A 42,756-nucleotide genomic window follows, 5' to 3' on the forward strand; every position below is an offset into this window, starting at 1 on the left:
GGGTGGGGGGCTGGCAGAAACTCTGAATCATTTGCCGCTGGGGAGGGTCGACCGAGTGAAGCCCACAGACGGAGAACGTTCATGTCCACACCCGATGACCCAAGACCGCCCATTGAGATCGACGACACCGAGGACCGCATGGGCAGCGTCCACGAGCTGGATTTCAGCGAACGCCGCGATGAACGCCAGGGGCGTGTCGGCGACGAGCGACCGGCGCGGGAGATCGCCGAGGATTATCCGCCCCGGCGTGTCGCCGAAAGCGGGATGACCGGCGGCGAGGCGCTGAGCGACAGCCTGCACGAGGACAATGTCACCCTCGATGACCTGAGCCCCGATACGCTGCTCGATGAGACCGGTGCCCGCGATCCGGATGAGCCTGGCAGCGGCGGCCCGGCGGACAAGACCTTGCGCCAGGTGCAGGCCCACGAGATCGGTGGTGGGTTCGGCCTGGACGAGGCCGAACTGGCTCGCTCCGCGCCGCTGGACGGCGAGCTGTGGACCGATGACGTGGTACCCGATGACGAAGGGAGAGAGCCGAGATGAACGAGCAACGCTGTTCCTGCACCCATTGTTCTTGCACAGTGGATGCCAATGCTGTGGTCCAGGATGGCAAGGCCTATTGCTGCGAAGCCTGTGCGAAGGGCCATCGCAACGGCGAGCCCTGTCGTATGAGCGACTGCAAGTGTGGTGAGTTGGCTGAGTCGAAAGAATCCAATGTCGATAATGCACTGGATGAAACATTCCCGGCGAGCGATCCGATTTCGCCATGAGGCCCAGTGGCTGACAGATGTGAGACGGGAGAGCGACAGGACGTTGTTCAGATCATGTGGAAACTCACCCGTCACGCATCTGGTTTGAGTTACGCCCTCAATGGGTCTGCCAGACACCGTTGTTGCGTTCGCAATCGCTACGTGCCTGGCCCAAGCCAGGGGTGTCGTAGTAGTAGGTGATGATCCGCGCATCCTTGGGTAGTGCAGGGCGGGTGGCAGGCTCATCACGCCCAGCGGCATCGGGGTTGGCCAGCGTCTCCTGCGTCAGAGGCGCGATGCAGCTGCCAACGCTGCCGTCGGGGCAACGCTCCACCCGACGCTTCTGGCTGTTCAACATTTCCTTGCTTTCGTTGCTGCACGACCAGGCAATCGCCTCAGCGGGCATGTTGCCGTAGCTGTAACAGGTGTGTTGCTGCACCGGTTTGACCGCCTCGCTGGATGAGCGGGTGACCACGTCGCAACCTTCGGCCAGCACCTGCCCGCTGCTCAGGGTGCCCAGCATTGCCATGTACAGAGCGAATCGCATGATATACCTCCCGGGCACCAGGGCCCGTCAGCGCTTGTCGAGGGCTGCCCTGGCCTGTCTGCGCAAGGCCTTGGCACGCTTTTCGAGGATCAGGTAGGTCACCACCGCCATTAGCAGCGGGATCAGGTAGTACAACGTCCGATAGCCGAGCAGTGCGGCCACCAGGGTGCCTTGGCCTAGCTGGCCGTGGAGCAGCGCCAGGAATACGGCTTCCAGTACGCCGAGTCCGGCAGGAATGTGAGCGACCACGCCGGCGACGCAACTGATCAGCAACACACCCAGCACCGAGGGATAGAACAGCTCAGGGGGCAACAGCAGGTGAATCAGCGCTGCCATCAGCGCCCAGTTGCTTGCGCCCAGCGCCACCTGGCAGAGGGCCATACGCAGGCTCGGCAGAGTGACTTCGTGCCCGCGCAGCGCCCACGTGCGCCGCGTGGCGAAGGCACAGGCGCACAGGTATGCCAACGCTACCGCCACCATCAATACGCCGATCAGGCGCAGGCCGCTGGCACCCACCGCCCAGCTTTCCGGCAGTTTCACAAAGCTCAGGGCGAATACCGTACCGGCCAGCAGCAGGTAGCCCATCCAGTTGGTCAACAGCCCCAAGGTGATGATGCGGGTGATGGTTGGGGTATCCAGGCCCAGCCGGCTGTACAGGCGATAACGCAGGGCAACGCCACCGACCCAGGTGGTGAAGTTGAGGTTGAACGCATAGCAGACGAACGCTACCGGCAGTACCTGTCGGGCCGGCAGGTGGTGGCCTGTGTAGGCGCGGGCGAGCAGGTCGTAGCTGGCGAATACCAGGTAGCTGCACAGGGCCAGCAGCAACCCCAAGGCCAGGGTCGAGGGCCGGTACGCCAGCAGCGACTGGCGGACTTCGTTCCAGTCCAGGTTACGTGCCAGGGTGAACAGCAGTACCGGTATCAACACCAGGAACAGCACGGTCAGCAAGCGCTTGCCCCAGGTCTTCCAGCGTGAAGTGGCCATCATGTCTTGCCCCCATGGTAGTCGGCCGAGGCCTCGCCGTCGCCTTGCAGCGACTGCAGGCGCTGCCGGTGCGCCGGAAACCAGCCGGCGATCCGCGGGAAATAGCGCGTGATGTGGAAGCCCAGAAAGATCAGCGGGGCACGCCACCAGTAGCCGCGCACCATGCGCTCCAGCGTCACGGTCTTGCAGTGCTCCCGGCTCAGTTCGGTCAAGTGCTGGTACAGGTGTTCGTTGAACGCGGGGTCGCGAATCAGCAGGTTGGCCTCAAGGTTGAACGACAGGCTCAGGGGGTCGAGGTTGCTTGAGCCTACGGTGGACCAGTCATTGTCCACCAACGCAACCTTGCCATGGAGCGGCCGCTGGCAGTACTCATGGATGCGCACGTCGTCGCGCAACAGGTAGTTGTAGAGCAGCCGCGAGAGCGCGCGTACCCAGCGCATGTCCGGTTGCCCCTGGAGGATCAGCGTCACCTCGACCCCGCGCCGGGCGGCGTTGCGCAGTTCGCGCAGCAAGCGGTAGCCCGGGAAGAAGTAGGCGTTGGCCACGACGATACGATGCCTTGCTTCACGGAAAACCTGCAGGTAGCAGGCTTCGATATCGTTGCGATGGCGCTGGTTGTCGCGCTCCACCAGCACGGCGCTCGTCGGGCCTGAAGCGATGCCGCCCGGCTGAACCCTGCTGGCGGCATCCAGCACCGGTGCGAGCATGCGGCAGGAAGAAGCATGCACCTGGGCCACCACCGGGCCGACGACCTCCACGGCGTAGTCCTGCTTGGCCTGTGGGCCGAAGTCATCCAGGTGGTCGGCACTGTAATTGATGCCGCCAATGAAGGCGCGTTGCCCGTCGATCACCAGGATCTTGCGGTGCAAGCGGCGAAACAGGTTGGTGCGCATGCCCACCAGCCGTGGTTGCGGATCGAAGGAATGGAAACGCACCCCGGCCTCGGTCATCGACGAGATGAAATCGTCAGGCAGGTCGGCGGTGCCGTAGCCGTCCACCGCCACCTCGACCCGCACCCCGCGCCGCGCGGCATCGATCAGGGCGTGGCGCAAGGGTTGACCGACCTTGTCGTCGTAAATGATGAAAGTTTCCAGGAGGATTTCCTCGCGTGCCTGGGCCATGGCCTCGAATACGCGGGGGTAATACTGCTCGCCGTTTATCAGCAACTCGACGCGGTTGCCGTCGCACCAATTCAGTTTCATAGCGTCACCTGCGCCACCAGCGGGGCATGGTCGGAGAGGTGGGACCATGGGTATCTGGACAACACCCGTGCTTCGCAAGCTTGTGCGTTACGCAGGTAGATGCGGTCCAGCCGCAGCATCGGCAAGCGCGCGGGAAAGCTGCGTGCCGGCTTGCCGAAAGCTTCCACCAGGTGGCCCGACAGCCGCGCATCTGCTTTCAGGCGCCAATCGTTGAAGTCGCCGGCGACGATGACCGGCTCATCCGGCGGCAGGCTGTCCAGCAATGTCAGCAGCAGGCCGACCTGACGCTGACGATGCTCCTCACGCAGGCCCAGGTGTACGCAGACGGTGTGCACCTGTTCATGGCCCGGCACTTCCAGCTGGCAATGCAGCACGCCCCGTTCTTCGTTGCCATGGACCGAAACATCCAGGTTGTCATGGGCACGGATGGGGAACTTGGACAGCAGGGCGTTGCCATGGTCGCCATGGGGGTAGACCGCATTGCGGCCATAGGCGAACTGCGGCCACATGCTGTCGGCGAGGAATTCGTACTGGGGTGTCTGTGGCCACTTGGGATGGCGCTCGGCATGATGGTGATGAGTGCCGTGCACCTCCTGGAGAAACACCAGGTCGGCGCCGGTCGAGCGTACCGCCTCGCGCAGCTCCGGCAAAATGAAGCGGCGGTTGAACAGGGTGAAGCCTTTGTGCACGTTGAGGGTCAGTACCGTCAGGCGATGTACGGCGGTGACCTTGTCGATGATGCAGCGGGGGGCGGGCAGTGTCGGGTTCATAGCGGCTCCTGCGGCTCGACGCCTGGTTCGGTCACCAACTCGCCGTCAAGGCCTAGCTTGTCCAGCAGGCGGCGGGCATCGTAGGGGGCGTGGACTTTCTGGTCGTTGTCGAAGTAGCAGTAGACGTCACGGGAGGTGCGTTTTGCCGGAGCGCGGCGCACCACACGCTGAGCATCCTCAGGCTGGCTGCCCGCAGCCCAGGCCTGGATGCGCAGGCGCCAGCGGCGCAGCGCCCTGGCCGTGTAGCCGCTGCTGTACAGTTCGACATCGCCATGCAGGCGCAGGTACACGAACTCGGCCGTGACCTCTTCGACATAGGGCCATTTGCCGGCGCTGTCGGCGACCACCAGGGCAACCTTGTGCTTGCGTAGCAGGTCGATGAAGGTGTCGCAGAGGAAGCTGGGGTGGCGGATTTCCACGGCGTGGCGCAAGCGCGCATTACCCGGCACGGCCGTGCCGCCGTTGCCTTGCAGGCGTTCGGCGGCGTGGTGCGCAAGGCTGCGGGCGGCTTTGCGGTCGCGTGGCAGCTTGGCCAGAAAGTCGCTGAAGCGCTGCGCGTCGAATTTCAGATTCGGGGGAAACTGCCACAGGAAGGGGCCCAGCTTGTCACCCAGCAGCAAGGGGCCCGACGCGAAGAAGTTGGCAAGCGCCTCGTCGATTTCGCGCAGCCTGCGTACGTGGGTGATGTAGCGCGGCGCCTTGACAGAGAACACGAACCCCTCCGGTGTCTCGTCACGCCACTTGGCATAGCGCTCGGGCGTTTGCAGTGCGTAGAACGAACCGTTGATTTCGATGCTGTTGACTGCCCGCGAGGCAAACGCCAGCTCGTCGTCCTGGCGCAGCCCCTCGGGGTAGAAGTCCTTGCGCCATGGGCCATAGCGCCAACCGGAAATTCCGATGCGGATCTCGCTCACCATAAGTCCCTGCGCTCCTGTATGTAACAGTAGCGACAGGAACCGGGACCGGATTGTTCAGTGCGATTGACGAGTGGATGGCCATGCAAAAGGGAACTTTACCGGTGTTGCAATCCTCCACCGGATGCCTGGGTTCCACTGAGGTACACCATGAAGGAGGCTCAGCCATGAAGTTTGATCGGTTTGCACAATGGCTAGCCAACCATAGCGGGCGGCCGTTGACGTTCGTTATTGCCTTTATGCTGATCATTGCCTGGGGCGTAAGCGGGCCCTTGTTTCATTTCAACGACACCTGGCAGTTGGTCATCAATACATCGACCACGATCATCACGTTCCTGATGGTGTTCCTGATCCAGAATACCCAAAACCGTGATAGCGACGAGTTGCACATCAAACTTGACGAACTGTTGCGCACTACCCAACGGGCGCACAAGGCGTTGCTCGACCTTGAAGATATGGGGCCAGCTGAACTCCATGCGCTTCGTAAGCGATACCAGCAACTGGGGGAGCACGACGAAGCGGGGCCAGGCAGGGAGGACTCCCATTGACGTGTTCAAGATCAAGCCACGACATTGTTCAGACAGGGCAAGGCCGTGACGGTGAACAAACCACATTTCTCACACTTCGGAGACTAGATGATGAACAAACCCGACGATCAGCGGCAGAAAGGCCCCCATTCTTCCGATCATGCAACAACTGATCAGGACTTGGGTTTCGACCCGGACTCCCCTGATCTGGACGACCCTCAAGTGGACCCCCAAGGCCCCGCGAAAGCACCAAGGGACGTGGAAAAGAAACCGTGAGCCAAGCTACCGTGGACGCATGTCTGCCGCACATGGCATCCATCTGTTGCCCCGGCTGTTCAAGAGCCGGGGGCAGCACAGCTATCAGAATGTGTACTTCAGCGACAGCATCAGGTTGCGTGGCTCACCGTAAACGTTGCTCGGCACCGCGACAGAGTTGCTGAGGGCGTTGTAGTACTTCTTGTCGAACGCGTTGTTAAGGTTGACGCGCGCATCGATGTGTTCGGTCGGCTTGAACCCCAACATGAAGTCCACCAAGGTGTAGCCATCCTGCTCGATCATGAAGGTGGTGTTCTTGTTGTAGATTCGATTCTGGTGATAAAGGGAGGCTCCGACACGCCACTGGTTGTATTGACCCGGCAGTGTGTAGGACGTGCTCATCTTGAACAGATGGCGGGGTATGTCGGTGTCGAACAGACGGCCCTCGTTTTCTTTCTTGGTATCCTTGACATACTTGGCCTCGGCAAAAGTATAACCGGCAGCCAGTTGCCAATCAGGCGTCAATTGGCCCTGTACCTCCAGCTCTATGCCCTTGCTGCGCACTTTGCCTGCCGCCTCGTAGCACGGGGTAGTCGGGGCAGTAGGGCAACCGTCGGTAAACGATTTCGCACGGTTTTCCTGGTCGATCTGGAAGAGGGCAGCCGATGCGTTCAGTGCCCCGTCGAAGTATTCACCCTTGATGCCCAGTTCATGGTTTTTTCCGGTGATCGGCGCAATGATGTTTTCGGAAGCATCCTTGTAGTTCTGGGGTTTGAAGATATCGGTGTAGCTCACATACACGCTGTGATGCTCGTCGATGTCATAGATCAGGCCGGCGTACTTGGTGACATGCCGGGTGACTTTCAGCTCGCTCGGGGCGGTGCTTTTGTAGGGCGAGGTGGTGGTGTTGTCGTACCAGTCCAGGCGGCTGCCCAGGATCAGCTTCAGCGGGTCGGCCAGGCTCAGGCGTGTGGTGGCATAAACGCTGTTGAGCTTGGCGTTGGTGTTCTGCCAGCCGTACTTGTCCTGGCTCGGCGGTTTTGGTGTGGCGCCAGCATCCCAGTTGTAGAGGTCGATGTTGCTGTTCAGCAAGATGTTGTAGGGCACATCACCGTTGAACACCACCCGCCGGTGGCTGGCGCCGACCACCAGTTCGTGGTCTCGGTCCATCAGGCGAAACGGGCCGCTGGCATAGGCGTCGAAGCTGTTCTGGGTTTCCCGATAGTGCCCCGCGCCGACGAACTGGTTATAGGCCTGGGTGGTGGTGTTAGCGACCAGATAGGTGCCCAGCATGTCGAGGTCGGCCCAGGTTTTGGTGGCCGAGAGGTTGAGCTTCCAGCCATTGTCCAGAATGTGGTCCAGTGCCGCGTAGGCAGAGGTGCTGGTCTTGTCCCAATACTCCCAGTCGCTGCTCAGCGAAGTAGAGCGTGACAAATGCAGGTCGCTGCCGTCAAAGCCCACCGGCAGGCCGGTCCAGCCGTTGCCATTGTTGTTGTCTTGCTGGCGCGATGCACTCAGGGTCAAGGTGGTGCTGTCGTCCAGGTCGGCCTCCAGGATGCCGTAGAACAGGTTGCGTTCGTTTTCCAGTGTGTCTCGGTAGCTGTTGCCGGTCTGATATGCCGTCACCATTCTGCCGCGAACGGTTCCGCTGTCGTTGAGCGCGCCGGAGACATCGACCTCGGTGCGGTAACGGTCCCAACTGCCCATGCTGCCTTCGATGCTGGCCTGGAACTCGCGCGTCGGCCGCTTGCGGATCAGGTTGATCGACGCCGCAGGGTTGCCCGCACCCTGCATCAGGCCGGTGGCACCGCGCACGACTTCGACCCGGTCATACATGGCCATGTCGGCCGACAGCAGGTCCTGGGATACCTGTGAGCTGTCCAGGCTGGTGGGCAGGCCGTCGTACATGATGTTATCGAGGGAAAACCCCCGGGCGTAGTACGAGGATCGTTCGGGGCCAGTCCGGCGCAGGGTGAGCCCAGGAGTGTTCTGCACCACCTCGTTGAGGTTGGCGAGGTTCTGGTCCTCGATGCGTTGGCGCGTGATGACCGTGACCGATTGTGGCGTCTCGCGCAGGGACAATGGCAGTTTGGTCGCCGTCTGCGCTGAACGTGAGGTGTACGAACCTGTGCCTTCGGTGGTGCCAGACAGCAGTGCGCCGGTTACGGTAGTCGCCCCCAGTTCCAGGGCACCTTCGCTGTCCGCTGCCACTTCTATGATGTAGCTGTCCTCACCCTTGAGCACGCGCAGGCCGGTGCCGGTCAGCAACTGGGCGAGGCCATCGCTCACCGAGTAGGTGCCGCTGAGCCCCGCGGTATGTTTGCCAGCGGTCAATTGTGCGTCTGCGGACAGCAAGATGCCGGACTGGCTTGCGAAACGGTTCAGCGCCTGATCAAGGCCCCCAGCCGGGATGGCGTAATGGCGTGTCTGTTCACTTGCGTAGGCCAGTGCGGCAGGCATGGCAAGCAATAAAGGGGCGCCGCCGAGCAAGCTGGCAAGCAGGATGTGGCGGGTCAGCCGTGAACGGGTTGGCGTGGGCAGGTGCGACACTCTGAACGATCCTCTTGAGAAGGCTTGTTGATGGGTTTCAAGAGGTATCCCGTACAACTCGACCAAAACGACAACACCGCACAAACTCTTTTTTGCCATTCCAGGCTGGCAGCAAACGGCCAGCAGTCTTGTGCGTTTCTAAGCCGGGCTGACATTGACCCAGAAGCGCGTCAATCTCTGTATTTTTACGGGCAGCGACTGCTGAACTGCCATCAGCACGCGGTCGGTGTCTGCCAAGGGAAACACCCCCGTCAGTGGCAACTGCGCTACAGCGGGGTCGCAGCGAAGCACACCGGGACGATGGCGAGCCAGCTCGGCGACGAAGTGCCCCAGCGGCATGCGCTCGGCGATCAAGCGGCCGTCTAGCCAGGCGATGGTGTTGAGGTTGGCTGGCCCGAGGTCGCCGAGGCGATTGGCGGAAAACCAGCGACTTTGTCCTGCGTGAAGGCGGCTGGCGGGCGACTGCCGCGGACGCAGCTCCAGCTCGCCTTCAAACAGCTCGACGTGGCTGCCATCCTCACGCTGGTACACGGAAAAGCGTGTGCCCAACGCCTGGATTTCTCCCGCTGCAGTTTCAACGATCAGCGGGCGATGCGCCGGGTCATGACCACTTTCAAGCAACAACTCCCCAGCGAGCAGGCAAATGCGCCGTTCCGACGCGTTGTACCGGATATCAACCGCAGTGCCGCTGTTCAGGCTAAGTTGGCTGCCATCGTCCAGCGAGCGTTGCAAGCGTTCGCCAGTGCCGCTGCGCAGGTCTGCCGTGGCTTCGCGCCAAGGGGATTGTGAATGGACCAGATAGCCGCTCCCGCCGGCCAACAGCAGCGTGCCGAGCAGCTTGAGCGCCTGCCGACGACGCGCATCGGGCAGCTCGCGCAGCACCCCTAGTGCTGTATCCGCTGGGACACCGCTCAGGGTACTTTGCAGGCGCTCCAGGCGTCGCCATGCGCGATCGTGCTCCGGGTCCGCGGCGCGCCATTCAAGAAAGCGCTGCTGTTGCGCCGCTTCGAACTCACCGCTCCATTGCAGCATGAGCCAATGGCTGGCCTGCTCGACGATTGCGGGGGAGAGGGGGGCTTCGCTGACGTTCTTCATTCAGCGTACAGGACCTGATAGCAGGCAGTGATGGCGCGGAGCATGTACTTTTGCACCGAGCTGACGCTGACGTCCAGCCGCGCTGCGATCTGTGTGTAGGTCAGCCCTTCAAATTGCGACAGCAGGAATGCCTCGCGTACCTTTGCAGGCATCTTGTCGAGCATGGCGTCGATCTGCATCAGGGTTTCGATCACGATCGCGCGGGTTTCCAGTGACGGCGTTTCTGGCTCGGGCAGGGCGGCGATGCTCTCCAGATACGCTTGGTGGATACGCTGGCGACGCCACTGGTCTATGACCAGATTGCGGGCGATCTGCACCAGGAATCGACGGCCGTCGCGCTGTTCCGGCAGGCGGCGGGTTACCAGCAGGCGCAGGAAAGTGTCCTGAGCGATGTCCGCCGCCCGCTCGCGATCACCCAGGCGGTGGCGCAGCCAGCCTTGCAGCCAGCCGTGGTGGTCGCGATACAGGCTGTCGATGGGTTGCAGTGGGGCGTCGATGGGCACTTCACCTTTCCGCTAATCAGATGCATATGGGAATTAATCGCGATTGTAAGGTGGTGGGCCGGTTTTGCAAACCGTTGCAGCAACCGTCAAGTGATTGCATGCAAACGGCGCTGGCGTGTTGAACTGGCAAACCAGGTATTTGCCAGTTCACGGGTCGGGCAGCTAGCCAGCAAGGGCCCTGATCAATTGCTCGCTTAAGGCGGGGATATCATCCGGCTTGCGGCTAGTGATCAGGTTGCCGTCCACCACTACCTCTTCATCGACCCAGTCACCACCTGCATTGCGGATATCATCCTGCAATGTCTGGTAACTGGTCATCCGTTTGCCCTTGGCCAGTCCACTCGACACCAGCAGCCAGGCGCCGTGGCAGATCACCGCCAGCGGCTTGCTGGCCGAGTTGTGGCTTTTCACCAGTTTCTGGGCGCCAGGTATCAGGCGGATGGTGTCGGAATTCTGTACCCCACCCGGTAGCACAATGGCATCGTAAAGGTCGAGGTGGGCGCTGTCGAACGTCGCGTCCACCGCAAACTCGTCGGCCGGCTTGTCATGGTTCCAGCCGCGGACAGTGCCTTCCTTGTCACTCAGGATGTCGATCACGGCCCCGTTTTTCTCCAAGGCTTCACGCGGTCCGGTCAACTCCACTTGTTCGAAGCCATCGGTGACCAAAAAGGCTACGCGCTTGCCACTCAGTTTTGCACTCATCGTTCTATCTCCGTTTTCGCCAGGTGTGGATGTGGGACGTCTCGGAAGGGGTGAGAAGTTCCAATGCACTGCTTCAGCGGTAGGGAGGCTGACCGGCTGACCGTTGCAGTTGAACAATTGCGCGGGGCCTGGGCTCTCACTAGCAGGGATAGAACGAGGCGGCCGTCATGAGCATCGAACGCAGCATTCCTGAACTTGAAGCCTGGTACGCGCAGTACGACGACATCAGCTACCGGCGCGAATCGCCGGATGCCTACCACCACGAACTGGTTCGCACCGCCGAGGCGCTGCGGGACGACGGCGCGATTGACTGGGATGACTGGTTGGCGCTGAAGGCACTGGCCGACGAGGCACATATACGGGCACTGGAGGATGCCGTACAGGCTCACGTGAGCGACCCTGACGCATGAAAGCGCTGAAGATCGCCACCTTCAATATCAATGGCATCCGCAGCCGCCTGCCCGCGCTCTTGGCCTGGCTGGAGCGGGAGCAACCGGACATTGCCTGCTTGCAGGAGCTGAAGGCGGCCGATCAGCAGTTTCCGCGCCAGGCCATCGAAGCGGCAGGTTATGGCTGCCTGTATCAGGGGCAACCCTCCTGGAATGGCGTGGCGATCCTGGCGCGCGATAGCGAGCCGCTGGAGGTACGTCGCGGGCTGCCCGGCATGCAGGACGATCAGCAGAGCCGCTATCTGGAGGCTGCGGTGCACGGTGTATTGGTTAGCTGCCTTTACATGCCCAATGGCAACCCGCAACCTGGCCCCAAGTTTGATTACAAACTGCGCTGGTTCGAGTGCCTGATCAAGCATGCCCAAACACTGCAGGGCAGCAGCCACCCTGCGGTGTTGGCGGGCGATTTCAATGTTGTGCCGACCGATCTGGACATCTATAACCCGCGCTCATGGCTCAAGGACGCGCTGCTGCAACCTGAATCGCGGGCGTGTTTCCAACAATTGCTGGCGCAGGGCTGGGTCGATGCTGTTCGTCACCTGTATCCCGAGCAGCGCATCTACACGTTCTGGGACTATTTTCGCAATCATTGGGCGCGCAATGCCGGGCTGCGCATTGATCATCTGCTGCTCAACCCCAGTCTCAGCCCTTATCTGAAGCGGGCGGGTGTGGATGCCTGGGTGCGCAACGAAGCCAAGGCCAGTGATCATGCACCGGTCTGGATCCAGTTGAGCGGGCGTCGCCAGCAGCGCTAGCTGCCAGCGCAGATGCCCGCTGGAACGGGCGGATTGGAAAGGCCTCTGGGCACACATCGGGAAAGTTACACGCACTTCACCTCATCGCGTTCATCTTCAGTCATCAGCGTCGTCTATGCTGATCATTCACCCATGATGCTTGCGATTACACCGAGGACCCGACGTGCGGCTCTATGCGTTCATTACACAGCACATCGAGCTCATTCTCGAGGCTTTTGAGGATTTTGCTCGCACCGTCGAGACCCCTATGCCGGATCTTGATGCTGCAGGCCTGCGTAACCACGCTGAAGCCATGTTGCGAACCGTTGCACTGGACATGGCATCCTCACAGACAGCCCGCCAGCAGTTTGAGAAGTCTCGAGGCATGCAGGCAACGAGCTCGGTCGAAACAGCCGCTCAGGCCCATGCTGTTACCCGGCTGAGTGCCGGGTTCACGCTTGATCAAGTGGTCGCAGAGTATCGTGCGCTGCGCGCAAGTGTGCTGCGTCTTTGGTTTGCGCAGCAGAGGGCTGATGAACCCCATGCTATCGATGATATGGTTCGTTTCAACGAGGCCATTGATCAAGCCTTGAGCGAATCCATCACCTCGTACGGCATCGCGGTGGAGACAACACGGAAACTGGTACTGGGTGTACTTGGGCATGATCTACGAACGCCGATGACGGCAGCCCTTCTGGGCGCCGAGATGTTGAGCCGTAAAGGTCAGCTGAACGAGCGCGACCGAAAAATTGCAGACCAGATTGCGGCCAGTGTGACACGATCCAGGCAAATCGTGACTGATCTACTCGATCTCGCCAAAGCGAACCTGGGGACTGGCATACCCATCCAGAAAGAACCTGTCGACCTTTCCCAGGTGTGCCATACGCTTGTGGACGAGCTTCGCATTTCCCGCACTGAGATCACAGTTGTCCTGAAGGGCGGCCAGCAAGCATTTGGCCAGTTTGACGTCACCCGGATGGGGCAGGTGTTTTCCAACCTGATAGCCAATGCGTTTCACCACGGTGATCATGCCAGGCCCATCACCGTAACACTGACCCAACGCCCTGAGGCAGTCGAGTTCAGCGTACATAACTGGGGCAAACCCATTGCGCCGGATGTTGTGCCTCATCTATTCAACCCTCAGGCCAGGTACTCCCGATTGGCGTCGGAACATCACGAGGCATCCGGTGGGCTGGGTCTTGGCCTGTTCATCGTCGGCGAGATCGTGGCCCGGCATGGGGGGGCTATCGACGTGGCATCCAACTCGTCATCGGGCACCACCTTCCGCGTATCCCTGCCCCTGGCATGAGCTGGTCACGCCGTCGCTTCCAGTTGCGTATTTTTTCGCCAGCCTCGCAGGTTCATGGCACAGAGGCAGAATTGCAGGATGATCAATGCCCAGGCTTCAGCTTGCCAGCCCCAGACGGCCCACAACACGTTGCTTGCGATAAAACAACAGAAACCTGCCTTCCTCCGCCCCGGACGGCGCGAACCGATGCACCACGCTGCCAGCACAGTCATCAACATCGCAGGCCATTCAAGTAACCCAATCCAGTATTCCATGACACCTTCCGACTGATGATGGGGTATCTGAAGCCGATCACCTGCCACGCGCTGAGCGCTGGCAGGTGATCGCTTGACTACGCCGCTCGCTGCTCGCCCTTGAGCATCTTTTTCTGCATTTCCATGGCTTGCCCAAGCTCCTCGAGGGTGTCCTTGCTGAGCAGCTTCTTCGCGGTGGGGAACAGTTCGCCTTCCTCTTCCTCGATGTGATGCTCCAGCAACTCTTTCATGACCTTGACCCGCCCGGCGAATTCGACGGTGCCGGTTTCGGTATGCAGGAGGTCGGGCAGAACGAGGGCGTCGACAGTGCGGTGTTCTTCCTTGGCCTCGTAGTACATCTTCGCTTCTTCCTTGCCACCCGCTTGCTTGATGGCCGGGTAGAGTATTTCTTCCTCGAGCGCGGTGTGGATCTGCAACTCCTGCTCGATCCTGTGGAGTAACTCGGCCCGTTTCTTTACGGCACGCTCGGTAGTGGTCGACAGCTCTTCGAGCAGCTTCTTCACGAGCTTGTGGTCCTGGATCAGTAAGTCGATAGCGTTCATGGCGTTCCTCATCACGGATTGAATCAAGCACTTGCTCGAGGTTGAGTACACGCAGAAAGAAACGGTTCAATGATTAAGATGGCTGGCATCCCCTCAGGCGCGCCCGCTGCCCTCGTTACGCAGACCGCCTCTAGCCATCTCTGCGTCGTGAATGTGTGAGTGTGAAACCCACAAGGACTCCCAACGCCGCTGCACCGATCAGCAGCGGCGTTTTGTGTTTTGACTTCCTCCAGCCTCCGTCGATATCCCTCTTGCCATTCGGAGGCTCAAAGAGGTTTCCCGATGAGTCTTCGGCCTTGGGACTGCGATTTATCCAGGCGCCACTGTCAGGCGCTTCTCGTTCCGTACCCGATGCACCGGGGGCAACTGGGACAATGGTGTCGCTGGCCTCGATCCGTAAGAGCTCAAGGGAAGTGCCATCGACCAGGGTCAATGTCAGCCCTTCGACCGTGCCTGCCTCCCGGTTTGGAAAAACGGGTTCACCTGCGGCATCCAGGCTGTCATAGATGAAGCGTGTACCTTCAAGCCAGCCCACGGCGGTGAGAAGTTCAGGGCCGAGATAATACTTCCCGTCCTGGAAGAAGCCTGGAAACTGATGAGCGCGCTCCACGTTTTGCACGCGATAGCGTTCGCCGGATTTCATGCCTGTCGCTTGATCGATCATGTTGAAAACCCCTGTAAATGCAGCTGGCAGATGTCAGCCTTTGCTGTGCTCGTCGGAGGTGGGCCCTGTACCTCGCTTGATGCCGCGCGGGCCAGCAACGCCCCAGATTCCCAGGCCGACTACCGGCAGCGCGAGGATCAGCAGGGCCCAGGCCGCTTTGACTGCATCTGACTTGTCGCTTCTGAAGACGCTGACGATGGCCCACAGATCGATGAGCAAGAGGATTGCCGCCACGGCAATCCAGAAGTAGCTGGCAAGACCGTTCATGACTTCACCTCCTCTATACGTAGTCAGGGCCCAAGGTGCCGGGTGCAGCGCCTGGCACGAGGATGACCTTGCGGCAGTTGTCCTGCTTCTGATCGAACACCTTGTAGCCCATGGCTGCTTCTTCGAGGGCGAGGCGGTGAGTGACGATCAATTCCGGTTGTAGACGGCCTGCTTCGATGTGTTCCAGCAGTTCAGGCAGGTATTTCTGGACATGGGTCTGGCCCATCTTGAAGGTAAGGCCCTTATCGAACGCGTCGCCGAACATGAACCCGTGAATGAAGCCCGCGTACATGAACTCGTGGCCAAAGATATCACCCGCTTCGGGCTCTGGAATTTTGCCTCGGTCGAGGTGCAAATCGGAGCCGCAAATGGCGGTGGCAGTCACCTTGAGGATGATGTCGTCTTCTCGCTCGATGATGGGATCAGGGACGTTGTCGACCCTGACGTCGTTTGCTCCGTGGTAGGTCAGTGCTCTCATGCTCCTAGCTCCTGCATCACAAAAATCGTGGGGGTATGCAGGGGAAGCTTCCAGGCCATGCAAAGTTCAAAACAACAGCTTCAATGGCGATGCTTGAGAACGGGCAGACTGGTCCTGTCTGGGCCATCCACCGACCGGCGGCTACCGAGATTCCCCGATTTGCCAGCAACTTGCACTTGATCTCACTAGGGTCATTGGCCCCCAAAATTCGGGTATGCAACTGCTCATGCAGTGCCGGGCTCTGCTGATCTGAGGCGAACCGATGGCTAATAAGCCCCTGTGATTGAACGAGTCGCAGCATGGAAACGTCTTCAGGGAAGAAGTCCATTTCTCTGTGTCGCGAGAGGGTGGGTGTTGATGGGTAATGATGATACGAGTGTGTGCATGCGGGACAAACGAAAATGCAGAATCAAATCCAGGGCAACGATAATCTGCCTTCGAAGCGGCAGGGTACTGCTTGTTCGGAAAAAAGGCGGCAAATGGAATTTCCCAGGTGGTTTGATTGAGCCTGGTGAGAGCCCTCATGCAGCTGCGGCAAGAGAGCTACGTGAGGAGACATCCATTGAAGGGCATGGCCTGCTTTCTTTGTGTTCAATCAGAGTGGGGTCAGTTGTGCATCACATCTTCACCACCCGATTCCACGAAAATGAGAAGCCCGTTGCCGACCATGAAATTGTCGCGTGTAAGTGGGTGCTTCGCGAAAAGCTTACCCCTGAATTGCTGAATTCCGCAGCTGCCGGGCTCTTGGCAACGCGGTTGCCTGCTCTGACCGCCTGACCAAGGCTGCAAAGTTGTACAGGAAAATAAGTTTGTATCGAAAATCAGACCGGCTGTCTGTTACCTGTATGACTACCGACTACGTCATTGAACTGCCTCCCAGCTTTGCTATGTTGAGGTTTCCGTATAAGACTAAAGTCGTAGGAGGGCGGCATGCGTGTTCGAGGTGATGTGTTTTGGGAATGGGCGGATCCAGTGCTTCATCATCGTACCCATGACGAGGAGCTCGATGACGGCACCACGATTGATGTGCAGGTCAGGCTCTCGCGCACCGGTCAGACGCAAATGTTCATCGGTGTGTATGCCGGCTGTGGAATGGCATTGCACGAAGAAGCGTTCAATTCTCGTCCAGGCGAGTCCATGACTCGAGCTCTGGCCTGGGGTGTTGATAGAGCCAGGCGCCTGGCCACGGATCAATGGCGCAAAGCGGTGCAGGTGGCCTAGGACAGGGTGTAATTCGAGGTTGATCGTTAGACACAGAGGCTGACGGCCAACTGTTCAAGGCGAACTGCTGCATCTGAATTACGGACGGTGAAGAAACCAGGGCTCTCCATCGCCCTGGTGGACTTAGCGGTTGTCTTCCGTCATCCCGCTGTCTTCGTCCTGAATAGCTTGCGACCCTTCGTCCATACCTTGCTCCCGGTCAGATTTGCTGCCAGAGGTATGCCCTCCTTGACCACCGTGTTGGGTTCCACCACCGGCACGCTGAGGATTATCTTCCTTAAGGTTACCGCCGCTGCCTTGCCCTGTTTGTTGATCCTCAGATTTCCCTCCGGGCATTTGACCGCCTTTCTGGCCGGTTTCCGAAGCCTTCTCACGGTCGTTTGCAAAACTACCAGGGTTGGTTTGCGCGGCGCCGCCTTGCTGACCCGCCTTGTCTTGATCGTTCGCCATGATCATGCACCTCGTGTGTTCACACAGAGAGCCTGTGTTTTCTTCCGATGCCCCGCGAGTACTGGAAGCTCCTTTTACTTTTGTACCTGCTGACAGGGTGCGCGAAAGGTCGTCAAGGGCAACCTATTGCGTGATAAAGAACCCTGCCATGGCTTAGCGGTTGTGGCGCGTCGACGATAGCCCAAAGCGGGTGGGCGACTCGGCCCCTGTCCGATTACAGCACTTTATCGAGCGTGATCGGAAACTCCCTTATACGCTTGCCTGTGGCATGGTAGACCGCGTTCGCCACCGCAGCGGCCACCCCGACAACGCCGATTTCGCCTACGCCCTTGGACCCCAGTTCGTTGACAATGTCATCGTGCTCTTCAACGAAGATCACTTCGATATCCCCGCAGTCTGCATTGACCGGGATGTGGTACTCCGCCAGGTTGTGATTGATGATGCGGCCCAACCGGTGGTCGGTCAATGCGGCTTCGTGCAGCGCCATGCCCACCCCCCAGACCACGCCCCCCAGGATCTGGCTGCGTGCGGTTTTGGGGTTGATCACACGGCCTGCCGCCACAGCGCTGACCACCCGGGCTACCTTGATCGTGCCAAGGTCCTCGTCGACGTGAACTTCCACGAATACCGCCGAATGGGTGGCGGTGGAGAACGGTTGGCGCCTGGCGCCGGGCTCGGCGTCGATCTGCACTTCGAATTTACCGTTGGGGGCGCTCGCCACGATGTCCGCCAAAGCCCAGCGATGGTTGCCCGCGTGCAGGTAGCCCTCGGTGAAAACGATCTGCTGCCGGGGTGTGTTTGCCACCTGGGGGTATATGTTGCGCGCGTGTTCCAGCACCTGGGTGCGCAGGACATGGCAGGCTTGGCGCACGGCCGAGCCCACCGACGACACCGTGAACGATCCGCCCTGAAGCGGGGCGGTGGGCAGTGAGGAGTCACCCAGCATGAAGGTGACATCCTGCACTTTGACGCCAGCTGCGTCGGCGGCGATCTGAGTCATGACGGTATAGGTGCCGGTCCCGATATCGGTGGTGGCACTGCTGACGGTCAGGTGGCCCTGGGCATTGATGCGCGCCTTGGCACTGGCCTTCATCTGCATGGCTTCCCAGACGCCGCCGGCCATCCCCCAGCCGACCAGTTGGTTGCCATTGCACATGCTGCGCGGTTGGGGAGTGCGGTTATGCCAGCCAAAACGTTCGGCACCTTGCTGGTAGCACGCCAGCAGTTCCTTGCTGGAGTAGGGCTTGCCCTCGTTGGCATTGTTGGCGGCAAAATTGCGGCGGCGCAGCTCTACCGGGTCGATCTGCGCAGCACAGGCGAGCTCATCCATGGCGCACTCCAGCGCAATCATCCCGGACGCGGCCCCAGGCGCCCGCATGTCCAGCGGGGTGTACACATCAAGCGAGGCCAGGCGGTAACTGAGCGCAACGTTATCGCACTGGTACAGCATGCCGCTCCATTCGACCAGGTGTTCGGTGAAGTCCTCGAAGCGGGAGGTCTGGCCAAGCGCATCATGAGCGATCGCAAGCAAACGCCCGTTTGCGTCTGCACCCAGGCGCATGCATTGTTCGGTGCGGGGCCGGTAGCCAAAGGTGAACATCTGCTGGCGGGTCAGTGTGACGCGCACCGAGCGCTTCAGGTGCAACGCCGCCATCACTGCCAGCGGCAACTGGTACTGCGGGCGCAAGCCCGAGCCGAAGGCGCCGCCGACGAACGCCGCGCGCACACGAATGTTTGCCTTGGGCAGGCCGAACACCTTGTGCAGGTAGTCCTGGCAGTTCTGCGTGCCTTGGGTCTTGTCGTGGATTTCCAGAGTGCCGTCGGCCTTGTAGTGCACGGTCGATGCATGGGGCTCCATCGGGTTGTGGTACTCGTTGGCCGTCAGGTACGTGGCATCCACCTGCACCGGCGCTTCGGCAAACTGCCCGGCGAAGTCGCCACGCGGCGCCGGTGTTTCGGCGGGGGCGGCATGCGATTTTTGGCATGCGCCCAGGTCTGTCTGGTGAGCCTCCTCGGCATAGTCGATTTTGATCAGCGAGCCTGCATAGCGGGCCAGTTCCAGGGTTTCGGCGATCACTAATGCCAACGGTTGCCCGCTGTACAGCACTCGATCATTGAACAAGGGCCGAAAAGGCGCCCCCTCGGCAGAGTCGGCATCGCTGTAGTCGTCGTCATAACTGGAGACAGGCGGACGATGGCCATGGTCGAGCACGGCGATTACCCCGGGCACGCGCATGGCCTGCGTGCTGTCGATGCCGAGAACCCGACCGCGGGCGATGGTACTGGACACGACGCTGCCGTGCAGCAGGCCCGTCTGGGGGTATTCGCCCGCATAGCGGGCCTGCCCGGTGACCTTCGCCACACCGTCCACGCGGTCCAGGGGCGTGCCGACTACGGGTGTGCTTGTGATCATGGCCGTGCCCCCCCGTTAGCGGCGCCGCGCGCCGCGTCATCCAATGCCCGCACGATTGCTCGCTGGGCGAGCGTTACCTTGAAACCGTTGTGGCTCAGGGGTTGTGCGCCTTGCAGCAACGTTTGCGCGGCGCGGTTGAAGAGCGCTTCAGAAGGCACCTGGCCGGCCAGCAGGCGCTCCACAGCCGGGTCCCGCCAGGGTTTGTGGGCAACGCCGCCCAGCGCCAGGCGCGCCTGCTGGATCACGTCGCCATCGAAGTTCAAGGCTGCAGCGACTGACACCAGCGCGAACGCGTAGGAAGCGCGGTCGCGTATTTTCAGGTAACGGTAATGGCGTTCGAACACCGGGGGCGGCAGCTCGATGCCTGTCACCAGCTCATCGAATGCCAGTTGATTGTCGCGCTCGGGGGTGTAACCGGGCAGGCAATGGAAATCCGCGAAGGGTATCTGCCGTTCGCCGGACCGCCCCTGTACGTGCACTACGGCTTCGAGCGCTGCCAATGCCACGCACATGTCCGAGGGATGGGTCGCGACACAGGCATCGCTGGCACCCAGAATGGCATGGATGCGGTTCATGCCTGCACGCGCAGGGCATCCGCTGCCCGGTTCGCGCTTGTTGCAGGGGGTGCCGGTGTCGTAGAAGTAGTAGCAGCGGGTACGTTGCAGCAAGTTGCCACCGGTGCTGGCCATGTTCCTCAACTGCGGCGATGCCCCCGCCAGGATCGCGTCTGACAACAGTGGATAATGCTGCTCGATCAACGGGTGCCAGGCCAGGTCGGCATTGCTCACCCGCGCACCGATGAATACGCCGCCGCCAGGGGTAACGTGAATGCCGTTCAGCCCAAGGCCGGAGATGTCGATCAGGCGCTCGGGGCGCACCACGTTTTCCTTCATCAGGTCGACCAGGTTGGTACCCCCGGCGATGAAGTGCGAACAGGCGTCAGCCAGGTTCACCGCTTCGCTGACTGAGGCGGGCTTGTGGTAGCTGAAGGGCGTCATGGGTGCTGCCCTCGTGGTGGTTGGGCGCTGTCCGTCATCAACGGCAGGGCTTCTTCTACCGCAGCGACGATGTTGCCGTAGGCGCCGCAGCGGCAAAGATTGCCGCTCATGTGCTCGCGAATGGCCTCGCGGGTGTCGGCACGTCCCTCGTGAACCAGCCCGACCGCAGAGCAGATTTGCCCCGGGGTGCAGTAACCGCACTGGAACGCATCGTGGGTAATGAAGGCGCGCTGCATGGGGTGCAGGACGTCGCCACTGGCCAGCCCTTCGATGGTCACCAGGTCGGCCCCGTCGCACATGATGGCCAAGGTCAGGCAGGCATTGACGCGCTTGCCGTCGCGCAGCACCGTGCAGGCGCCGCACTGGCCGTGGTCGCAGCCTTTCTTGGTGCCGACCAGGTCCAATTGCTCACGCAGCAGGTCAAGCAAGGTGACCCAAGGATGCACCTGCAGTGTTCGGGGCTGACCATTGAGGGTCAGACGGATGGGGTGCTTTGCAGCCCCGTTTGAAGCGATCGCGGTCATGGTAGGTCCTCACGGTCAGGGTTCGCGCAGTCTGCTGCGTCTCTGTTGTGCGACCGGGCCGGCAGATCAAACGTTCAGCCGGCTCGCCGGGGTGCCGATCACTTCTTGCCAGGCAGCACCGAGCCGAGCACCTGCTTGGCTGTCTGCACGATGATGCCCGCCTGGTCGGGGTCGCCCTTTAGTAAGGTACTGGCAAATTTCTTCGCCTGCTCCAGCTTGATGTGGGGTGGCAGGGGTGGCACGTTCGGGTCGGTCTTGAACTCGATCAGTACTGGCCGATCAGCAGCCAGCGCGCGCTCCCATGCAGCGGCAACGTCCTCTTCGCGATCTACGTAGATACCTTGCAGGCCAATGGAAATGGCGAAAAGATGGTAGGGCACGTCGGGGATCGACTGCGAAGCTTCGAACTTGGGGTCGCCCTCCATCACCCGCTGCTCCCAGGTCACCTGGTTGAGGTCCTCATTGTTGAACACGGCACAGATCCATTGCGGGTTGTCCCACTGCTGCCAGTATTTGGCCACGGTGATCAGTTCGGCGAGGTTGTTCATTTGCATCGCCCCATCGCCCACCAACGCAACTACAGCCCGTTGCGGATGGGCGAATTTGGCTGCAATCGCATAGGGCACTGCGGCGCCCATGCAAGCCAGGCCGCCGGACAGCGAACACTGCATACCCTGGCGAATCTGCAGGTCGCGCGCAAACCAGTTGGCACAGGAGCCGGAGTCGCTGGTGATGATGGCGTGGTCGGGCAGGCGAGGGGACAGTTCATGGACCACGCGTTGCGGGTTGATCGGGTCCGCCTTGACCAAGGCGCGCTTGGCCACGGTCTTGTCCCACTGCGTACGCCAGGTTTCCACCTTGTCGCGCCAGCGCCGGTCGGTCTTGTGCTCAATCAATGGCAACAGTGCGCGCAATGTTTCGCTGGCGTCGCCGACCAGGTTGACCTCCATCGGGTAGCGCAGACTGAGCATGTCGGGTTGCAGGTCGATCTGCACGCCTCGCGCCCGGCCTTCCTTGGGCAAAAATTCGGAATAGGGAAAGCCGGAGCCGATCATCAGCAAGGTGTCGCATTCGGTCATCAGCTGATAACTGGGTTCGGTGCCGAGGAGGCCGATCGACCCGGTGACCCATGGGAGGTCGTCCGGCACCACAGCCTTGCCCAGCAGCGCTTTGGCCACCCCGGCGCCGAGTTTTTCGGCAATTGCAATGACCTGCTCTGTCGCCTGCAGTGCGCCGGCACCCACCAGTATCGCCACCTTGTGCCCGGCATTGAGCACCTCGGCGGCGCGCTGCAGGTCTTCGTCGAACGGCAACACCCTGGGCTTGCTGTAGCCGATGCCGGAATGCACCGTACCGTGGGCCCTCGGCGGTTCGTCATAGGGCAGGTCCTGCAGGTCGTTGGGCAGGATGATGGCGGTGACGCGGCGTTCGCCGACAGCCGTACGCACTGCACGGTCAAGCAGGTGGCGCACCTGCTCCGGTGTCGATGCCTGCTGAACGAACGCACCGGCCACGTCCTTGAACATCGACAGCAGGTCCAGCTCTTGCTGGTAATGCCCGCCCAACGCCGCCCGGGCCTGTTGACCGACGATGGCCAGCACCGGCTGGTGGTCCATGCGTGCATCGTACAGGCCGGTGAGCAGGTGCGAGGCGCCCGGGCCGGATGTGGCCATGCACACACCGAGCTCACCGGTGAACTTGGCATGGGCGCTGGCCATGAAGGCGGCCATTTCCTCATGGCGGGCCTGAATGAATTCAATCTTGCCGTTGGCCCGGCTCAGCGCGCCGAACACGCCATTGATGCCGTCGCCGGGGTAACCGAAGATGCGCCGTACGCCCCATTGATACAAACGCTCCACCAGAAAGTCGCCTACCGTGCCGGTCATTGCCTGCTCCCGTTCAGTTATCGATAGGCGTCTGGACTTGGCACGTGCCGGGAAAGTTTCAACGGTATGCGCAGCGGTCTGGCAGCTGGAGCCTGGTAAAAGCCGACAGGCTCGAAGGTGAACCGATAACCCACAAAAATGCTGTGGGCCTTGCACTGCGCCAAAAGTTTCCCGTCAACCCAGTTTATGCAGGGCTTCTACCAATTGAGCCTTGTTCATGGTGGAACGCCCTTTGAGATCTTTGCTGCGCGCCTCCTTCATCAGGCTTTCCTTGCTTTGCGATTCCAGCGACGCGCGCGAGGTGCGTGAATGCCCCTGACGAGACTCGGCGGCGCGCTTGGCTGAATCCGTGCGCGCGGTCTTCTTCTCACGCGACGGCGTCTTGCTGCCCGAGCCTCCCGGCTTTTCACCGCCACCGGATTGTTTGTTCACGGTGGCCCAGGCGCGCGCTTCGGCTTCGTCCTTGCCCACGCCCTTGTCCTCGTACGATTGCTCAATGTGCTCGGCCTTGCGTTTCTGCTTGTCCGTATATTTGTCCTTGTCACCGCGTGGCATGGCATTGACTCCTGAGTGAGTTGCTTGATCAATGGTGAAACCGGAACGCCGGGCCATGGACGGGAGATCCACGGCCATTCGGCCATTCCACCTAGCTGCCCGATCCTGCGCCTGATCCACCACCGGTTGAGCCATCGCTACCACTCCCCGGACCTGCACCGCTACCGTTCCCTCCATTACCGCCGGAGCCCGTTTCAGTATCGGTACCGTCACCTCCCGTGTTGTCCGTTCCATTGTCATGGGTACCGCCATTACTCGTGCCCATGCCATCGGCTGGTGTTCCTGAGCCTGTCGCACCGCCTTGGCCGTTCATGTGCCCATTGCTGTGCGGTTGCGTGCCCGGGGCGCGTTGATCGTTCAGGTCGGTGGCGGCCAGGGCAAGTGGCGCCGTGCAACCCAGGCACATTGCGAGTAGCAGCGCGTATGTTTTTTCTGCGTTCATGGTGAAACTCCGTTTCTGGTTGTTCACCCAGTGTTCGGCCTGCCGTATACCGAAGGGTGCCCTCAGCGCGACGGAAGGTGCAAAACGGATGGACAAATGCCACTTGTCTGGCCGCGGGCACCCGTGAGCCACGCCCGCTTCTCACGTTTAGGTGCAGATACCATCTGCCTCTGAACGGAGAAAGGACATGGACATTGATGCAAACGAAGATGAACCATCCCTCGGTCCCGGGACCAAAGCGGTTGAAGTACCACTGCCGCCAGATGATGAGTCACCCATCGAAGAACAGATGGACGACGTGGATGCAAACAACTCAGTATCCAGTGAGCATCCAGATCCTGGCGGTGCGAACAGTGGATTGGGTATGCCCCGGGATGCTCAACTGAACGAAGGGGCTCAGATACCTGACGACCCGCCCAAACCTGATGGTCCGGGTTCCAGTCCCGGCCTTGGCAATGACAAGGAAAACCAGCGCTCCCCTGGAGTACCGGCTAGCGACCCTGAATCAGGGGTATGATAACTGCTCTCTCATCATCCCTATCAGCGCTTCGTTTTCCAGCGGTTTGCTGAGCAGGAAACCTTGCACTTCATGGCATTGGTCATCGCTAAGGAGGGCCAGTTGCTCAGCGGTCTCGACACCTTCGGCAGTTACCGTCATACCCATTGCGTTGCCAAGATTGATGATGGCCTGGACCACGCTACGGTCACTGCCGCTCTTGCCCAGATGCTGGACGAAGCGCTTGTCGATCTTGATGCTGTCGAACGGGTAGGTACGTAGGTAACCCAGAGAGGAGTAACCGGTCCCGAAGTCGTCCATGTTCAGGCGCACGCCTAGCTCCTTCAGTGCCTGCATGGTATGCAGAGCGCCTTCAACGTCGTTGAGCATGACGTTTTCAGTAATTTCCAGTTCCAGGCGATGGGCCGGCAGGCCGGTGGTGCGCAATGCGTCTCCGACGTCGCGAACGACATCGCTGCGGCTGAACTGGGCCGGCGACATGTTTACCGACACCATCACTGCCTGCGGCCAGCCGCGGGCTTTATCGCAGGCTTCCTGCAACACCCAGTTGCCAAGCAACACGATCAGGTCTGACTCTTCGGCCAGCGGGATGAACCGATCCGGGCGCAGCAGACCCAGGCGTGGGTGTTGCCACCTCACGAGGGCCTCAGCCGAGGCGAGCGAGACCCCGTCGACCTTGAAGCGCGGCTGGAAATGCAGCACAAGCTCGCCACGTGGTATGCCGTCGCGTAGTTCGCTTTCCAGCACACGCTTGTCCATCAATGCTGCATTCAGTTGCGCCGAAAAAAAGCGCCAGGTGTTTTTGCCCGCCTGCTTGGCGCTGTAAAGGGCCACGTCAGCGTAGCGGATCAAATCGGTTGGCGTACCGGGATACTCGGCCGACATCACGACACCAAGACTCACACCCACTTGAACACTATGCCCCTCGACTTGCATGGGTCGCCTGATTGCTTCGATCAAGCGGATGCAGAATCGGTCCATGTCCTTGTGATCCCCTGGCCGTGTCACTACGACGATGAACTCGTCGCCTCCCAGGCGGGCGACAAGGTCACTCTCGCGAGTAACCTGACTTAGGCGGCCGGCCACCTCGAGCAACACCGCATCGCCGGCCGGATGCCCCAGGCTGTCGTTGATCGGCTTGAAATTATCAAGATCCAGTATCAGCAGTGCTACCTGGAGGGGGCCAGTGCCGGTAATGGTTTGTTCGAGGAACCGGAACAGCTTGTTGCGATTCGGCAGCCCGGTAAGGGCGTCGTGCAAGGAGAGGTGCTGAATGTGGGCATGTGCGGCTACTTCGTCGGTGATGTCGCTGCAAGTGCCACGAAATCCGGTACAGACGCTCTGATCCACGATTGCGCGGGAAGCGATTGTGCAAATACGCTGTTGGCCAAGATGATCCTGGTACTGGCAGCGTAGGGTACCGGAAGAGCCTGTCGCAGCCAGACTATGAAGCCAGGTCTGGAGATGGCTGGTATCACACGACAGCAGCTCGGTAATCGGGCGCTGTCGCCATACGTCGACAGGATGCCCGGTCAGTTCGCTAAACCGGTCCGACAGGTAGGTTAGTCTCAGGAGCACATCGGTTTCCCAGATCCAGTCCGACGCGGCTTCGGCCACGGCCTTGAAGCGTTCTTCACTCGATTGCAGGGCAGCTCTGGAGATCTCAAGCGCACGGTGGCTACGATCGATCCTGGTGCTGGCCCGCATCGCATAGCGTGCAAACAAGGCAATGGTCAGCGCAATCAGGAGCACAGCGATAGCGAGGGGCGTGATGACTGTCTTGATCAATTGGGAACCAGGCTGCGGTAAATCCCAGGTAAGGGCGCGACCGATGCCTTCGAGTGCAAGAGCACCGCGCCCTTTACGCTGCTCGGTCGAATCGCTTACAGCCACGCCGGACAACCCCGCCGACTTGCCCAGTTCCCACAGCAGCTTAGGCGAAAGAACACGAATGAATACCATCACCGCCGTAGGTTCCGGCAGGTGGTGGGGTTGGGCCTGTGGACGTATCAGTGCAGCGCTGTACAACGATGGCAGGCCACGAAACATGATGTATCCCGAAGTCGCCTGGTCATGCTGCGCGGCTTGGCGAGCAAGGTGCAAGATCTTGCCAGTACTGTCGGTTAGCTGCTCAAGCCCCCGCTCGCTGAGCTGACCTTCCAGCATGGCGTACCGGGTACCGTCATCATCGAGCACGTATACCCCCTCGTACCCATCGGAGGTGAAGAGCGTGGCTCCTACATTATCCTCGATGTATGCCCAATGCGCGTCGACCTGTCTCCCCAGGTGATCGTAGGCGGCCTGCCAATCGGCGTGGGTCAGCAGAAACGTCCTGTCGTTCCTCTGCAGTTGGTTGATGGCCGAATCAGCATGGAAACGGCTTTGCTCCATTTGTTGAACATCGAGCGCCTCGGCGAGGCGGTAGAGGGAAAACAGCCCCAGCAACAGGGCTAACAACAAGATCAGGGAGAACACCAGGATGAGTTGCCCCACCACATGACTACGGGTCGACATTTCATTGTCAGCAAGCACGTCCATTGGTTCACCGTCGCGGTCGAGGTCTCCAAGGGTTGACCGGGGAGCCGGCTTGGAGGTCAATGGCGCTGACGACCGGTGGTGGGCGAAAGGCGTGGTTGATCGACCGACACTGGCAGCATTGCTTGGCACATCCACTGGTTTCATGCCCGCCACAGGTGAACTGCCAGGCCGGCCAGGGCGCAAGCGAACAGCACTTCGATCACGCCCCGCTTGAAGCGGAACAAAGCAATCGCAGCTGCAGCCGCAATAGCCGCGCATGGCCAGTCAAGCGCTCCACCAAAGCCTTTCGGCCAGAGCACGTGGTAGCCGAAGAACAGGGCGAGGTTCAGGATCACGCCCACTACTGCGGCCGTGATCCCTGTCAGCGGTGCGGTAAATTTGATCGCGTTGTGGGTCGACTCTACCAATGGCCCACCGATGAGAATGAACAAGAAAGACGGCAAAAAGGTGAACCAGGTGACGAGGCTCGCCGCGACGGCGCCAGCAAGGAATGGGTGTTCGCTCCCGAACATCGGATTGACGTAGCCACCGACGAAGCCGACGAAGGCGACCACCATGATCAGTGGCCCCGGTGTGGTTTCTCCCAAGGCGAGACCATCGATCATCTGGGTGGGTGTCAGCCACCCGTAGTGCCCTACAGCGCCTTGGTAGACATAGGGCAATACCGCATATGCACCGCCAAAAGTCATCAGTGCGGCCTTCGTGAAGAACCAGCCCATCTGCGTCAGGGTGCCGTCCCAGCCAAACGACAGTGACAGAAGTCCCAGGGGCAGGACCCAGAGCCCAGCACCTATCAGCAGCAGGCATACCAGATGCCTCAAGCTGAAACGGGCATGTTCGGGTGTTGGGGTATCGTCATCGATCAGGGCAGGGCCATAGCTGTTCTTCGCGCCCCCATGACCGCCACCGATCACGAATTTGCCTGGGGCGAAGCGACCACCCACGTAGCCGATGATGGCAGCCACCAGCACGATCAGCGGGAACGGCACGTTGAGGGCGAAGATCGCCACGAACGAGGCGCCGGCCATGGCCCACAGCCAAGCATTCTTCAGGGCTCGCGAGCCAATCCGGTGGGCTGCGTGGAGGACAATCGCCGTCACCGCCGGCTTGATGCCATAGAAAATCCCTGCGACTACCGGTACTTCGCCAAAAGCGACGTAGACCCACGACAAACCGATCAGGATGAACAGCGAAGGTAGCACGAACAACGCGCCGGCAATTACCCCGCCCCATGTGCGGTGCATCAGCCAGCCGATGTAAGTGGCCAGCTGCTGAGCTTCAGGGCCAGGCAGCAACATGCAGTAGTTCAGCGCGTGCAGAAACCGCTTCTCGCTGATCCACCGCCGGCGCTCAACCAGCTCCTGGTGCATGATCGAGATCTGCCCGGCGGGCCCGCCAAAACTGATGAAGCCCAATTTGAGCCAGAACAGGAAGGCTTCATAGAGGCTAATCGGCTGCAGAGTCGCTTGCGATGGCGGCTGCTTGCTCACTGCAGAGGTGGTCTCAGCCATTTGGGGTTTCCTCAATCGCGAAAGCCGTCAGCAGGCCATCAAAGATGCCTCCGGCGACCATCATCAGTTGATCGTCATCGCCAATGCTCTCTCTCAGGCCGGCGAGGACACGCTCGATACCGGGTGCTTCGGAAGGTTGGTATCCCCCAACATCCAGGTAGTGGATAACACCTGCCAGGCGTGCCAAGCCTGGCTGCTGAACGGCAAAGCTCTCAATGAGGGTTTCGAAGGAAACACGGTGGCCGACGTGGCTGAACATGGCCCCATCAAAATCGAAGCCGAGCGCATCGCTTGGGCAGTCACCTGGACTGTCCAGCCAAATGAATCGGGCGTCGGGATCGATGAAGCGACGGATCAGCCAGGCACATGCCAACCGGTCTACCCATGGGCGCTTTCGCGTTGCCCATCGGCGACCTTGGTATTCGCTGCGTTCCAGCTGGCTGATGGCCTCATCGTGTGCCCTCGGCTCATCGGGGGACAGTGCACGGCTAATCGAGGTCTCAAGCGCCTGCAGGGCCAAATCGGCTTGTGCCTTGAGCACGCCTGGGAAGAAGTCGATCGCCGCCAACTGGCCGAAAGCCTTCCTGAGCTTGCGCACCTGCCGGGCTATCTGCAGTGCATTATCCGGGGACAGGTCAGCCCGCCAGCCTGCAATTTCCTCCAGCAGCTTTTCGTACTCATCGCTTCTGTCGAATAGCCCGCTGAAACGCTCCTCGCGCTCAGACAGCGACAGCAGAAATGCCGTGCCGTTGATGGCCAGCACATCTCGCTGCACGGCTTGAAACGCTTCACGGCCCACGCTTTTTTCAGGCAGCAGGTATACGCCATCCCGTAAAACTGCCGCACCAGAGGCCTTCAGGGTTCTCCAAGCGCGCATTCGCTCGGTAGCGTTCGCCGTGGGCAAACCAAGGATCAAAAGCGACCAATCAAGCATGTAGAGATCTCAACATAAAATGTTTATCTATTTACATTATGCAAGACCCACAGAAAAGCAATCCAACACAGGCGGAAGTGGCGTTGGTCAATATCTTCATGAATGCGCGTGACGCGCTCATCGGCCGCAAGCGCCCGCACGTGTTCATTGCTTGCGCGCAGGGTGAGGCAAGTTCTCGATGGCCCGACCGGCGTGGGGTGAGGTTGCGAGGCTGTCCTGCCTCTGGGCTTGACAGTCTAAGCGTGTTTGCAACGCCCGTAGCAACGTTGATTAGCGCCACTGATCCGGCTCAAGACGTGACGCATTGAACACTCAAACCTGAGTGAACGCCTGAACAGGGTAGGGCAACTTTTCTGTCGCCCCTCACTTTCAGGGAGTTCAACATGAAAGCAATCGTGTACAACGGCCCACGTGACGTAGCGGTCAAGGATGTGCCGGACGCAAAAATCGAAAAGCCTACGGATGTGCTGGTACGCATCACGACGACCAACATCTGCGGTTCTGATTTGCACATGTACGAAGGCCGCACCTCATTTGAAGCCGGGAGAGTGTTTGGCCACGAAAATCTCGGTGAGGTCATCGAGGTTGGGGCAGGGGTCGACCGGGTCAAGGTCGGTGATCGGGTCTGCCTACCTTTCAATATCGGCTGTGGGTTCTGTGAGAACTGTGAAAAAGGCCTCACTGGGTTTTGCCTTACAGCGAACCCTGGTGCTGCGGGCGCCGCTTACGGTTTTGCCGACATGGGCCCTTATCAGGGCGGGCAGGCTGAGCTGCTGCGTGTGCCTTATGCGGACTTCAACTGCTTGATACTGCCGGAGGACGCCCAGGAGCGTGAAGACGACTACGTCATGCTCTCGGATATTTTTCCCACCGGTTGGCATGCAACAGAACTGGCCGGCCTGCTTCCGGGTGAGAGCATTGCGATTTACGGCGCGGGGCCTGTCGGCCTGATGGCGGCCCATTCGGCAATCATCAAAGGCGCGTCTCAGGTGTTCGTCATCGACAACCAACCGGATCGGCTGCAACTTGCCGCGCAGCTGGGGGCAACCCCAATCAATGCAGTCGAGCAAAAAGCAGTCGAAGAGATCATGAACCTTACCCACGGCAAAGGCACCGACCGGGGCTGTGAGTGCGTGGGCTACCAGTGCTGCGACAAGCATGGCCATGAAGCGAACTACCTCACCATGAACAACCTGGTCGCTTCCACCAAGGCTACCGGTGGCATTGGCGTAGTAGGCGTGTTCGTGCCTGAAGACCCTGGTGCGAAGAACGACTTGGCGAAAGAGGGCAAGATGGCCTTCGATTTCGGTGCGTTCTGGTTCAAGGGCCAGCAGATCCGCACAGGTCAGGCGAACGTGAAGGCCTACAACCGTCGTCTTGCAGAGCTCATCCAGCATGGGCGTGCCAAGCCTTCCCAGATTATCTCTCATCGTTTGAAGCTTGCTGAAGGCCCAGATGCCTACAAGCACTTCGATGCGCGGGATGATGGCTGGACGAAAGTGGTGCTCAAGCCTGCGGCGTGATCCGCTCTCACTGCTTCCAAGGACGGAAGTTTGGTGAGAAGGGCAACCTGCATGTATTAGAAGCAACCCTCACCGGCTTGTCAGTGCGTTATCACCCGGCAATTTCCAGTTGTGTGTTCTTCCGCCATCCTCGCAGATTCATGGCGCAAGCGAGACGGTTCAACGCAGATGATGTCTGGCGTCATCGTTCAGGATGGCAGCCCCCGATAGCCATTGCAGCCTTGAGGGCTGCCAGGTGAGTCAGGCCCTGCGGAAGGTTGCCCAGATATTGCCCAGTCTGCGCATCGATCATCTCCGAGTAGATGCCTACCCCGTGTGATAGCCCTTTCAAAGCATCTGCATAGGCGGCTACGGCGCGATCCTGGTTACCCAGAATGGCCCAGGCTTCGATCAACCAGAATGTGCAGGCCAGGAAGCAACCTTCCTCTTCCTCTGCATCGGTGTAGCGATAATGGAAAGCTCCGGCCCTAAGATCATGATCAATGGCTTCCAGTGTGCTGCCCATACGTTCTTTACTGGGGTAACCGAACCTGACAGCCAGTGCCAGTGAAGCGTCAAGTCGGTCGCTGTCTGGATAGAACAGGTACGCCTGGCGTTCTTCGCTCCAGCAGTGCGCCTCGATCCATGCCTGGATGCGCTGCCGCTCGCGATCCCAGCGTTCCCGGCAGGTGGTGGGAAGGTGGCCACCATCTGCCAGTTCGATGGCCCGGCTCAAGGCTTGCCAGCAACTGATCTTGGACATCGTGTAGTGCTGCTTTTCCGGTAACTCCCAGATACCGGCGTCCTGCTGACGCCAACAGTCGGCGCATTGGTCGGCAAGGTCTGAGAGGAGCATTGCGCTCGGAGAATCAAGAATGTTGCCGCTGTCGATGAAGCAGCGCGCTGTTTCGAAGATATCGCCGAAGACGCCGTGTTGGAGTTGGTCGCGGGCATCATTGCCGACGACTGGCGGGGAGTTCTTGTAGCCAGGCAGATCGACGGGGCGCACGCAATCACCGATAGCACCGTCCAGGGTATAAAACACCCGTGGCCCATGTTCATCCAACCGGCGCAGTAGCCAAGTGAACGCAGCTTTGGCTTCCGGCTGCGCGCCGATACCCAGAAACGCTTCGATGGTGTAGCCGGCATCGCGTATCCAGGCGAAGCGGTAATCGTAGTTCTTGCTGCCGCCAATCCGTTCGGGAAGGGATGAGGTCGCTGCCGCCATGATCGACCCACTTGGAGAGGACAGCAGAAGCTTGAGGGCCAGCGTATTGCGGACTACTTGGGTCTGGTACGGGCCGTCATAGACCAACCCCTTCGACCATTGGCACCACTCCCGATGCGAGCCGTCGATGCGTTCATCGATCAGGGCCAATGGGGGTACCACCAAGGGCTCATCTCGTCCTGCGATGATTGCGACCACTGAGCGTTGTCCTGCTGCAAGGCTAAGGACAGCACGGACGCCCATGTCGTCTTTGCGTTCGATGTGCACATGATGGTCGTGCAGGAACATGCCGAGTATTCGGCCCGCATGAAAAACGCAGGCATTGTCATTCGGCGCCACGTAGGGGCTTACCGTGTCGGCCTGGGTTCCGAAGTCGATAGCTATCACGAAATCGACTTTACCCTCGATACCTTCGATGCGTCTGGCAAGTTCGGCCCAAGGCAGGCGTCCAGCAGGGCCACTGTTCAAGGATTCCGTCAGCCGGGCACGACCCTGACGGGTAATGAAAATTGTCTCAAGGACGTTGCTGTCTGCCAGGTAGCGGCGCTCAGCAACGAATGGCTCGCTAGGGGTGATGGCAAAGAAGCCTCCAGTCTGAGGGGCCAGCAACTTGTCGAACAGGGGGGGTGAATCCATGTGCGGCACACACCACCAGTCGATGGAACCGTCCAGTCCAATCAGTGCCACGGAACGTCCATCCCCGAGCGCACCATACTGCTCCAGGGGCAACCATCCACCCTCATCTCGCTGAGGTTTGCCCTGTTGGACTTCTGCCGGTTCTCTTTCCATCGGTATGCCTACCAGATCATGTGTTCTGCTTCCGACATGGCTACCTGGCGTCTGGTTCGTCTGAATTGAGTACTGAGCAATCGGGGGCAATTCGGGATGAGCGAGGAGCGGCCCCGTGCCTTACTCGGCAGGAATGATCGAAATCTTTCCGTTGCGTTCGACGATAGCGAACTTCACCTGCTCAATCCTCTCGATGCCTTGGCTGTCCCGCGCTGATTCAAGGATATCGTCCTCCGTGAGGCGTGCCCGACGCATGCGGTGATGCAGAAAGCGCCCATTCTCGACAACCAAGGTAGCGTGCCCATCCAGAAACCTGGCCAAGGGCCTGGAGTTCAGCTTCGCGAGTGAAAGGCCGACGTCCAGAACGATCAGCGTGGCAATCACCAGCATGGCATTGGTGAATGAAAAATCGTCACCCAGAAGCGCCTGCTGGGTGGCTTCCCCGATGATCAGCAACAACACGAAGTCGAAGGTCGTCAAATCGGCCAGCGAGCGCCGCCCGGCCACGCGAAACAGCAGCATGAGGGCGACGTACATTCCGGCTGCGCGGAGGATCGAGTCCATGACGCACTCCTAGGGGTAAAGGAATGTGGAGAAGTGAACGGCGCTTTCAGGGCCAGCCTTGACGCTGCACTCCAGAGTCCCCACGTGCTCACTTCGTAGGGTCAGGTACAGGGTGGCGACCCCATCGTGCTTGGTACCCAGCTGGAACAGCATGGCCTGGCCATGCGACATCGAACGTTGCGGCTCCGGTTGTAACGTCTCGATGCTGGCGTCACGGAGCAATGATCCCTCGAGTTGCAGCTCCACCGGCTGACCAGGAATACCCTGAACGGTGATGAAAAGGCTGTCTGTCGTGCCGCTTCGGCTGAGGCGTTGATACTCAACCCGTACCCGGCCATCCTGGCTGACCACCTCGGCATCGCTCAACGGGCCATTACCGAACAGGCCTGCCAAGGCAAGCAGTACGATGGCCACAAGCACATACCATCCCACGCGCTCGAAGCGCCAGACACGCTGCTGCATCGGCATGTCTTCTTGAACAGGATGACGCCTGGATAGCAGTTCATCTTCCGACATGATCACAGCCCTCAGGCGCGCTCGCCGCGTAACCAGCGCTGGTGATAGTGGGAAAGCCGGGTCAACCCGAACAGCGCGCCTTGGCGCATGACCTCAGACCGCTCGCCGAAGAAACGTTGAGTGCGCGTGAAAACGGCAACGGGGTCGCCGGCAAAAGCCCACGCAAAGCACATCGTCCCCGGTGGTATCCCGGACTCGGGCGCCGGCCCGGCTACCCCGGTGGTGGCGATCACCACATTGGCATCGCTGTCTCGCAAGGCGCCCAAGGCCATTTCCCGGGCTACTGCTTCGCTGGTCAGGCCGTATCGCTCGATGGTTTCGGCGCTGACCCCCAGCAGGCGTTTCTTGGCGCTGGGCGAGTAGACGACATAGCCGCTTTCCAGCACCTCTCCGGTACCCGGTATCGCCGCCAACAACGCCACAAGGCAGCCTGCAGTGCATGATTCTGCTGTGCTCAGAACCAGTTTGTTGTTTTTGAGATAGCCGAGGGTGGCCAGTACAGGGTCGTTTTCCATTCCAGCGTCGACTCGCTTGTTTTGCGGTGGACGCGATCCTGGTGTGTTTGGTTCATCTCATCTACTGCCCGGCTATCTCGAGAAGTGAACCTGACATGAACTTTGCCCGTGCTTTGGCTTCCCTTGTTCAAAGGCAAAGGACGGGAGCGCAAGATGAAGAAACAGAGCAACAGGCAAGAGGACGCCGCGCAGACGAGGCCGCCCGGCGAAGAGGAGCGAGATAACGATGCCCATCGTCCGGATGGGTCCACCGGCACATCCCATGACTCGACAGCGCAAAAAACGGCCCGTGATCACGATCAGCACAAACGCTGAAACTGCCACGCTAAAGGGGGTGAGGCTCGCCAGCACGGCGAGCCTCTTTTGGCTAGAGGATCGGTTTGCCACCCGTCACTGCGTAACGTGAGCCACTGATGTAACTGGCCTCGTCGGAGCCCAGCAGCACGTAGATCGGCGCGACCTCCACCGGTTGACCGGGGCGCCCCATCGGGTAGCTGGAACCAAAGTTCTTGACGGCCTCGTCCGGCATGGTGGCCGGAATCAAAGGCGTCCAGATAGGGCCTGGCGCGACGCTGTTGACCCGAATACCTTTCTTGCCTAGCAGCTGAGCAAGGCCCGCAGTGAAGTTGGCAATGGCCCCCTTGGTCGTGGCATAGGCAAGCAGGCTGGGGGATGGATCGTCGGAATTGACCGAGCTCGTGTTGATGATCGAACTGCCCTTGGGCATGGAAGGCAGTGCCGCCTGGCAAATACGGAAGATGGCGGTGATGTTGGTATCGAAGGTCTTGACCCATTCGTCATCGTCAATTTCCTCCAGGGTCTCGTGGGACATCTGGAACGCCGCGTTGTTGACCAGGATGTCGATACGCCCGAACTGGCTGACGGTCTTTTCAACGATGTCGTAGCAGTGCTGTTTATGCGCCAGGTCTCCGGGCAACAGAAGGCATTGACGGCCTGCGGCCTCGACGCAGCGTGCGGTTTCTTGCGCGTCGTCATGCTCATTCAGATAAGCGATGGCGACGTCGGCTCCTTCACGGGCGTAGGCAATCGCTACTGCCCGCCCGATGCCGCTGTCGGCTCCGGTGATGAGTGCAATCTTGCCTTCGAGTCGATTGTGGCCGGTATACGACTGCTCACCACAATCCGGGTAAGGCTCCATCTTGCGCTGTGAGCCGGGAACATCTTGAGGCTGCGAAGGGAAGGGCGGGGTAGGGAAGTCTCGCATGGTAGAAGCTCCTGCAGTTGAGAACGTTCATACCGGTTCGAAAGGCCCCGCCTCCGCGTGTTGGTTTCAATCTGCGGTTGGTACGACGAGCGGTGCGGGCTATCAATTCAATTGAATTCCATGCCCCATCGCCTGTTCTACCGAATTCAGCTCCAGGCTCATCCCGTAGCTCGGAGCCCTACTCCCGGAGCAGCGAGTGCCTCGAATCATTACCCCTACGACCCCTGAGCACGAGATCAGCGAACACAATGCCAGGATGTTTGGCTCTCCCAAGGAGCGTCTGGATTTTTACCGGCGGGAAATCCAGTACGAAACCAGCATCCTCGCCAACCGCACGGACGCCTACCTGGCGGCGCAGTCATTCCTGGTCATCGCCTTCGTCTCCTCCATGGGCAACCTCAATCAAGGATGGGGCGAGATGTTCACCCTGATCGTACCGGCGTTCCTTGCCTTGCTCGGGGTATTGAGCGCGCTCAACGCCTGGCCTGGCATCCGCGCGGCGTACAACATCATCGATCACTGGCAGCTCAAACAAAGTCATTTGCTGCGCAGCGAGCCATTGATGGGACGGGCTTACGACGAATCGCCGCTGTTCTGCGAGGCGGAAACCTCGCGTGCCGGGCATCGAAAGTCATTGCTGTTCTCGCTACGGACGCCGTGGATCTTTCTGGTGTTCTGGGTGCTATTGGGTAGCTACTCGGTATACATCCAGCTGGCCTGAACACGTTTGCGTGAAAACATGGAGGTAACGTTTTGAAGACTGAGGGATTACTGACCGAGCTCCTCAATGCCCGTGGGCCGTGGCGGGCAGGACGAATAGCCCCGGCGCGCCGTCTATACGCAGTGGCTTACCACCTGCCATTTCGATGGAATTATTTGTTCCCTGGTTTGCTCAATAACGCATGACCAGGGAGGGAATTCTGGTGGTCGGTGCTACCTAAGGGGCCTGAGACCTGCATTCCATCAACGTGCTGGAGGTGTTGCCATGCAGCCTAAAACCGAAGGCTCTGAAGAGAAAGGCCCAAGCGACGTACCCTTCATCAACGATCCGGAAAAGCCCACGTCGCCGCCACTGAATGACGCTGATGCCACGGATGCAGCGGAGGCTGAAGAAGACATTCAGGACGATGGCCAATCCCTTTAGAGAGGAGAACCAGCCGATGGACAATTATCACCTCAGCCCGACTTCGGATGGCTGGGAATTGAAGAAAGCCGGTGCTGAGCGAGCCTCGAAACGAGCCGCCACGAAGCAGGAGCTCGTCAGTGTCCTGGCAGATTTCTTCGAGGGCAAGGCGGCGTCCGTGAAGATTCACAAGGCGGACGGCACGCTCGAGGAGGAACGCACCTACCCACGTTCAGCTGACCCGCGCCGTAGCAAAGGTTGAAGACTATAACTGCCTGTGACCTCGGCATTGAGGTCACAGATGCCCAGGGCGTGTTTAGATGGTGGCTAGCGCTGCTGGTTATCTCGAGCAGCTTCATCATCACGCTTCTCACGAGGAGCCTGGTGGTGAGGAGCGCATTCGCTGCCCATCGCCTGATACGCCTTACGAAGTTGATGGATTTCCCGGTTATCGAGCGCTTCGAGATCCAATACTGACTGCTCCGCAGATTTTGTAGCGCGGATCAGTTCGTCGAGCTTCACGTGGATGATGTCGTTATCCCGGTTCTGGGTGTTCTGAATCAGGAAAACCATCAGGAATGTGATGATGGTGGTCGACGTGTTGACGATCAGTTGCCAGGTATCGTTGTAGTGAAACCAGGGCCCAGAGGCAGCCCACATGGCAATCAACACCACGGCGATCAAAAAGGTGCTCGGCTTACCGGCGTGGTTGGCGAGCCATTGGCAGAACTGGGCGAATTTCATGACGTCATCTCCATTGCGATCTATAGGGTTTGACCGCAGCGGCGCGCTGAAATCTTTTTTTACATTTACCCCAGGTATCGGGTTAACCACTAAGCGCAGCGGAACGACGTGGCGTCCTGGAACGTCAAAAAAATACTCGAAATCTTCCCAAGGCTTCTGCGCACATGACCTTCATCGTCTGGTTCGCCATGCTGGGCGCAGTCTTGCTGCTGCTCGCACTCTCATCCTCCTATTTGCGCTGGATCCCTGTGACCTCATCCGTAGTGTGCCTTGCCCTGGGTATCGGGCTGGGTACATCGGGGCTGGGTTTTCTTCAACTGGACTTGAGCAAGTCGAGCGGGTGGATGGAGCACCTCACAGAGGTCGCGGTGTTGTTCTCGCTGTTCTTCAGTGGCTTGAAATTGCGCCTGCCCTTGCACAACCGCCGTTGGTGCAGCGCCTTTTTTCTAGCGGGGCCGGTGATGTTGATCTGCATCGGTGGGGTAACGCTGGTGCTGCATTACGGCCTCAGCTTGGGGTGGGGAGTCTCGCTATTGATCGGGGCGATACTCGCACCCACTGACCCCGTGCTCGCAACCCTGGTGCAGGTGGTTGATGCCCAGGACGATGATCTTGTCCGCTTCAGCTTGTCGGGTGAGGCAGGGCTCAACGACGGCGTGGCGTTTCCCTTCGTCATGCTTGGACTGTTCCTGCAACTGGACAATGGCCAGCCTTGGTTCAGTGACTGGTTGCTCAAGGACATGCTGTGGGCAGTAACCGCAGGCCTCTTGCTTGGCTACTGGATGGGGCGCGGCCTGGGCAAACTCACGCTGTTCTTGCGTCTGCGCAACGACGACAGCACTGTCTCGCCCAATGACTATCTGGCCCTTGCCCTGATTGCGTTGACGTACGTGAGCGCCGAGTCGATACAGGCCTATGGGTTCCTCGCGGTGTTCGCTGCGGGCCTCGGTTTACGGCAGGCGGAGGTCAAGACCGCCAATAGCCCAGAAGGGCCGGCTGCTGAACATCTGGTACAGCCTGTGGTTGGTCACCAGCACGTGGCGCCGGAGCTAGCCGTCAAAGGCGATGTGAAAGGGCTCGACGACTCGCAGGTAGCAGCGGGGATCATGTTGGGTGACATGCTGGCGTTCGGAAGCATGATCGAACGGGCAATGGAAGTGTTTCTGGTGACCCTGCTCGGGGTAGTGCTCATTGAGCATTGGGACTGGCGGGCAGTGCTGGTTGCCAGCGCTTTGTTTTTTGTCATTCGCCCCATCAGCATCCTGCTGTTCCCGGCTCGAGGAATGCTGGATATCCGCCAGCGCGGGCTTTTAGGGTGGTTTGGCATTCGAGGTATCGGCAGCTTCTATTACTTGTTCTATGCCCTCAATCATGGGCTGCTTCCCACCTTGGCCGAGCAGAGCATCAACCTGGTGTGTCAGTGGTGGCGTTGAGCATTCTGCTGCATGGGTTGAGTGTCCAGCCGCTCCTTGCCAGATACGAAGCGTGGAAGGAGAGGGTTTCCTGATGGCTGTTCAACAGAAAAGTGCCAGGGCAGCTATTGCCCTGGCACTGTATCACCCGCAGTTAGCGATTTTCGCTACCGCGTCCGCCGCCGTGGCTGTTTTGCCCGCCTTTACGGCCTGCCTCGGAGGCACGCTCACGGTCGTTGGCAAAATTGCCGCCTGAACTCTGCCCGCCTTTGCGACCTGCCTCTGACGCTTTCTCGCGATCATTGGCAAAATTGCCAGGATTGTTCTGAGCAGTACCACCTTGATTGCCACGGTTGGTTTGGTTGTTAGCCATGATCTTTCACCTCATGTCGTCACACAGGAAAGTCTGTGTTCAACTCGGACGTCAGGGCGCGGGGTGTTTACTTCGTGTTTTTTCGCCGAGGCCGACGGGTTGCGCGAAAGAACCGGTGCAAGTGTGTGTGGCGTCATTAAGCTTTGCTCGCGAACATTTGGGAAGGATCAAGCTTGGCGCCGACCTTCCAGCCAGGCCGGCGTGGTTAAGCGACCTTCTGGGCGCATCGACGCCGCTGACACGCTATACTGAATCCCTGAGAGCGGTAGCAGGGGAAGGCTATCACCCGGTTAATCGCACGAGCTCGTCAGCAGAGTAGGGATCGAACGTGATTTCGCAATGAAACCACGCTCATTCCTCTGTAAGCAGAGCTCCCGCTAGCTATCCCTGCGTCGTGAGTGTGTGAGTGTATAACCCACAAGGATTCCCAGTGCCGCTGCGCCGATCAGCAGCGGCGTCTTGTCGTTTGCCTCCCTCCAGCCTCCGACGATACCCCTCCTGCCACTTGGAGGCTCAAAAAGGTTGCCTGATGATGCTTCGGCTGTGGGGCTGCGATTTATCCCCCAGCGCGTCAGCTTCCCTGACAACAGAGGCAGCCCTGGTATCAGGTAGCTGGCCAAATGCGCGATGCGCGCTGCGGCGCCAACGGTGGTGTGAGCCCGAGGCGAGATTGCGCAGGCCACCATAGCCTTTGCCACCCTCTCGGGATCGTATACGGGGCCTGGCGGTCTCAGTGTATGTCCGGTGTAGTTGCCGCCGTCTCGGAAGCCTGGTGTGTCCATGACTGCTGGATAGATATCGCAGACATGGATGTCGGGATATTCAGTCAACTCGCCTCGCAATGCCTCGGTCAGTCCACGCAAGCCGAACTTGCTCGCCGAATAAGCGGCGGCATAGGGTTGGGCCATCCAGCTGCCCAGCGACAGCGTGTTGATGAGAATGCCGCTGCCCTGTGCCTTGAAGAAGGGAAGGGCGACGTAGGCGCCTCGCAGATATCCGATCAGATCTGTCTGGATGACCTGCTCGTGTGCCTCCAACGGCGTTTCTTCAAACTTGCCGACCGCGCCGACCCCGGCATTGTTGACCCAGATATCGATTCGTCCATGGCCAAAGTCTGCGGCCTGAGCAGCCAGCGCTTGAACCTGATCGCTGTGGGTGACATCGGTCATGATAGCTATGGCATCCGTACCACAATCGGTGCATTCATCCAGGACGTCGAACAACGCCTCTTCGTCGCGTGCTGCGAGTACCAGGCGAGCACCTTTGCACGCAAAGGCATGCGCGGCGGCCCGGCCTATACCGCTGGATGCGCCGGTGATGACCACAACCTTGCCGCCCAGAGGCCCTTTGAGCGTAGCGCCACGGTCAGGTGCTTCTCGTTCCGCACCCGAAGCGGCGGGGTCAAGGTGGGCAATGGTGTCGCTGGCCTCGATCTGCGAGAGCTCAAGGGAGGTACCATCGACCAGGGTCAATGTCAGCCCTTCGATCGTGCCTGCCTCCCGGTTTGGAAATACGGGCTCACCTGCGGCATCCAGGCTGTCGTAGATGAAGCGCGTACCTTCGAGCCAGCCCACGGCGGTGAGAAGCTCAGGGCCGAGGTAATACTTCCCGTCTTGAAAGAAGCCTGGAAACTGATGTGCCCGCTCCACGTTTTCCACGCGATAGCGTTCGCCGGATTTCATGCCTGTCGCTTGATCGATCATCTGACAGCCTCCTGTAGGGTCAGCCTTTGCTGTGCTCGTCGGAAGGGCCCAAGGTGCCCGCTGCCGCGCCTGGCACCAGGATCACCTTGCGGCAGTTATCCTCTTTCTGATCGAACATCTTGTAGCCCATGGCCGCTTCTTCGAGGGCCAGGCGGTGGGTGACGATCAGCTCTGGTTTCAGGCGCCCTGCTTCGATGTGCTGCAGCAGTTCGGGCAAGTATTTCTGGACATGGGTCTGGCCCATTTTGAAGGTGAGTCCCTTGTCGAAGGCATCGCCGAACATGAAGGCGTGGATGAAGCCGGCGTACACCCCCGGGACACTGACAACGCCGCCGCGACGCACTGCAGCAATGCTCTGGCGCAGCGCCTTGCCACTGCTGCCTTCGATCTTCAGCGCCGTCATCACCGTTTCGGCAGTGCTGCCTTTGGCCTCGAAACCGACCGCATCGATCACTGCATCGACGCCGCGCATGCCTGGCGTCTGGCGGATGATGCTGTCTGCGGGGTCGTCGTCCTGCTCGAAGTTGATCGGTATGACGCCGTAGGCCTCTCGGGCGTAGGCCAGGCGGTAATCGTTGTCATCGACCATGAAGATGGTCTGAGCCCCGAGCATTCGCGCACAGGCGGCGCTCAGCAAGCCGACTGGCCCGGCGCCGTAGATGGCTACCGATGAACCCTGGCGAATCTCGGCATTGATGACCGCCTGCCAAGCGGTTGGAAGAATATCCGAGAGGAACAGTACCTTGTCATCGCCCAGCTCGGTGGGCACTTTGAACGGGCCGACGTTGCCCTTGGGAACCCTGACATAGTCAGCCTGGCCACCAGGAATACCGCCATAGAGATGGCTGTACCCGAACAGCGCTGCGCCTGGGGGAATGCCCTTCTTGTTGATGATCGCGCCACGGCCTGTGTTGGTGGTTTCACAGGCAGCGAACAGGTCGTGCTGGCAGAAGAAACAGCTGCCGCAAGCGATCACGAAGGGAATCACTACGCGGTCGCCGATCTGCAGATTGGTGACGGCACTGCCGGTATCTTCGACGATGCCCATGAACTCATGGCCGAAGATATCGCCCGCTTCGGTTTCTGGAATTTTGCCTCGGTAGAGGTGCAGGTCAGAGCCGCAAATGGCTGTGGCGGTGACCCTGAGGATGATGTCGTCTTCCTGCTCAATGATGGGATCGGGGACGTTATCGACCCTGACGTCGTGTGCTCCCTGGTAGGTCAATGCTCGCATAAGGTCAGCTCCTGCAGTCGTTTTTCCGTGATAGGTATGCAGGGGAAGCCATGACAGATGGCAAAGTTCAGACCAACAAGTCCAGTGGTACTTAAAACTCATTCTCGACCCTACCATTTCAAGCTAACCCTTCCTGATCCCACCGCTATCGAACGATCTGAGCCCGTGCCAGAAGAGCCAGGCCGTTCAAACGAGGGGCGTGGCGATGGACGACAGGATGTTGGCATTCATGGTGTTCGCTGCCTCACGACCTGACGTGCTTGAGCAGGTACATAATATTCAGAGAAGGTGGGTCAGGTGGGCGATCTCGCACTTTTACATTTGAGTGCCCACGTTGGGGG

Annotated in this window: 44 protein-coding genes and 5 pseudogenes; 16 read left to right on the forward strand and 33 right to left on the reverse strand. The window is 59.9% G+C overall.

The window, feature by feature from the left end; genetic code table 11:
* Window positions 1-81: 81 nt before the first annotated feature.
* Both JZZ72_RS21585 and JZZ72_RS21590 read left to right on the forward strand, forming a co-directional pair.
* Entirely contained in the window at window positions 82-543 is a 462-nt protein-coding gene (locus tag JZZ72_RS21585) for a hypothetical protein (protein ID WP_054888251.1), read from the forward strand.
* A complete protein-coding gene (locus JZZ72_RS21590; protein WP_016486327.1) occupies window positions 540-770 on the forward strand; it encodes a metallothionein in 231 nt (76 codons plus the stop codon). The genes JZZ72_RS21585 and JZZ72_RS21590 overlap by 4 nt, the downstream gene beginning before the upstream one ends.
* A 97-nt stretch (window positions 771-867) precedes the next feature.
* On the opposite strand, the gene JZZ72_RS21595 is transcribed toward JZZ72_RS21590, so the two are convergent.
* Genes JZZ72_RS21595 through JZZ72_RS21615 form a run of 5 tightly spaced genes read right to left on the reverse strand, consistent with a single transcriptional unit; the run spans window position 868 to window position 5,172 of the window.
* Window positions 868-1,296, reverse strand: a complete 429-nt coding sequence (locus JZZ72_RS21595; protein ID WP_016486328.1) for a hypothetical protein — start codon at window positions 1,294-1,296, stop codon at window positions 868-870.
* 27 nt (window positions 1,297-1,323) lie between these two features.
* Complete coding sequence (locus JZZ72_RS21600) at window positions 1,324-2,283, reverse strand: lysylphosphatidylglycerol synthase domain-containing protein (protein WP_210015133.1); 960 nt, start codon at window positions 2,281-2,283, stop codon at window positions 1,324-1,326.
* Window positions 2,283-3,485 carry a cardiolipin synthase ClsB gene (gene clsB / locus JZZ72_RS21605; RefSeq protein ID WP_210015121.1) on the reverse strand — a complete coding sequence of 401 codons (1,203 nt, stop codon included), beginning with the start codon at window positions 3,483-3,485 and terminating at the stop codon, window positions 2,283-2,285. The genes JZZ72_RS21600 and clsB overlap by 1 nt, the downstream gene beginning before the upstream one ends.
* Window positions 3,482-4,255: an endonuclease/exonuclease/phosphatase family protein gene (locus JZZ72_RS21610; RefSeq protein WP_210015122.1), complete on the reverse strand. Its 774-nt coding sequence runs from the start codon at window positions 4,253-4,255 to the stop codon at window positions 3,482-3,484. Before JZZ72_RS21610 ends, clsB begins: the two co-directional genes overlap by 4 nt.
* Complete coding sequence (locus JZZ72_RS21615; protein ID WP_016486332.1) at window positions 4,252-5,172, reverse strand: DUF72 domain-containing protein; 921 nt, start codon at window positions 5,170-5,172, stop codon at window positions 4,252-4,254. Before JZZ72_RS21615 ends, JZZ72_RS21610 begins: the two co-directional genes overlap by 4 nt.
* 164 nt (window positions 5,173-5,336) lie before the next feature.
* Between JZZ72_RS21615 and JZZ72_RS21620 the strand changes: the two genes are divergently transcribed.
* Both JZZ72_RS21620 and JZZ72_RS27880 read left to right on the forward strand, forming a co-directional pair.
* Complete coding sequence (locus tag JZZ72_RS21620; RefSeq protein WP_016486333.1) at window positions 5,337-5,717, forward strand: low affinity iron permease family protein; 381 nt, start codon at window positions 5,337-5,339, stop codon at window positions 5,715-5,717.
* A 90-nt stretch (window positions 5,718-5,807) separates the two neighbouring features.
* Window positions 5,808-5,972 (forward strand): DUF6021 family protein, encoded by a 165-nt coding sequence (locus JZZ72_RS27880; RefSeq protein WP_176393845.1) that lies wholly within the window; start codon window positions 5,808-5,810, stop codon window positions 5,970-5,972.
* Window positions 5,973-6,056: 84 nt separating this feature from the next.
* Here the strand turns inward: JZZ72_RS27880 and JZZ72_RS21625 are convergent, their stop codons facing one another.
* From JZZ72_RS21625 to JZZ72_RS21640, 4 genes are all read right to left on the reverse strand, one after another.
* Window positions 6,057-8,501, reverse strand: coding sequence for a TonB-dependent siderophore receptor (locus JZZ72_RS21625; RefSeq protein ID WP_210015134.1), 2,445 nt, complete (start codon window positions 8,499-8,501; stop codon window positions 6,057-6,059).
* 138 nt (window positions 8,502-8,639) lie between these two features.
* Window positions 8,640-9,596 carry a FecR domain-containing protein gene (locus JZZ72_RS21630; RefSeq protein WP_054888254.1) on the reverse strand — a complete coding sequence of 319 codons (957 nt, stop codon included), beginning with the start codon at window positions 9,594-9,596 and terminating at the stop codon, window positions 8,640-8,642.
* Window positions 9,593-10,099, reverse strand: coding sequence for a sigma-70 family RNA polymerase sigma factor (locus tag JZZ72_RS21635; RefSeq protein WP_016486336.1), 507 nt, complete (start codon window positions 10,097-10,099; stop codon window positions 9,593-9,595). Before JZZ72_RS21635 ends, JZZ72_RS21630 begins: the two co-directional genes overlap by 4 nt.
* 162 nt (window positions 10,100-10,261) lie before the next feature.
* A complete protein-coding gene (locus JZZ72_RS21640) occupies window positions 10,262-10,801 on the reverse strand; it encodes a type 1 glutamine amidotransferase domain-containing protein (protein ID WP_210015123.1) in 540 nt (179 codons plus the stop codon).
* A 167-nt stretch (window positions 10,802-10,968) separates the two neighbouring features.
* Here JZZ72_RS21640 and JZZ72_RS21645 point away from each other — a divergent pair, with 167 nt between their 5' ends.
* The 3 genes from JZZ72_RS21645 (at window position 10,969) to JZZ72_RS21655 (ending at window position 13,293) form a co-directional block, all read left to right on the forward strand.
* Window positions 10,969-11,211: a hypothetical protein gene (locus JZZ72_RS21645; protein WP_016486338.1), complete on the forward strand. Its 243-nt coding sequence runs from the start codon at window positions 10,969-10,971 to the stop codon at window positions 11,209-11,211.
* Entirely contained in the window at window positions 11,208-12,005 is a 798-nt protein-coding gene (gene xth / locus JZZ72_RS21650) for an exodeoxyribonuclease III (protein WP_054888256.1), read from the forward strand. The genes JZZ72_RS21645 and xth overlap by 4 nt, the downstream gene beginning before the upstream one ends.
* 163 nt (window positions 12,006-12,168) lie before the next feature.
* Window positions 12,169-13,293, forward strand: coding sequence for a sensor histidine kinase (locus JZZ72_RS21655; protein WP_210015124.1), 1,125 nt, complete (start codon window positions 12,169-12,171; stop codon window positions 13,291-13,293).
* A 5-nt stretch (window positions 13,294-13,298) separates the two neighbouring features.
* On the opposite strand, the gene JZZ72_RS21660 is transcribed toward JZZ72_RS21655, so the two are convergent.
* From JZZ72_RS21660 to JZZ72_RS28465, 6 genes and pseudogenes are all read right to left on the reverse strand, one after another.
* On the reverse strand, window positions 13,299-13,547 hold the full coding sequence (locus JZZ72_RS21660; protein ID WP_080641017.1) for a hypothetical protein: 249 nt from the start codon (window positions 13,545-13,547) through the stop codon (window positions 13,299-13,301).
* Window positions 13,548-13,624: 77 nt separating this feature from the next.
* Entirely contained in the window at window positions 13,625-14,089 is a 465-nt protein-coding gene (locus tag JZZ72_RS21665; RefSeq protein WP_016486340.1) for a hemerythrin domain-containing protein, read from the reverse strand.
* A gap of 316 nt (window positions 14,090-14,405) precedes the next feature.
* A pseudogene (locus JZZ72_RS21670) lies at window positions 14,406-14,753 on the reverse strand (SDR family oxidoreductase); the annotation flags it as partial.
* Window positions 14,754-14,786: 33 nt separating this feature from the next.
* Entirely contained in the window at window positions 14,787-15,020 is a 234-nt protein-coding gene (locus JZZ72_RS21675) for a PLDc N-terminal domain-containing protein (RefSeq protein WP_016486342.1), read from the reverse strand.
* Window positions 15,021-15,033: 13 nt separating this feature from the next.
* Window positions 15,034-15,312 (reverse strand): annotated as a pseudogene (locus JZZ72_RS28460) (glutathione-dependent formaldehyde dehydrogenase); the annotation flags it as partial.
* Between the two features lie 9 nt (window positions 15,313-15,321).
* A pseudogene (locus JZZ72_RS28465) lies at window positions 15,322-15,498 on the reverse strand (glutathione-dependent formaldehyde dehydrogenase); the annotation flags it as partial.
* 357 nt (window positions 15,499-15,855) lie between these two features.
* Between JZZ72_RS28465 and JZZ72_RS21685 the strand changes: the two are divergent.
* A complete protein-coding gene (locus JZZ72_RS21685) occupies window positions 15,856-16,275 on the forward strand; it encodes an NUDIX domain-containing protein (protein ID WP_223817393.1) in 420 nt (139 codons plus the stop codon).
* Between the two features lie 153 nt (window positions 16,276-16,428).
* A complete protein-coding gene (locus JZZ72_RS21690; protein WP_016486344.1) occupies window positions 16,429-16,719 on the forward strand; it encodes a hypothetical protein in 291 nt (96 codons plus the stop codon).
* A gap of 123 nt (window positions 16,720-16,842) precedes the next feature.
* Here JZZ72_RS21690 and JZZ72_RS21695 read toward each other — a convergent pair whose 3' ends face one another.
* The 6 genes from JZZ72_RS21695 to JZZ72_RS21720 all read right to left on the reverse strand — a co-directional run bounded on the left by JZZ72_RS21695 (window position 16,843) and on the right by JZZ72_RS21720 (window position 23,545).
* Window positions 16,843-17,169 (reverse strand): KGG domain-containing protein, encoded by a 327-nt coding sequence (locus tag JZZ72_RS21695; RefSeq protein ID WP_024717780.1) that lies wholly within the window; start codon window positions 17,167-17,169, stop codon window positions 16,843-16,845.
* Window positions 17,170-17,383: 214 nt separating this feature from the next.
* The gene (locus tag JZZ72_RS21700) at window positions 17,384-19,582 is read right to left on the reverse strand and encodes a xanthine dehydrogenase family protein molybdopterin-binding subunit (RefSeq protein WP_210015125.1); all 2,199 of its coding nucleotides are present in this window, start codon (window positions 19,580-19,582) and stop codon (window positions 17,384-17,386) included.
* The gene (locus JZZ72_RS21705) at window positions 19,579-20,580 is read right to left on the reverse strand and encodes an FAD binding domain-containing protein (RefSeq protein WP_210015126.1); all 1,002 of its coding nucleotides are present in this window, start codon (window positions 20,578-20,580) and stop codon (window positions 19,579-19,581) included. Before JZZ72_RS21705 ends, JZZ72_RS21700 begins: the two co-directional genes overlap by 4 nt.
* The gene (locus JZZ72_RS21710; RefSeq protein ID WP_016486348.1) at window positions 20,577-21,104 is read right to left on the reverse strand and encodes a (2Fe-2S)-binding protein; all 528 of its coding nucleotides are present in this window, start codon (window positions 21,102-21,104) and stop codon (window positions 20,577-20,579) included. The genes JZZ72_RS21705 and JZZ72_RS21710 overlap by 4 nt, the downstream gene beginning before the upstream one ends.
* 98 nt (window positions 21,105-21,202) lie before the next feature.
* Window positions 21,203-22,990, reverse strand: a complete 1,788-nt coding sequence (locus JZZ72_RS21715; RefSeq protein WP_016486349.1) for a thiamine pyrophosphate-requiring protein — start codon at window positions 22,988-22,990, stop codon at window positions 21,203-21,205.
* A 174-nt stretch (window positions 22,991-23,164) separates the two neighbouring features.
* A complete protein-coding gene (locus JZZ72_RS21720; RefSeq protein ID WP_016486350.1) occupies window positions 23,165-23,545 on the reverse strand; it encodes a hypothetical protein in 381 nt (126 codons plus the stop codon).
* A 629-nt stretch (window positions 23,546-24,174) separates the two neighbouring features.
* On the opposite strand from JZZ72_RS21720, the gene JZZ72_RS21725 reads away from it, so the two are divergent.
* The gene (locus JZZ72_RS21725) at window positions 24,175-24,504 is read left to right on the forward strand and encodes a hypothetical protein (RefSeq protein WP_080641019.1); all 330 of its coding nucleotides are present in this window, start codon (window positions 24,175-24,177) and stop codon (window positions 24,502-24,504) included.
* Here the strand turns inward: JZZ72_RS21725 and JZZ72_RS21730 are convergent.
* From JZZ72_RS21730 to JZZ72_RS21740, 3 genes are all read right to left on the reverse strand, one after another.
* Window positions 24,493-27,042: a bifunctional diguanylate cyclase/phosphodiesterase gene (locus JZZ72_RS21730; protein ID WP_054888262.1), complete on the reverse strand. Its 2,550-nt coding sequence runs from the start codon at window positions 27,040-27,042 to the stop codon at window positions 24,493-24,495. The two genes, JZZ72_RS21725 and JZZ72_RS21730, sit on opposite strands and share 12 nt — an antisense overlap.
* A 140-nt stretch (window positions 27,043-27,182) precedes the next feature.
* Window positions 27,183-28,553 carry a chromate efflux transporter gene (gene chrA, locus JZZ72_RS21735; RefSeq protein ID WP_016486352.1) on the reverse strand — a complete coding sequence of 457 codons (1,371 nt, stop codon included), beginning with the start codon at window positions 28,551-28,553 and terminating at the stop codon, window positions 27,183-27,185.
* On the reverse strand, window positions 28,546-29,487 hold the full coding sequence (locus tag JZZ72_RS21740; protein ID WP_210015127.1) for a chromate resistance protein ChrB domain-containing protein: 942 nt from the start codon (window positions 29,485-29,487) through the stop codon (window positions 28,546-28,548). Before JZZ72_RS21740 ends, chrA begins: the two co-directional genes overlap by 8 nt.
* A gap of 383 nt (window positions 29,488-29,870) precedes the next feature.
* Here JZZ72_RS21740 and JZZ72_RS21745 point away from each other — a divergent pair, with 383 nt between their 5' ends.
* Entirely contained in the window at window positions 29,871-31,010 is a 1,140-nt protein-coding gene (locus JZZ72_RS21745; protein WP_016486354.1) for a glutathione-independent formaldehyde dehydrogenase, read from the forward strand.
* Between the two features lie 181 nt (window positions 31,011-31,191).
* Here JZZ72_RS21745 and JZZ72_RS21750 read toward each other — a convergent pair whose 3' ends face one another.
* From JZZ72_RS21750 to JZZ72_RS21765, 4 genes are all read right to left on the reverse strand, one after another.
* On the reverse strand, window positions 31,192-32,946 hold the full coding sequence (locus tag JZZ72_RS21750; RefSeq protein ID WP_024717778.1) for a glycoside hydrolase family 15 protein: 1,755 nt from the start codon (window positions 32,944-32,946) through the stop codon (window positions 31,192-31,194).
* 180 nt (window positions 32,947-33,126) lie between these two features.
* Complete coding sequence (locus JZZ72_RS21755) at window positions 33,127-33,570, reverse strand: DUF421 domain-containing protein (protein WP_054888264.1); 444 nt, start codon at window positions 33,568-33,570, stop codon at window positions 33,127-33,129.
* Window positions 33,571-33,579: 9 nt separating this feature from the next.
* A complete protein-coding gene (locus JZZ72_RS21760) occupies window positions 33,580-34,086 on the reverse strand; it encodes a hypothetical protein (RefSeq protein WP_024717777.1) in 507 nt (168 codons plus the stop codon).
* Window positions 34,087-34,097: 11 nt separating this feature from the next.
* Complete coding sequence (locus JZZ72_RS21765; RefSeq protein WP_054888265.1) at window positions 34,098-34,601, reverse strand: CinA family protein; 504 nt, start codon at window positions 34,599-34,601, stop codon at window positions 34,098-34,100.
* A gap of 153 nt (window positions 34,602-34,754) precedes the next feature.
* Between JZZ72_RS21765 and JZZ72_RS21770 the strand changes: the two genes are divergently transcribed.
* Window positions 34,755-34,916 (forward strand): hypothetical protein, encoded by a 162-nt coding sequence (locus JZZ72_RS21770; protein WP_016486359.1) that lies wholly within the window; start codon window positions 34,755-34,757, stop codon window positions 34,914-34,916.
* 52 nt (window positions 34,917-34,968) lie between these two features.
* Here JZZ72_RS21770 and JZZ72_RS21775 read toward each other — a convergent pair whose 3' ends face one another.
* Window positions 34,969-35,826, reverse strand: coding sequence for an SDR family oxidoreductase (locus JZZ72_RS21775; protein WP_210015128.1), 858 nt, complete (start codon window positions 35,824-35,826; stop codon window positions 34,969-34,971).
* A 196-nt stretch (window positions 35,827-36,022) separates the two neighbouring features.
* On the opposite strand from JZZ72_RS21775, the gene JZZ72_RS21780 reads away from it, so the two are divergent.
* The 3 genes from JZZ72_RS21780 (at window position 36,023) to JZZ72_RS21790 (ending at window position 37,211) form a co-directional block, all read left to right on the forward strand.
* Entirely contained in the window at window positions 36,023-36,547 is a 525-nt protein-coding gene (locus JZZ72_RS21780) for a hypothetical protein (RefSeq protein ID WP_210015129.1), read from the forward strand.
* Between the two features lie 264 nt (window positions 36,548-36,811).
* Complete coding sequence (locus JZZ72_RS21785; RefSeq protein ID WP_016486362.1) at window positions 36,812-36,970, forward strand: hypothetical protein; 159 nt, start codon at window positions 36,812-36,814, stop codon at window positions 36,968-36,970.
* Between the two features lie 16 nt (window positions 36,971-36,986).
* The gene (locus JZZ72_RS21790) at window positions 36,987-37,211 is read left to right on the forward strand and encodes a DUF2188 domain-containing protein (RefSeq protein ID WP_210015130.1); all 225 of its coding nucleotides are present in this window, start codon (window positions 36,987-36,989) and stop codon (window positions 37,209-37,211) included.
* A gap of 65 nt (window positions 37,212-37,276) precedes the next feature.
* Here JZZ72_RS21790 and JZZ72_RS21795 read toward each other — a convergent pair whose 3' ends face one another.
* Window positions 37,277-37,693 (reverse strand): low affinity iron permease family protein, encoded by a 417-nt coding sequence (locus JZZ72_RS21795; protein ID WP_210015131.1) that lies wholly within the window; start codon window positions 37,691-37,693, stop codon window positions 37,277-37,279.
* 164 nt (window positions 37,694-37,857) lie between these two features.
* Here JZZ72_RS21795 and JZZ72_RS21800 point away from each other — a divergent pair.
* Window positions 37,858-39,200: pseudogene (locus tag JZZ72_RS21800) on the forward strand (cation:proton antiporter).
* 59 nt (window positions 39,201-39,259) lie between these two features.
* On the opposite strand, the pseudogene JZZ72_RS21805 reads toward JZZ72_RS21800, so the two are convergent.
* The 3 genes and pseudogenes from JZZ72_RS21805 to JZZ72_RS21815 all read right to left on the reverse strand — a co-directional run.
* A pseudogene (locus JZZ72_RS21805) lies at window positions 39,260-39,454 on the reverse strand (general stress protein); the annotation flags it as partial.
* Between the two features lie 401 nt (window positions 39,455-39,855).
* A complete protein-coding gene (locus tag JZZ72_RS21810) occupies window positions 39,856-41,181 on the reverse strand; it encodes an SDR family oxidoreductase (protein ID WP_016486367.1) in 1,326 nt (441 codons plus the stop codon).
* A 19-nt stretch (window positions 41,182-41,200) separates the two neighbouring features.
* Entirely contained in the window at window positions 41,201-42,415 is a 1,215-nt protein-coding gene (locus JZZ72_RS21815) for a zinc-dependent alcohol dehydrogenase (RefSeq protein ID WP_210015132.1), read from the reverse strand.
* Window positions 42,416-42,756: the final 341 nt, after the last annotated feature.

The sequence above is a fragment of the Pseudomonas palmensis genome, from assembly GCF_017848315.1.
Classification (GTDB): domain Bacteria; phylum Pseudomonadota; class Gammaproteobacteria; order Pseudomonadales; family Pseudomonadaceae; genus Aquipseudomonas; species Aquipseudomonas palmensis.

What these genes read in the sequence shown, in the direction of transcription:
- JZZ72_RS21745 (WP_016486354.1), top strand. Translation starts at nt 29,871, where the DNA reads ATGAAAGCAATCGTGTACAACGGCCCACGTGACGTAGCGGTCAAGGAT.
- JZZ72_RS21610 (WP_210015122.1), bottom strand. Translation starts at nt 4,255, where the DNA reads ATGAACCCGACACTGCCCGCCCCCCGCTGCATCATCGACAAGGTCACC.
- JZZ72_RS21740 (WP_210015127.1), bottom strand. Translation starts at nt 29,487, where the DNA reads ATGCTTGATTGGTCGCTTTTGATCCTTGGTTTGCCCACGGCGAACGCT.
- chrA (WP_016486352.1), bottom strand. Translation starts at nt 28,553, where the DNA reads ATGGCTGAGACCACCTCTGCAGTGAGCAAGCAGCCGCCATCGCAAGCG.
- JZZ72_RS21785 (WP_016486362.1), top strand. Translation starts at nt 36,812, where the DNA reads ATGCAGCCTAAAACCGAAGGCTCTGAAGAGAAAGGCCCAAGCGACGTA.
- JZZ72_RS21690 (WP_016486344.1), top strand. Translation starts at nt 16,429, where the DNA reads ATGCGTGTTCGAGGTGATGTGTTTTGGGAATGGGCGGATCCAGTGCTT.
- xth (WP_054888256.1), top strand. Translation starts at nt 11,208, where the DNA reads ATGAAAGCGCTGAAGATCGCCACCTTCAATATCAATGGCATCCGCAGC.
- clsB (WP_210015121.1), bottom strand. Translation starts at nt 3,485, where the DNA reads ATGAAACTGAATTGGTGCGACGGCAACCGCGTCGAGTTGCTGATAAAC.
- JZZ72_RS21685 (WP_223817393.1), top strand. Translation starts at nt 15,856, where the DNA reads ATGGGTAATGATGATACGAGTGTGTGCATGCGGGACAAACGAAAATGC.
- JZZ72_RS21715 (WP_016486349.1), bottom strand. Translation starts at nt 22,990, where the DNA reads ATGACCGGCACGGTAGGCGACTTTCTGGTGGAGCGTTTGTATCAATGG.
- JZZ72_RS21595 (WP_016486328.1), bottom strand. Translation starts at nt 1,296, where the DNA reads ATGCGATTCGCTCTGTACATGGCAATGCTGGGCACCCTGAGCAGCGGG.
- JZZ72_RS21795 (WP_210015131.1), bottom strand. Translation starts at nt 37,693, where the DNA reads ATGAAATTCGCCCAGTTCTGCCAATGGCTCGCCAACCACGCCGGTAAG.
- JZZ72_RS27880 (WP_176393845.1), top strand. Translation starts at nt 5,808, where the DNA reads ATGAACAAACCCGACGATCAGCGGCAGAAAGGCCCCCATTCTTCCGAT.
- JZZ72_RS21810 (WP_016486367.1), bottom strand. Translation starts at nt 41,181, where the DNA reads ATGATCGATCAAGCGACAGGCATGAAATCCGGCGAACGCTATCGCGTG.
- JZZ72_RS21695 (WP_024717780.1), bottom strand. Translation starts at nt 17,169, where the DNA reads ATGGCGAACGATCAAGACAAGGCGGGTCAGCAAGGCGGCGCCGCGCAA.
- JZZ72_RS21765 (WP_054888265.1), bottom strand. Translation starts at nt 34,601, where the DNA reads ATGGAAAACGACCCTGTACTGGCCACCCTCGGCTATCTCAAAAACAAC.
- JZZ72_RS21665 (WP_016486340.1), bottom strand. Translation starts at nt 14,089, where the DNA reads ATGAACGCTATCGACTTACTGATCCAGGACCACAAGCTCGTGAAGAAG.
- JZZ72_RS21585 (WP_054888251.1), top strand. Translation starts at nt 82, where the DNA reads ATGTCCACACCCGATGACCCAAGACCGCCCATTGAGATCGACGACACC.
- JZZ72_RS21815 (WP_210015132.1), bottom strand. Translation starts at nt 42,415, where the DNA reads ATGCGAGCATTGACCTACCAGGGAGCACACGACGTCAGGGTCGATAAC.
- JZZ72_RS21705 (WP_210015126.1), bottom strand. Translation starts at nt 20,580, where the DNA reads ATGACGCCCTTCAGCTACCACAAGCCCGCCTCAGTCAGCGAAGCGGTG.
- JZZ72_RS21725 (WP_080641019.1), top strand. Translation starts at nt 24,175, where the DNA reads ATGGACATTGATGCAAACGAAGATGAACCATCCCTCGGTCCCGGGACC.
- JZZ72_RS21760 (WP_024717777.1), bottom strand. Translation starts at nt 34,086, where the DNA reads ATGTCGGAAGATGAACTGCTATCCAGGCGTCATCCTGTTCAAGAAGAC.
- JZZ72_RS21660 (WP_080641017.1), bottom strand. Translation starts at nt 13,547, where the DNA reads ATGGAATACTGGATTGGGTTACTTGAATGGCCTGCGATGTTGATGACT.
- JZZ72_RS21615 (WP_016486332.1), bottom strand. Translation starts at nt 5,172, where the DNA reads ATGGTGAGCGAGATCCGCATCGGAATTTCCGGTTGGCGCTATGGCCCA.
- JZZ72_RS21790 (WP_210015130.1), top strand. Translation starts at nt 36,987, where the DNA reads ATGGACAATTATCACCTCAGCCCGACTTCGGATGGCTGGGAATTGAAG.
- JZZ72_RS21775 (WP_210015128.1), bottom strand. Translation starts at nt 35,826, where the DNA reads ATGCGAGACTTCCCTACCCCGCCCTTCCCTTCGCAGCCTCAAGATGTT.
- JZZ72_RS21640 (WP_210015123.1), bottom strand. Translation starts at nt 10,801, where the DNA reads ATGAGTGCAAAACTGAGTGGCAAGCGCGTAGCCTTTTTGGTCACCGAT.
- JZZ72_RS21710 (WP_016486348.1), bottom strand. Translation starts at nt 21,104, where the DNA reads ATGACCGCGATCGCTTCAAACGGGGCTGCAAAGCACCCCATCCGTCTG.
- JZZ72_RS21620 (WP_016486333.1), top strand. Translation starts at nt 5,337, where the DNA reads ATGAAGTTTGATCGGTTTGCACAATGGCTAGCCAACCATAGCGGGCGG.
- JZZ72_RS21700 (WP_210015125.1), bottom strand. Translation starts at nt 19,582, where the DNA reads ATGATCACAAGCACACCCGTAGTCGGCACGCCCCTGGACCGCGTGGAC.
- JZZ72_RS21590 (WP_016486327.1), top strand. Translation starts at nt 540, where the DNA reads ATGAACGAGCAACGCTGTTCCTGCACCCATTGTTCTTGCACAGTGGAT.
- JZZ72_RS21730 (WP_054888262.1), bottom strand. Translation starts at nt 27,042, where the DNA reads ATGGACGTGCTTGCTGACAATGAAATGTCGACCCGTAGTCATGTGGTG.
- JZZ72_RS21645 (WP_016486338.1), top strand. Translation starts at nt 10,969, where the DNA reads ATGAGCATCGAACGCAGCATTCCTGAACTTGAAGCCTGGTACGCGCAG.
- JZZ72_RS21675 (WP_016486342.1), bottom strand. Translation starts at nt 15,020, where the DNA reads ATGAACGGTCTTGCCAGCTACTTCTGGATTGCCGTGGCGGCAATCCTC.
- JZZ72_RS21600 (WP_210015133.1), bottom strand. Translation starts at nt 2,283, where the DNA reads ATGGCCACTTCACGCTGGAAGACCTGGGGCAAGCGCTTGCTGACCGTG.
- JZZ72_RS21720 (WP_016486350.1), bottom strand. Translation starts at nt 23,545, where the DNA reads ATGCCACGCGGTGACAAGGACAAATATACGGACAAGCAGAAACGCAAG.
- JZZ72_RS21770 (WP_016486359.1), top strand. Translation starts at nt 34,755, where the DNA reads ATGAAGAAACAGAGCAACAGGCAAGAGGACGCCGCGCAGACGAGGCCG.
- JZZ72_RS21755 (WP_054888264.1), bottom strand. Translation starts at nt 33,570, where the DNA reads ATGGACTCGATCCTCCGCGCAGCCGGAATGTACGTCGCCCTCATGCTG.
- JZZ72_RS21630 (WP_054888254.1), bottom strand. Translation starts at nt 9,596, where the DNA reads ATGAAGAACGTCAGCGAAGCCCCCCTCTCCCCCGCAATCGTCGAGCAG.